The organism is Vibrio sp. 10N.222.55.C6, from assembly GCF_041473395.1.
Taxonomy (GTDB): Bacteria; Pseudomonadota; Gammaproteobacteria; order Enterobacterales; family Vibrionaceae; genus Vibrio; species Vibrio crassostreae_C.
Window position 1 is genome coordinate 1 of sequence record NZ_JBFRSD010000037.1, and the last position, 57,671, is coordinate 57,671.

Below are 57,671 nucleotides of genomic sequence, written 5' to 3' on the forward strand. Positions count from 1 at the left end.
CCAACTGAGCTAGTATCGCAATCTGAAAACGTCTTTCTCCGTTCAGGGCTGCGAATTATAAGAGCATTTTTTTGTGATGCAAGTCCTTAATGCAAAATTACGAAACTTTTTACTCAACTGCTGTAAAAGCACACAGATTTGCAAAAAAAACGGCTCTTATGTCCCTGAAAAGTTAGATAAACGTGATCATTTTATTCGACTAGATGTTAATAATCGTTTTTCGGTAGTACTGCAGCTCGGCGATCGACTCTCGAATATCGTCTAACGCAAGGTGACTTCCCGACTTAGAAAAACCATCTAACACTTCAGGTTTCCAACGACGAGTCAGCTCTTTCAGAGTGCTTACGTCAACATAGCGGTAGTGGAAGTACTCTTCTAACTCTGGCATGTGCTTGTATAGGAAACGGCGGTCTTGACCAATGCTGTTGCCACAAATTGGTGACTTACCTTTTGGTACCCATTTTTCAAGAAACTCAATGGTTTGTTGGATGGCATCTTGCTCTGAAACCGTGCTTTCTTGAATTCGCTTCACAAGGCCGCTGCCAGTGTGCGTCGTTGTGCACCACTCGTCCATCTTGTCCAATTCACTCTGAGGTTGGTGAATAGCCAAAACAGGTCCTTCAGCCAGGATGTTAAGCTCACTATCAGTAACGATAGTAGCAATTTCAATGATTTTATGAGTTTCAGGATCAAGTCCTGTCATCTCTAGATCAACCCAAATAAGGTTCTGATCGCTAAAGGACATAAGGCGTCGCCTATTTGTTTATGTGTAAAAGAGGTACTATACCCAAATAACTATACTCAAACTAGCTTTAGGACCATCGAAATCACGTGGTACCAGCAACATCCTGTTTGAGTCCCCAATCATCAAGTTAGATGTGTTAAGTGAAAAATTGTGGCTAAAAAAAAGAAGTTAACCAAAGGTCAAGTACGTCGTGTACGTAGCAACCAGAACAAGCGACTCAAGAAAGAAGATTCTATCCAATGGGATGAGAACATGCTTGGCGGAACCAAAAGCGGACTCGTGATTACGCGCTTTGGCCAACATGCTGATATCGAAGATCTTGAAACTAACGAAGTTCATCGTTGTAACTTACGCCGTAGTATCGAGACTTTAGTTTCTGGTGACCGAGTGACTTGGCGCGCAGGCTTAGAATCAATGGCCGGTATTTCTGGCGTTGTGGAAGCGGTTGAGCCGAGAACTTCAATGCTGACTCGCCCTGATTACTACGATGGCCTAAAGCCAGTAGCTGCGAACGTCGACCAAATGGTTATCGTATCGGCTGTGCTACCAGAGCTATCACTTAATATTATCGACCGTTACCTAATTGCTTCAGAAACGGTAAACATCGCGCCGCTTGTTGTACTGAACAAGGTCGATCTACTGACTGATGAGCAGATTGCTGAATACCGTGAAACACTTAAAGAGTACGAGAAGATCGGCTATAAAGTGATGTTCGTGAGTAAAGAGTCTGGCTACGGCATCAAAGAGCTGGAAGCTGAACTCAAAGACCGTATCAACATCTTTGTTGGTCAATCGGGTGTGGGTAAATCAAGCCTAGTGAATGCATTAATGCCTACGCTAGACATTGAAGAAGGCGAAGTCTCTGAGAACTCAGGTCTTGGTCAGCACACAACCACGGCAGCTCGTTTATACCACTTCCCTTCTGGTGGTGATCTGATTGATTCACCAGGAGTGCGTGAATTCGGCCTATGGCACCTAGAGGCCGACGAAATCACTGAAGCCTTTATCGAGTTCAAGCCTTACCTTGGCGGTTGTAAGTTCCGTGACTGTAAACACATTGATGACCCAGGCTGCATCCTGCGCGTAGCGGTAGAAAACGGAAAGATCAGTCGATTACGTTTCGACAACTACCACCGCATCATTGAAAGCATGGCGAGTAACAAAGATAACCGTCAGTATTCACGCAACAAAAAAGCCGATCTCTAATCGCGTTTTTGTGAACAAATGTGTGCATTTACTGACAATTGGCGCGAATTTAAGTAACATCTCGCGCCCTAAACCGTCATCGACAGATTTAATTGAAAAACAATTAGCATTGGAAAATTAATACAATGGATAAGATTAAAGTTGGATTGCAGTACTGGATTCCACAACATGGATTAACTCGCCTAGTCGGCAAACTTGCGTCTGCTAAAGCGGGCGGCTTAACGACAGCGATCATCAACTGGTTCATCAAGCAATACAAAGTGAACATGGATGAAGCTCTGCATAGCGATCCAAAACACTTTAAAACATTCAATGAATTCTTCGTGCGTGAATTGAAAGAAGGCATGCGTCCTATCGCTGAAGGTGAGTCTGTTATTGTTCACCCTGCAGATGCACGTGTGAGCCAATTTGGCCCAATTACTGACGGTCAACTGATTCAAGCGAAAGGCCATAACTACTCAGCTCGCGAGCTATTGGGTGGTGATGCTGCGCTAGCGGATGAATTTAAAGACGGTGAATTCGCAACGCTTTACCTGTCTCCAAGTGATTACCACCGCGTGCACATGCCATGCGACGGCACACTGCGCCAGATGATCTACGTTCCAGGTGACCTTTTCTCAGTTAACCCGTTAACGGCAGAAAACGTTCCAAACCTATTCGCACGTAATGAGCGTGTCGTTTGTATCTTCGATACGGAATTTGGCCCAATGGCACAAGTGCTGGTTGGCGCAACGATCGTAGGTAGCATTGAGCAAGTATGGGCAGGTACCATCACCCCACCTCGTGGTAACTCGGTTTACAAATGGGATTACCCTGCACAAGGTGACAAAGCAATCATCTTGAAGAAAGGCGAAGAGATGGGCCGCTTTAAGCTTGGTTCAACCGTTATCAACCTGTTCGCTAAAGATGCGATCAAGTTTGACGACACTATGCAAAATGGCGAGAAAACGGTTCTTGGTACACCTTTCGCGCACATTGCTGGCAAAGAAGCGCAAGCAAATGACGATGTTGTTACCGATTCTGCTGAGAACACTGACCAAGCTTAACAATTTGAGTTAACTCATTTAAGCTTTCAAGGCGCGTTACTTTTTCTATTTCAGAGAAGAACGCGCCTTTTTCTTAACTCTACCGATTCATTTGCTACTCAAGCTCTAACAACTCAATCTTTCAAACCCTGCCCAGCCACCTGATGCTTCTCACTCTTGTCTCTAATTGCCCAGATAAAAGATTGACCAAAAACAAAACAACTGTCGAAACCTTAAACAACTTTTTGATTTTCCAACCCGTCTCCAAGTACCAGAAATCCAGATAACTTACTCTATTTGAAGATATTTTATTTATAGGGTCTTTGTACATGCCTAAACTCAATGTTGGCGTTCTGGTCAAGCTGTTGATTTGTTTTGCGATTCCCTTAGGCGTGTTATTCATGCCGATAGATTCAATACCAATCGATGATCTCACGCTGATTCAACACCGCCTGTTGGCGATATTCTTATTAGCAGCCCTGCTGTGGGTGCTTGAACCTGTTCCGGTATTCGCCACTTCCATTTTGATCATTGCGCTTGAACTGGTGATGATATCTGACAAAGGTTTACACCTATTTAGAAATCCACCAGCGGGGCACGATCTCGGTGAGTTAATCAAATATACCGACATCTTCGGTGCATTTTCGTCACCGATCATCATCCTTTTCATGGGTGGTTTTGCTCTTGCGATATCCGCATCCAAGTATGAACTCGATAACAACCTAGCTCGAGTGCTTCTCAAACCATTTGGTACAGAACCGCGCTTCATTATGCTCGGCTTAATGCTGATCACCGCCGTGTTCTCAATGTTCATGTCAAATACCGCAACGACGGTAATGATGCTTGCACTGCTCGGCCCTATCGTGGCATCTGCACCAAAAGGCGATATGGGTATCAAAGCGCTCGTGTTGTGTATTCCAATTGCTGCCAATACTGGCGGTATCGCAACCCCAATCGGTACACCGCCCAATGCCATCGCGCTGCAATACCTAACGGGTGAAAATACCATCGACTTCCTCAGCTGGATGATGATGGGCTTACCCTTTGTGATCATCCAACTCACCATCGCTTGGTTTCTTCTACAAAAACTCTTCCCTTCTAAAGAAAGAAACATGGTGCTCAAGCTTGATGGACAATTTAGAAAGAGCTGGCGAGCGATTGTGGTTTACATCACCTTCGCTGCGACAATCTTATTGTGGATGACCACCAAACTGCACGGCATGAACACCTATGTCGTGTCTATCATTCCACTGGCTGTGTTTACGCTCACTGGCATCATGGGCAAAGAAGAACTCAAGCTGATTAACTGGGATGTGTTGTGGCTGGTCGCAGGTGGTATTGCGATTGGTATTGGCTTAGATAAAACAGGCTTAGCCGCTGCACTCGCACACGCAATTGACTATGAATCGCTGTCACCTGCAGCTGTGGTACTGACATTGTCTATCGTGTGTTGGTTAATGGCGAACTTCATGTCAAACACTGCGACGGCCAACTTGCTGATGCCGATAGCCGCTGCAATTGGTGCTTCCATGGAAAGCCTAGTTGCGATTGGTGGTCTGCAAGGCTTGCTGGTTGTGGTCGCCTTCTCTGCGTCACTTGGCATGATTCTGCCCGTATCGACACCACCAAACTCACTGGCCTACTCGACCGGGCTTATCGAAAGCAAAGACATGGCGAAGATGGGCATCATCTTAGGTATTGTGGGCTTGCTGATGGTTTACCTCGCCCTGTTTATCATCACCTAGTACGTTAATCCCTACTAATGCCCTTCCAGATAGTAATCACGTCTTTGCTATCTGGAAGGTTTAGTGCATATTGAATCCCCCACTTCTACATTTTGACACGGACGTACACTTCAATGGGATTCGAATGGCTGGCTCTTGCTGCCGCTTTTCTTTGGGCTATCGCGAGCCTGATGTCAGTAAAGCCTGCTCAACACTTAGGTTCTTTCGCCTATAGCCGTTGGCGCATGGGTTGCACTGCTATCATCTTATCGAGCATGGCTTGGTTTACTGGTGGCTGGTCAACGGTCGAAGCAGACCTAGTCACGCCGATGATGCTGTCTGGGCTAATTGGCATCTTCATTGGTGATACCGCCCTATTTGCTTGTTTGAACAGAATGGGACCGCGCCAAGCAGGTTTGCTGTTCTCTTGTCACGCCGTGTTCTCGGCAATTCTTGGTTACTTCCTATTTAGCGAAAGCATGACTTCGGTGGAGCTGATTGGCTCGGCTTTGGTGTTCAGTGGTGTATTAACCGCGATATTCTTTGGTCGTCGAGGACAAGCCAACAACCAACTCGAAACCATCAAGGGCACCGTGTGGATTGGTGTAGCTCTCGGAATCACTGCCGCTATTTGCCAAGCCTTGGGCGGTATTATTGCAAAACCCGTGATGCAAACCAGCATAGACCCTGTTGCCGCTTCAGCGATTCGTATGATTACCGCTTTTGTTGCTCACTCCGCATTTCGTCTAACTGGCGCTAAGCTCTCACGCGCAATTAACCCGATGAATGGTCAAATATTCGCGATTACCGCAGTGAACGGCTTTCTTGCTATGGCGGTGGGAATGACGCTGATCTTGTATGCACTGCAAGAAGGAAATGTCGGCATGGTTGCTCTGTTGTCTTCAACCACACCTATCATGTTGTTACCAATACTTTGGCTGTACACCAAACAGAGACCAAATGCCTACGCTTGGATCGGTGCCATTGTTGCCGTAGTGGGTACTGGTATTCTAGTCAGCTAGCTAGTGAAGTTAATTGGCAGCTGATTGGAAACTGAGAGTGAATAGCTAATGACTATTCACTCTCAGTAAAAACAAAAGCAAAAAGTTAAGAACGTGGGAAAGGAAAAGCCGTCACGTCATCGATGTGGTCATAACCTAACGCCAGCATGATCAGACGATCAATACCTAAAGCAACACCCGCACAGTCTGGTAAGCCCGCTTTTAATGCCTCAATCAAGTGATGGTCAATCGGTTGAGGCGATAAGCCCATCTCAATACGTTTGGCATTGTCATCTTCAAAACGCTTGAGCTGCTCTTGTGGTTTATCTAGCTCATGGAAGCCGTTTGCTAACTCGATGCCTTTGAAATACACCTCAAAGCGATCCGCCACTCGCGAATCCTCAGGATTAATCTTAGCCAATGCCGCTTGTGAAGCCGGAAAGTCATAAACAAACGCAGGGACTTGTTGGCCTATTTTGGCTTCAACCCCAATACTAAACAGCAACTGCAGCAAGGTATCACGATCTTCTTCAGGGTCAGCTATATCGCTGAGCCCAAGTTTTGCTGCGGCTTGCTTTAGCGTAGCCATCGAATCTTCCAGGGGACACACACCTAACACGTCAATAAAGGCTTGTTGGTAAGTCATTCGCTCTGCTGAGCCCGATTTAAGTACCTGCTGTAACAGCAAATCCATTTCATCCATCAGGTCATGGTGATCAAAGCCAACGCGATACCACTCCAACATGGTGAACTCAGGGTTGTGGTAACGGCCATTTTCTTCGTTACGGAAAGACTTACAAATTTGGTAAATACAGCCACTGCCCGCCGCTAATAGACGTTTCATATGAAACTCAGGGCTAGTCATAAAGAACAGAGGCTGACCGTGCGCATAACCCGGCCCTACGAATTCAGTTTTGAAAGTATGCAAATGCACGTCCGTCACCGTGGCGTGGCTCATCGCAGGCGTATCCACTTCCATCACGTTTCGCTCAACAAAGAACTGACGAATTTGATTAAGGATATCAGCACGTTGCTTTAACTGTTTAATGGTTGCGGCCGGTTGCCATGTAGAGTGCATTATTGAGTTCCATATTACTGAATTCTAGGCGACGGAAATTACCACCTTTCATCGCTTTTGTAAGCTTCTATCTTTCTATTCGTGAAAGCAAAATGTTGTTTTAATGAAGCCAGAAAATTACGTTCTACAATACAATTATCAATACAGATTTCACATCAACATTGATAACAAAAATCATACTCAACAAGCCGTTAACACCCACCCTGTGGGTTAAACGTTATCAACAATTCATTGCCGTGATTGCAGTCACATAACCTATAATTTCTATGCCTCCATATGCATTACCGACCTAAAAACCCAAATGCATCAACTTTTCGAATACCTTCCTCTCTTACACTGAACCTACCACTTAAGGCTTAGGGGTGATAAACGGTTGATGCCGTTTAAGTACTCTCTAAATGCTTTTTATAATAACAAGCGGAATACTCCGCATCACACTGGAGAATAACTGTGAAGACAATTACCACAGATATCGCAGTCATCGGCGCAGGCGGCGCTGGTCTTCGTACAGCTATTGCTGCGGCTGAAGCTAATCCTGAACTGGAAGTAGCACTGATTTCTAAAGTTTACCCAATGCGTTCGCACACGGTAGCGGCAGAAGGCGGTTCAGCAGCAGTAATTAAAGACGAAGATAGCTTAGATAACCACTTCAACGATACTGTTGGCGGTGGCGACTGGCTATGTGAACAGGATGTTGTTGAATACTTTGTTGAAAACTCGACTCGCGAAATGATCCAAATGGAACAATGGGGCTGCCCATGGAGTCGTAAAGAAAACGGTGAAGTAAACGTACGCCGATTCGGCGGTATGAAGGTAGAGAGAACGTGGTTCGCAGCGGATAAAACCGGCTTCCACATGCTTCATACTCTGTTCCAGACTTCGATGAAGTACGACACAATCAAACGATTTGATGAGTACTTTGTGGTGGACCTTCTCGTAGAAAACCAGAGCGGCGTTGAAGATGGCGAAGTACAAGGCCTAATCGCGATTCATATGTCTGAAGGTGAGCTTGTTACCATCAAAGCAAAATCTGTTGTTCTAGCAACCGGTGGCGCAGGTCGTGTTTACCACTGTAATACCAACGGCGGCATCGTAACTGGCGACGGTATGGCAATGGCTTATCGCCACGGTGTACCACTGCGTGATATGGAGTTCGTTCAATACCACCCAACAGGCCTACCGGGCACTGGCATCTTGATGACCGAAGGTTGTCGTGGTGAAGGCGGTATCATCGTCAACAAGAACGGCTACCGTTACCTACAAGATTACGGCATGGGCCCTGAAACTCCAGTGGGCGAGCCGAAGAACAAATACATGGAACTGGGTCCTCGTGACAAAGTTTCTCAAGCATTCTGGCACGAGCAGCAGAAAGGCAACACCATCAAGCACCCACTTGGTGATGTCGTACACCTTGACCTTCGCCACCTGGGTGAAGAGTACCTGCAAGAGCGTCTTCCGTTCATCTGTGAGCTTGCAAAAGCGTACGTAAACGTAGACCCGGCAAAAGAGCCAATCCCAATTCGCCCTACCGTTCACTACACCATGGGTGGTATTGAAACTAACGGTACGTGTGAAACTCGCATTAAAGGCCTATTCGCCGTTGGTGAATGTGCTTCAGTTGGCCTACACGGTGCAAACCGCCTAGGTTCTAACTCTCTGGCTGAGTTCGTAGTATTTGGCCGCGTTGCTGGTGAAGAAGCAGTGAAACGCGCTGCTGAATTCAAAGGCTGGAACGAAGAGTCTATCGCTAAGCAAGTGAAAGCGGTTGAAGATCGCATCGCAGGCATCTTGGCTCAAGAAGGCGATGAGAACTGGGCTGACATCCGCACTGAAATGGGTCACACCATGGAAGCGGGTTGTGGTATCTACCGTCAAGAAGACTTGATGCAAAAGACCATCGACAAAATCACTGAACTGAAAGCTCGCTACAAGAAGATCAGCATTAAAGACAAAGGCAAAGTGTTCAACACTGACCTACTTTACGCTATCGAAGTGGGTTACGGCCTTGAAGTTGCAGAAGCGATGGTTCACTCAGCGATTCTTCGTAAAGAGTCTCGCGGTGCACACCAACGTCTAGACGACAACTGCACAGAACGTGATGACGTGAACTTCCTGAAACACTCTCTATCTTTCTACAACGAAGATGCAGCACCAACCATCGACTACAGCGGCGTTAAGATCACCAAATCTCAACCTAAAGCTCGTCTGTACGGTGAAGCTGCAGAGAAAGCCGCTGCCGCTGAAAAAGCAGCAGAAGAGAATGCTAAGAAGAGCGAAGAGGAGCAAGCATAATGTCAGCGAATCGAATCCAAAAAATTGAAATCCTGCGTTATGACCCTGAGCACGATGCAGAACCTCACTTTCAAACCTTTGAAGTTCCGTTTGATGAAACCATGTCAGTACTTGATGCGATCGGTTACATCAAAGACAACCTAGATAAAGACCTGTCTTACCGTTGGTCTTGTCGTATGGCGATTTGTGGTTCTTGCGGCATCATGGTTGATGGCGTGCCAAAACTGGCGTGTAAGAGCTTCTTACGTGACTACCCGAATGGCTTCAAGATTGAGCCTTTGGCTAACTTCCCAATCGAAAAAGATTTGATTGTCGACATGACACCGTTCATCGAACGCCTTGAAGCAATCAAGCCTTACATCATTGGTAACGACCGTAAGCCAGAAGACGGCACGAACATCCAAACTCCAGAGCAAATGGCGAAATACAAGCAGTTCGCTGGCTGCATCAACTGTGGTTTGTGTTACGCAGCATGTCCTCAGTTTGGTCTAAACCCTGAGTTCATCGGCCCTGCGGCACTTGCTCTTGCTCACCGCTACAACCTAGATAGCCGTGACAATGGTAAAGCTGAACGTATGAAGCTTATCAATGGCGACAATGGCGCTTGGGGCTGTACGTTTGTAGGTTACTGTTCTGACGTATGTCCGAAGAAAGTAGACCCAGCGGCTGCAGTAAACCAAGGTAAAGTTGAGTCTTCAATGGACTTCGTTATCTCGATGTTCAAGCCAGACGGATCGCAAGTAAAAACAGCAGAGGAGGCATAATATGAGCAATCGTAAGCCTTATGTTCGTGAGATGAAGAGAACGTGGTGGAGCAACCATCCGTTCTACCGCTTCTACATGCTACGTGAAGCGACTGTACTGCCTTTGATTCTATTCACTCTGTTCCTAACCTTCGGTTTGGGTGCACTAGTGAAAGGCCCTGAAGCGTGGGTGGGTTGGTTGAGCTTTATGGCGAACCCTATCGTCGTTGGTATCAACATCGTGGCACTGCTAGGCAGCTTGCTGCACGCTCAAACCTTCTTCAGCATGATGCCTCAAGTAATGCCAATCCGTCTTAAAGGCAAATTGGTTGATAAAAAAATCATCGTACTGACCCAGTGGGCAGCGGTGGCTTTTATTTCTTTAATCGTTCTTGTTGTGGTGTAAGGAGCTTTCGTTATGAACACAAATTACAAAGTAAAACCTGTTAACCACAACCCACAACGCTCTGATGAGCCAATCTGGTGGGGCCTATTTGGCGCTGGCGGTACTTGGTTTGCGATGATCACACCAATCACGGTTCTAGTGTTAGGTATCTTAGTGCCAATGGGCATCATCGATGCGGACGCAATGAGCTACGAGCGTGTGTCTGAATTCGCCACCAGCATTATCGGTGCGCTATTCATCATCGGTACGCTAGCACTGCCAATGTGGCACGCAATGCACCGTCTTCACCACGGCATGCACGACCTTAAGTTCCATGTCGGCGTTGCGGGTAAAGTGGGCTGCTACTTCGTTGCAGGCCTAATCAGCGCATTGTCTGTTATTTTCATCTTTATGATTTAAGAGTTAAGGGCAGATTCGAGATTCGGGTAAACGAGTATCGAAGAGCTTAAGAGCAGAAAACAAAAGCAGAGCTAGGTTATCCAGCTCTGCTTTTTTGTTATTTGTTGAATATCTTATCTCTCTGACTCGGCTCTGATCTTCCTGCTTTTCGTATCTCGCATCTCGTTCACACATATCTGCTCTTCCAGCTCTTCGTATCTCGCATCCCGCATCTCGTTTACGCGAATCTGATCTTGGGATACAAAAAAAGGCCGCCTAAGCGACCTTTTTCAGATACTTGAAGTCAATTACTTCACACGACCAACGTATTCGCCAGTACGAGTATCAACTTTAACAACTTCACCGATTGCGATGAATAGAGGTACGCGAACTACCGCGCCAGTTGCTAGAGTTGCAGGCTTACCGCCAGTACCTTGTGTGTCGCCTTTAAGGCCAGGATCGGTTTCTGTTACTGCGATCTCAACAAAGTTTGGTGGAGTTACTGTGATAGGGTTATCATTCCACAACGTTAGAGTACATACGTCGTTTTCAACTAACCATTTAGAAGTCTCGCCTACTGCTTTTGCATCAGCAGCGATTTGCTCGAATGTTTCGTTGTTCATGAAGTGGTAGAATTCGCCATCGTTGTATAGGTAACCTAGTTCAACGTCAACAACATCTGCAAGCTCGAAGCTTTCGCCTGATTTGAATGTTTTCTCTAACACTTTGCCTGACAGCAGTTTACGAAGTTTTACACGGTTAAACGCTTGGCCTTTACCTGGCTTAACGTATTCATTGTCGATAATTGCGCAAGGCTCATTATCTAACATGAATTTTAAACCGCCTTTGAATTCATTGGTGCTTACTGACGCCATGATTTTCTCTTCCACATCTTTGAGTTAATTTCAATGCCGCATATCATAACCCGAAAAGTCGAATCTGTTGAGCAAAACTGGCTCAAACAACTATCGAATGCGATCTCTGACCCGACAAAACTGCTTGAGGCATTGGAAATAGACCCAACACCGTGGCAAGCAGGCTTCGCTGCTCGTGAGTTATTTGCACTTCGGGTACCTCTTAGCTTTGTCGAACGAATGGAAAAAGGCAACCCACACGACCCATTGCTACGACAGGTTTTACCGCTAAGCGAAGAGTTTGAGGTACACCAAGGCTATTCCGCCGATCCTTTGGAAGAACAAGAAAATGCAATTCCGGGCTTACTGCACAAATACAAAAACCGCGCACTGATGATTGTAAAAGGCGGTTGTGCGATTAACTGCCGCTACTGCTTCCGTCGTCACTTCCCTTACCAAGATAACAAGGGCTCGAAGTCTGTTTGGCAAACCAACCTAGACTATGTGGCGGCTCACCCAGAGATCAACGAAGTTATCTTGTCGGGTGGCGATCCACTGATGGCAAAAGACAGCGAACTAGAGTGGCTAATTCATGCTATCGCACAAATTCCACATGTGAAAACAGTTCGAATTCATAGCCGATTACCGGTTGTGATTCCCGCTCGAGTAACGGATGAACTATGCCAATTGTTAGCTCAAACTCGCCTTAATGTGGTGATGGTGAGCCATATTAACCATGCCAACGAAATTAACTTAGAGCTCAAACAAGCTTTCCACAAGCTTAAGTTAAGTGGTGCGACTCTGCTCAACCAAGGCGTGATGCTTAAAGGCGTAAATAACAGCGCTAACTCATTGAAAGAATTAAGCGAAAAGCTATTCGACGTCGGTGTTTTACCTTACTATATGCATGTACTTGATAAGGTTCAGGGCGCAGCGCACTTCTATATTTCAGATGAAGAGGCGAAGCATCACTTTAAAGGATTAATCTCTGAGGTTTCAGGCTACCTAGTACCTAAGTTAACCCGTGAGATTGGCGGGCGCAGCAGCAAGACACCACTCGACCTACACATTGAATAGAGAAGTTGTATCAATGAAACACAATACCTCAGTTGCTCCACCAGCAACCACATCTCAACCAGCGCTTAGGTTCAGCTCAAGAGGTTTCACCATCATCGAGCTGGTCGTGGTGATCGTGATTCTAGGTATTGTGTCGGTCACTGCAGCTTCTAAGTTCCTCAACCTTCAAACCGATGCTCGTATCTCGACATTAAACGGCCTTAAAGGCGGAATGGAGGGCGCAAGTGCTATGCTTTATGGTAAGACATCAGCATTGGGCTTAGATAAAGCAGCTAGCGCATCGATTAATGTTGAGGGTGACAATATCTCAGTGGTCTATGGTTATCCTGCAGCGATGAACGATCAAACTTGGTCACAGCTCATCGAATCAACCTTTCTAGATGCTGTTTGGGATACGGGTCGAGCTGACTGGTTCTTTACCAACACAGATGCGAATGATGGCATTATTCTTTATGCGCCTTCTAGCCGAAAAAAACAGGCTGATAACTGCTACCTTGAGTACCAAGAAGCGACAGAGACCACGACACCAGCCTTCACCTTAACAACAAGCGGCTGCTAGGTTTTAAGTAATCTTTATCAATCGTTAAGACAAAAAGTTTTTGTTCGATCGTCCGGTCTATTATTAGCATACTCGGCTCTATTCTAAATTTTTAGGAGGGGTGATATGTCACAATTTATAGAACAAACTCTCAACCTTGCCCCCTTTAGCTGGGCAGGCCTCGCTGCATGCATGCTGTGTGGTTCTTTAATCGGAATCGAAAGGCAAACACGCGGTAAACCCGTCGGAATCCGAACGTCGATTCTGATCATCAGTGGTACCTATTTCTTCCTCACCATGGCGATCAGCCTATCCCCCAACACACTCGATCAAGCTCGTGTGCTTGGTCAGATAATTACGGGTGTTGGATTTCTTGGGGCTGGTGTAATGATGACACTGGATGGCAAGATTCATGGCGTGACTTCAGCCGCAATTATCTGGGTACTCGCAGCATTAGGTATGATGATCGCACTAGGGCATCTTTCCCAATCGGTCATTATCACGCTAATGGCGCTAGTGATTCTGCTTGGTGTCGATAAAGTGGAAAACAGCTTCCAGAGCCTGCGTCGTGGTGTGCATCAGAAGTGGATGAGAAAAGGCCGCGTGAAGAAGTAACCTCAACCTGAAACAGACATTAAAAAGGCCTAGTCACACGACTAGGCCTTTGTGTATCCAACTAATTAATACACCTGAATACACACCTGATTCTTACCCGCAGCCTTTGCCTTATAGAGCTGCTCATCAGACGAACGAATACTCTGGTTTTCCCACAAGTGCCCTACGCTGTCGAACTTATACAAAGAGTAAAGCGTCGCGCCACCAGACACTGAGATACTAATCTTGTCACCTGTTGGGCATCGATAACTTTGCAGGCTAATATCATTTTGAATTCGCTCAAAGATCGACGAAAGCAACTCAGAAGATTCACCCGTGATCGCGACAACAAACTCTTCGCCACCAAACCGTGCCACGATATCTTGCTGTCTAACGCTATTCAGCATCACCTGAGCAACATGGCAAATCACCTCGTCCCCCACTTTATGGCCATGCTGATCATTAACGACTTTGAAATCATCAATATCAAACACGCCAACACCAATAATCGGCTCCTCATCTTGCGCCAGTAATCGAGCCTCAAAACCACGTCGATTCAGCAAGCCCGTTAATGGGTCGCGCATTGCTAGCTCATTTAAACGCTGGTGCTCTTGTCTTGTATAGAAGCGCCATAGCCATAAAACTAAGAGCAGATACAAAACCAACAGTATCGAAAGCTGAATCTTCTCCATCTCCAATACATGCAGAAAGCGCTCGCTCTTATCTTCTTCAATACTCAGATATAACTGGGTGTCAATGTCATTGACATACAGAGGCTTGGAATACGTAAAATCCATAAACCCGTATTTGTTTGCGCCTCGAGTACTTGTGACTTTATAGCCATGGGTAGGGTTCGATACTAGGTTCGAGACATAACCATCGACACCCAATACCCCTTTAAACTCACCATTAACGTAGATTCCTTTGGTTAAGGTCACCACTTTCTGACCTGTTAAGTAATCATCATATTGGCCGGTATACACCACTTGGTCTTGCCCTTGAGCTAAGCCAAAGCGAATCGTGTTCACCCAATAAGGCCTGCTATTCACAACCGAATCAAAGGTGTCGCCCTTAATGTAACTGGCAAAATCAGAAGGCGAAGAGATAATGAATTTCTCTTTTGAAATGAAATAAATCGCAGAGATGGTATCAATGGTATTGGCAAAATAAGCCATGGTCGGCGCGATGAACAGGCGCTTACCCGCTTCGGTATAAAGGTCCGATTCCGGGTTGCACATCTCGCGAGGGCCAGAGAACATAAAATCAAAACGAGGGGCATGTTGCTCCTCACTGGTGAAGTAACACGTCTCACCCTCGATCTTTTTGTCATGCGAGAATACGTAGGTATCCCCATGCAGTGGATAAAGCGCAGTGATGTTGTACTCAAGCGCATTTATGATCTGTGTGAGCTCCGCTAAAGAGCGTGTTACGCCTTGGTTTTCCATTCCATACTGTTTATCTGATTCTTCCGCTGAATCAACGAGCAACAAGCTCAAAACTACTAAAAAACTGGCGGTCAGGCCTAAGAAAGCCTTTTTAAAATCGACGGTATGGTGGTTAATCAAAGCATATAAATCATCATTAGGAATTTATCGCACATTGTACTCATAAGTAAAAATACTGCAATAGAAAATATAAAACAATATGCTTATCTATTTTGGAGGGGCGTTTGGATATCTATAAGAAAATGTTGAGTTGCAATAACGCCTAAGTCAGATGCACTTAGGCGTTATGAATCACTATAGTAACACTAAGCCTTACTTAGCAAAGTTTACAATCGGGAAGCACGGGAAGAAACCGTTGTCAGCACAGTTGATCAGACCAACTTGTACGCCTTCGATTTTGTTGGTTTTGTTGAAGATACCAACCTGAACCGTAGACACTTCTGAAAGGTTCGCTGCACCAACATCAACCATAGTGTTACCTTCTGAGTAGTTGACGAAACTCACGTTCGCGCCTTTCACATCATTAGTAATGTTCACAGCACCAAGGTTAACACCCGTTGTTTTACCCGTGTTCCAGTTGAAGAAACCTAGAGATGCACCGGTCATTTCTTGGTTCACTTTTGATGCACCCAAAATACCCAGGTTCACACCTGTGGTCGTTTGCGTCTCAGACATACCAACAACAGCAAGATCGACACCTTTAAGGTCGTTCACTTGTCCGTGAAGTAAAGCCAAGCGCACACCGCCAACAGCATCTGAGTCAGGTGCGTTGAAGCCATTGATCGTTGAAAACATAACAGGCGAAGAAGCAAATACCGCCGGTGCCATTACTGCTGCAGACACAGCAAGTACTGAAAGTAGTTTTTTCATTGGGGAGTCTCCACTGACTTATTGTTCACTTGATTAATCCATTTTTAATCAAGCATTTATTGTCCTTTATTCAACAGCTACCCATGTTAAATCAATGTAATAACTGTACTGTTGAATATAAGCCGCTAAATCATAAAGAGCAATGGTTAAGAGCAGATGCGGGATTCGAGTGAACGAGATGCGAAAAGCAAAAAAAACAGAGACCGAAACCTCCGCTCTAATGCTTATTATTCCAAACAAAAATCTAGGCGAGAAAATCAACATGTTTCACAAGCTTATAGCCCACACACTTATTGCCGCATCTAAAGCGATGTCATCCTAAAAAATTTATTGATAAAAGCTCAACAGACCTCAGGTATTCAAAAACTAATGTTCGTAAAATTCTGAAAATAAACTAAATTCTAATATAGGAATAGAACGATATGAAACAGTGGGAATAGCATGGTTAAGGAACCTACGAATAAACAGACCATTAAAGCAATTATTTCGCGTGGTTTTTTGGCTATCGTGTTATTTTTAGGCCTCTATATCTATGTTAGCCATGCTCTGAAGAACAAAGAGCAGGACATGATTAATCTCCAGCTCAGTCTTTCTGAAGCTTATAGCGTTATGCTCTCTGTCAGACGACAAGAGCAGCAGTTTGTTTCCACAAGGCAACCAGAGATTCAAGAACAACTCAATATAAAGCGAAGTCAGCTGATCGAAAAGCTGGCTGAGATCGATGGGAAAATCGTACGAAGCGACCTCAATATTTCTTTTAATTATGCCAAAGTTGTCGAGTATCTCGACGAGTACCACACCGCCTTTACATTATTAGCCCTTGAGTTAGTCAGCATACATGGCAAGAGGGACCAAATTGGGCTCATTGAGAAACTAAAAAATGCAGCGTTGACACTTGAGCGCTTCGTACATGAATCCAATAATGTGCAGCTTGAAGAATTGACTTTAGAAACACAAGATCTCATGTATCAGTTCTTTACCGATTTTGATCAGACAACATTAGATAAGATTGTCGATTCATTGTTCAAAATCCAAGATGAAATAGAACAGAATTCCCGAACGATCAGTGCATTAGCTTCGTTTAATAATTTTAAACGCCACTTTTGGCGATTGCAGCGAGGGTTAAAGAGTGTCGGGTACAGCTCTGATAGCGGCCTCAAAGGAGAACTCACCAGCAGTATTTATCATGTTGAAGATGAGCTCAACTTACTTTTCACCGAAACACCCAAGCAGATCGCAGAGAGCCTGACGCAGATAAAGTCGTACAGCTACTTATCGACAGCCGCATTAGGAGGGGTGACGTTACTGGTGCTGCTTTATGTTGTGTGGCGTGCCAGTCAACTTGAAACTCAATTGATTGTTTCACAAGAGAAAGCACGACAAGCAAACCGCGCAAAAAGTGCCTTTCTTGCCAATATGTCTCATGAGATACGGACACCGCTTAATGGCGTGATTGGTATGTCAGAAATACTGGCAGAAACCAAACTATCCGCAGAACAGAAAGACTGCCTTGGGACTATCTATACCTCTTCTCAAACCTTACTTATGTTGATCAACGATGTTCTCGATCTGTCCAAAATTGAATCGGGTAAACTGGAAATTAATCCACATACGACAGACTTAAGAGAGCTGCTGTTTGATAGCGTGACTCTGATTTCTTCTAAAGCTTATCAAAAGCAGATTAAGTTGGAAGTTGAAATTGATGGCGAGCTCCCAGAGTACATTCATGTTGATGGGAATAAAATTCGCCAAGTGTTGATGAATTTAGCCTCAAATGCGATCAAATTTACAGAACAAGGCTCTATCGTATTCACCGCTAAACGGCTTCCATCATTGGAAACAGAGTGTGTGGTCGAGTTTTCTGTTCGAGATACGGGTATTGGTATCGCAGCAGACCAACAAGAGCACATTTTCAAAGCGTTTTGCCAAGAAGATACCAACATCACCTCCAATATTGCGGGGACCGGATTAGGGCTTAGTATTTCGTCACGTATGGTGGAAATGATGGGAGGCTCGATAAACGTTGAGTCAGAGAAAGACGTGGGCAGTTGCTTTCATTTCCAATTAACCGTAGTGCCATCAGATCATTCTGAACATAAAAATCGTAAACAAACCGTTGTCTATTATTCAGATGCGCCATCGAAACTTTTACTCGATGACTTGTTCCGCCTTGGTTACTCACCACAACTAAAATCAATCGAAACAAACTTGGCGGCAACTGACCTCCCAGAGATCGCTTTGATGGAAGATATTAACCAAGCCAAAACACTGCATCGCTTAGCACCAGAGGTGAAAATCATCATAGTGAAAGATAATCTTAGTGATCCTATGAGTGAGTGTCATTTTATCTCAGGCTATGTGACTCTTCCTATGCTCGGTTCCCGCTTAAGTAGCATGTTGAACTCCGTGCTTGAAAGGTCACAGCCACAACCCCCTCAACATCAACCTGAGCCGATAGAAGCGACTGTACGTCAAAAAGTCCTCGTAGTTGAAGATAACCGCGTAAATCAGAAGGTGGTATGTATCAATTTAGATAAGTTAGGGATTGAATATTGGGTTGCCAATGATGGACAAGAAGCGATTGATTTATATAAAGAGCATCATCAAGACATCGGCCTTATCTTGATGGACTGCATGATGCCGAATGTAGATGGCTTTGAGGCAACAGAGCGAATCAGGCGCTATGAAGAAAACCTGCAACTTCAGGCAACACATATCCTCGCTTTAACGGCATCCGTGCTCGATGATGATATTAAACGTTGCTTCGAGTGTGGAATGAACGATTATCTTCCAAAACCATTTAAGCGTGACATGATGCTGCAAAAAATTGATGAACAACAGTTTACGCACAAGGCAGGCTGACCAAGGAGCTTTGGAAAAAAGGGTGATGGTGAAGCTGAAATACAGATACGGGATGCGAATAAATAAGGCTTAAGAGCAAAAAAACGGAGACCGAAGTCTCCGTTTTCTAAAGCTTATGTGTGACTTTCTCTGCTATAGAGAAAGGGGGATGATTACATCATGCCGCCCATTTCGCTCTGTGAACCCCGTCATACCGTATTATCAGGGCTTTGAGGTAACATCGCTGTCTACAAATTTGTCTACAACGGTGACTACATGGCACAGAACATCAATCGGCATCTAAAAAAGCGAGGAAATATCTGGTGGTATCAAAGACGTGTACCTGCAGCACTACAAGACAGATATCCTAATCGATCAATGATATCTGAAAGCCTAGACACTGGAGACTTGAGAGAAGCTCGTAGAAAGCGCGATATCATCAACGGCAGACTTGCAGAGCATGAGCTTGTTACTCCTGATGCCAGTCGTTATCGATTCCAAGAGCTTGTTCGCACACTTACGGAAGACAAAGAAAAATATCCTTATCAATGGGATGAACCCTACGACTATGACCAAATAGCAAAGGAAGATGAGGTCATGCTTCACGCCTTAACAACAGTTAACGGACGCAAAGACCAAAGTGCTCGCTACGCAATTACTCTCAAGCAGGCTACAGCACAATGGGTTAAAGACAACCAAGCATCTAAAAGCGCCGTAACTACAGCTAAAGTAAAACGTTCAGCAGATGAATTACTGAAGTACTTGGAGCACTACGATATCAAGCTGGGAGAAATTAGCACGCGTCATGTTTACCAGTTTATTTGCCACCAGCAACAAGCAGGATACAAGACTAGTACTATCCAAGGTAACATTAGTCGTCTGCGCTCCATCTGGCGACACAGTGCACGTATGGGCGAGGTCTCAGGTTCATCACCTTTTGATGGGCACGAGTTTGGCAAATCAGATACAGATAAAACCCAAGCCTTCACCGCTGAAGAATTCACATTGCTGCGCACAAAAGTAGCTGAGAGTGACTCAACTCTGCAGCTATTTTTCAAACTTGGAGCTTTCACAGGCTGTAGACCTTCAGAACTTACTAACCTACGTTGTGAGAACATAATTGTTAGCGATGACATTACTGCTATTTTCATCGAGAGAGGTAAAACCAACGCTGCTACTCGAACAATCCCACTCACCTCAGACTTAGGTGCTGAACTTAGACGCATCAAAGCTAACCAAGCTGCAAGCTCACTAGTTCTAGGCAGTGATGCTAAAAAGATGGGACGTCAGTTCTCTCGAATTAAAACCGAGCAAATTTCAGATAATCCCGCCAAGTGCTTCTACTCGCTTAGAGTGATGTTTGCTACTGCGCTACAGCAAGCAGGGGTCACTGAACTACACGCTGCAGCGGCGTTGTTGCCTAAATTAGTTGAACCTTTTCCAAGTCCTGTGATCTGATCATTTGAAACGATTGGAATGGTGGTGATATGGGTAAAGCAAACAAGAAGATAACTAACTGGACGGAGTACAATAAGGCTCTTTGTAAACGTGGTTCGGTTACATTCTGGATAGATGATTCAGCCGTAGATGCATGGCGATGCAAAACTCATCATGGTAAGCGTGGGAGAGGCTTTCAGTACTCTGATACAGCGATTGAAACCGCCTTGATGATTAAGGGCATCTTCTCTCTTCCTTTACGTGCTCTTCAAGGCTTTATCGACTCTATCTTTGAGCTATTAGATGTTCCACTAACGTCCCCTGACTACACCTGTATCAGTAAACGCTCGAAGACAGTTCAGGTCAAATATCGCAATAAATCGAGAGGGGCTATTCGCCATATAGCCATTGATTCTACTGGCCTCAAAGTCTTTGGTGAGGGGGAGTGGAAAGTGAAAAAGCATGGTACAGAAAAACGTAGGACATGGCGCAAACTGCACTTAGCTGTGGATGTGGATACTCACGAAGCGATTAGTGCGGAAGTCAGTCTTGTAAATGTAGGCGATAGTGAAGTGTTACCGACGTTACTCAACCCACTACGTAGAAAGGTCGCTGCCGTATCCGCCGATGGAGCATATGACACAAAAAATTGCCACGAGACTCTGAAAAATAAAGGCTGTACTCCGTTAATACCGCCTCGAAAGAATGCAGCTCTTTGGGAAGACGGTCATCCCAGAAACAAAGCGGTAATGGCTCTGAGAGATGGAACAATATCGGAATGGAAAACAGAGTCTGGTTATCACTATCGTTCAATATCTGAGACTGCTATGTCCCGATATAAAGGACTAACAAGCGATAAATTGAGCTTGAGATGTTACAACGCTCAAGTGGGCGAAATCATGGCGAATGTCAAAGCGATTAACAAAGTCATAGGACTAGGTATGCCCGTTAGAAGCTAACGGCTAGCTACATATGGTGTCGTTGATCTTCAAGCTGATTTGATCAACAACGCCCGCTGCAGCTCTACTCGGTCACAAGCGAGGGAATACAATGAGCTATGGCTATTATTCCAAAGGATACGAACTAGAACAGCTAAAGGAAGCCTACGATTTAGGGCTAACGAAATTGCTCTGGTAATGCCAATAGGGTTAGACCCTATGACAAAACCTTCCCAAAACAATAAAACCCACCCTAAAGACACACTCTGGGGTGGGTTTTCTGTTTGTCACAAGGGTATAATCTAACGATATAGATTTACTAGGCTTAGATTTTAAAATGAGTTCACCTAAAAACTTCCACCTTCTTGACCTATCTAGGTTTATTGCCGCTATGGCAGTTTTGTTTTGGCATTATCAGCATTTTTACATGATAGAGGGAGTTTCTTTCATTAAGCAAGAACAACCTTTTTATAATGTTTTTAGTCTATTTTATAATTATGGTAATATTGCCGTACAATATTTTTGGGTTTTATCCGGATTTGTTTTCTTTTTTACCTACAGTAAGAAAATAAGTTTAGGAAAAACACTACCATCTGATTACATAAAAGACAGGATAGCTAGACTTTATCCTCTGCACATACTAACACTTATAATAACAGCAGTTGCTGCATATTATTTTAATGAAAAAAATGGCTATTACTTTGTATATTCATTTAATGATTTAAAGCACTTCATTCTTAATGTATTCCTTATTTCTCACTGGGGCCTTCAAGATGGCTGGTCATATAATGCTCCTATATGGTCGGTATCTGTGGAAGTTTTTGCATATATAGCTTTTTACTTATACTGCAAATTTATTAAACTAGATTCAATTCAACTAATCGTCACATTGGCTTTAATAACTGCTCTTAATAGCTATATTAAGACTGATCTATTAAACTGCTTATATTATTTTTTTATTGGTGGCTTAACCTATCACGTATACAACCTAATACTTAGCTGCAGAAAAGACAGATTAAAAATAATCACTCTTACGTTGTTAGGTTTTGCACTTGCATCAACATCCCCTTACGGCCTTGAGTTTGCGCTACTAACCATTTTTCTAGCTTTGTTACAGTCACACAATGTAAACTATGGCAAAAAATACAAAACTCTAGGTGACTTGTCTTTCGGAATGTACCTTTGGCATTATCCTATTCAACTATTTTTCGTTTGCTTCGTTAGCCAAGAGCATGACTTTTATCAATCAAGAATAACAATAATAACATTTGTCACCATTACAATTATTTCATCAGCGATTAGCTTTAAATACTATGAAAAACCTGCAAAAATTAAAATAAGAAATTCATTTCGATAAGTTAAGGCTGCAGCATTGGCAGCCTTGTAAGTTATAATTTATTATTTCTATAAACACTTGATAAACTGATATTTAGTTCTTGAGCAACTTGCGGCTTACTCAAACCTTCGGATAGGAGTTTTATCACTTTTTCTTGCTTTGCTCTTGCAGTCGGCTTACGACCTTTGTACTTCCCATTACCTTTAGCGATCGCAATACCTTCGGCTTGTCTTTCCAACAGAAGCTGACGTTCAAAACTAGCTACTGCGCCTATCATAGTAAGCATCAAACGACCCGTTGGTGATTTCGTATCGATGTCGAGATTAAGTACCACCAGCGATACGCCTTTCTGTTCAAGATACTCAACAATCTCGAGAAGATGTTTTGTATTTCTAGCCAAGCGACAAAGCTTGGTTACCGTTATAGTGTCTCCATCTCGCACGTAATCAAGCATAGTAACGAGCTGAGGACGCTCAGCCTTAGCACCTGACTCTTTTTCTTGAAAGACCTTGTCACAAGCTCTCAGAGCCTCTAGTTGAGACTCTAGACTCTGCCCAGCAGTGCTCACTCGAGCGTAACCAACGTTAGCCATACTCACACCTCTTCATCCTGATTAATTTCCAGAATCAGAGATAAGACTGTGATAAGTAAGGTAAGAATAACTTTTAACGATATTTTCATGATTATTTCTCCGTAAGTTTTCATCAACTTACTTATAACAATCATATAGTTACATATTGATAGGCATATGCCGATATGTGCATATCCGTTCATTTGAGTGCTATCAACTTAAAATCTAGGTATGAATCACCAGACTTGGAGGAAAATATGCTAACTAACCGAATCACTCGTACCAAAAGAGAAAAAATAATCAGGCTGAGAGATGCCAACCTCACCCACAACGCTATCGCTGAAAGAGTGGGATGCCATCGCAATACCGTTGGCAAGGTTCTGAGACTGGCAGGCTTGAAATAGCTTAAACGGCTAAATGGAGCCGTTGTCCCTCACTGACTAACCGAAAAGCCGCATTTTTACTGGCCTAAAGCCGTAATTTACTCAATCTACCCCACTCTACCTTTCAATATATCTATATCTGTGTGCGTATTTATATTTGGAAATTGCAATGTTGCAGATTCCGTAAGTCATTGTTTTTAAATGAAATAGTAAGAAGGCCAGATGTAGCACCCATGTAGCACCACGTAACACTCTGTTTTAAAAGGAATTAGCATGACCCGACTCAAGAATGGCTACGGACGCCATAAGAAAAACATTCAGATTCTCAACATCGACAATCACATTGTCGCCAAAGTTGGTATCGGTAAGAACCAAACAACACTTATCAGCCTATGCGATATCGACATCCTGAAAGAACACAGTTTTCATGCTCACAAGCGTAAAGATGGGAAGTATGTTGCCAGAAGCAACAAAAACAACGCCTACCTTCACCGCTTACTGATGAATCCCGACGATGAACAAGAAGTTGATCATGTTGATGCTAACCCGCTTAACAACACCAGAGGTAATCTACGCCGTTGCACCACAAGGCAGAATAATCTTGCGAAAAAGACGCCTACGCTTAAAGGGTTTAGTGGAATTCACAAAAACAAATGGGGTTGGTATCAGGCTTTAAGTGGTGATGGGAAGAAATACGGAAAATTCGATTCAGCTAAGCGCGCAGCACAAGCTAGAGACAATATGATGCTTGACGATTACTTCCATAGCTATTCTGGAGAGGAACTGCATACCTACAGTTTCATTGATTGGAACTTCGAGAATCCCGAACGAGCAAATGAATCAGAAGACTTTCTGTTTGATGAAATTCAAGAGGCACAATGGCAGTCAGGACTGGTATTAGAAGAGAAGGGGTGGAGTTGCCATTAAAAAGGGATGCCGGCGTCTAAAACAGGGCATCCCTTACTGTCTACATTGATGTCTACATTGATGTCTACATTGATGTCTACATTGATGTCTACATTGATGTCTACACGTATTTTTAAGCTATTGTTTATTAATAACTTAAATCAGCATAGGTGGCTCACATCATGCCGCCCATGCCACCCATACCGCCCATGCCACCCATATCAGGCATTGCAGGAGCTGAATCTTGAGGCTTGTCAGTGATCATCGCTTCTGTTGTGATCATAAGACCAGCAACTGACGCTGCGAACTGAAGTGCAGAGCGAGTTACCTTAGTTGGATCTAGGATACCCATTGCAATCATGTCGCCGTATTCGCCAGTCGCCGCGTTGTAACCGTAGTTACCTTCGCCAGCACGAACGTTGTTAGCAACAACAGATTCTTCATCACCTGCGTTCTTCGTGATTTGACGGATAGGCGATTCCATTGCACGTAGTGCAACACGGATACCGACGTTTTGCTCTTCGTTGTCGCCTTCAAGGCCAGCAACTTTAGATGCAGCGCGGATAAGTGCAACACCACCACCAGCAACCACACCTTCTTCAACGGCAGCGCGAGTTGCGTGAAGTGCATCTTCAACGCGGTCTTTCTTCTCTTTCATCTCAACTTCAGTTGCAGCGCCCACTTTGATTACTGCAACACCGCCAGCTAGCTTAGCTACGCGCTCTTGAAGTTTCTCTTTGTCGTAGTCAGACGTTGCATCTTCGATTTGTTGACGGATTTGAGAAACACGACCTTGGATCATTGTTTCTTCGCCCGCGCCATCGATGATGGTTGAGTTTTCTTTAGTGATAGTTACACGCTTAGCTTGACCTAGGTCTTCTAGCGTTACTTTCTCTAGGTCTAGGCCGATCTCTTCAGAGATAACCGTACCGCCAGTTAGGATAGCGATGTCTTGCAGCATAGACTTACGACGGTCACCGAAACCAGGCGCTTTAACAGCAGCCACTTTAACGATGCCACGCATGTTGTTCACAACTAGAGTTGCAAGCGCTTCGCCTTCTACATCTTCAGCGATGATAAGAAGTGGACGAGATGCCTTAGCTACTGCTTCTAGAGTCGGAAGAAGTTCACGGATGTTCGAAACTTTCTTGTCGATAAGAAGAATGAATGGGCTTTCTAGATCAACAGAACCCGCTTCTTGGTTGTTGATGAAGTAAGGAGATAGGTAACCACGGTCGAACTGCATACCTTCAACTACGTCTAGCTCGTCTTGTAGAGCCTGACCTTCTTCAACCGTGATTACGCCATCACGACCTACTTTTTCCATCGCTTCAGCAATGATGTTACCTACTGTCGAATCAGAGTTCGCAGAGATAGTACCTACTTGCGCGATAGCTTTTGTATCTGCACATGGAACAGAAAGGCCTTTTAGCTCTTCAACTGCAGCGATAACTGCTTTGTCGATACCGCGCTTAAGATCCATTGGATTCATGCCAGCAGCAACGGCTTTTAAGCCTTCAGTGATGATTGCTTGAGCAAGAACTGTTGCTGTAGTCGTACCGTCGCCCGCCGCGTCATTCGCTTGCGAAGCCACTTCTTTAACCATTTGCGCGCCCATGTTTTGGAACTTGTCTTCAAGTTCGATTTCACGTGCAACTGAAACACCATCTTTAGTGATAGTCGGTGCGCCAAATGATTTGTCTAGAACAACGTTACGGCCTTTAGGACCTAGCGTTACTTTTACTGCGTCAGCCAGAACGTTTACACCTTCTAGCATTTTAATACGTGCGTCATTACCAAATTTAACGTCTTTAGCAGCCATCTTAATTTCCTTTCAAATTCTTTGTTTCGGGGCGTCTCAGCGTTATCGCGTCATTCTGAACAGTGAGGGACGAACGTGATTCAGAATCTACTCAAATCGCACTCTGTTTAGATTCCAGATAATTCGTTCCTCATTTCTGGAATGACGATATGAATCATCCAATACTGGCTCTGATAACTTTTACTGAGAGTTAAATGAAAAATAGATTACTCGACGATCGCCATGATGTCGTTTTCAGACATAATCAGAACTTCTTTGCCGTCGATTTTTTCAGTTTTCGTGCCGTAACCTTCAGCAAAGATAACGGTATCGCCAACTTTTACGTCCAACGGTTGCACTGAACCGTTTTCTAGAATGCGGCCTTTGCCGACAGCTAGAATGATACCGCGAGTCGATTTTTCTGCGGCAGAACCAGTTAGAACGATGCCACCAGCAGATTTAGATTCAACTTCTTGGCGCTCAACGATAACTCGGTCATGTAGAGGACGGATATTCATCGGTCTTATCTCCTGATAATTTCCATTTAAATTTTGATAGTTGCCACGATTAGCGTGGGTCAAACAATATGTTGGGGACAATGTGATGAATCCCAAGGGGGGAACGGAAAAATTGTGAGCTAAAGTGCAGATTCTCACCCCTCATCTTTCCCTGCTTTTCGTTTACTCGTATCCCGCATCTGTTTATCCTACGCTTTTGGTTTCTATCGGCGTTTTGCATGCAAGATAAGCACGGGCTATTAACTGCCCCAATTGAGAGTACATTGCGTACCATGACCATACCGACCATATTCGGTATGGTGGCGATCTTGATGTTTAACCTCGTCGATACTTTCTTCATCTCATTGCTTGGCACCCAAGCCTTAGCCGCGGTGAGTTTTACCTTTCCAGTCACCTTTGCCATCAACTGCATCACCATGGGGATTGGTATTGGCTTATCGACATGTATCGGTCGATTGCTTGGCCAAGGCAGCGCACAAAATGCAGCACGCTTTACCTGTCATGGCTTATTGCTAGCTCTGCTTCTGGTCGGCTGCGCGTCTACATTAGGTATTATCGCCTTAGAACCTATGTTTACCCTGCTAGGAGCAAAGCAAGAGTTGCTGCCGCTGATATCGGAATACATGTCGGTGTGGTATCTCGCGATCCCATTTTTGGTCATCCCCATGGCAGGCAACAGCGCCATTCGTGCCAGCGGCGATACTAAAACACCCGCCAAGATTATGCTACTGGCTGGCCTTATCAATGGCGTTTTAGATCCGCTACTCATCTTCGGGTATGGGCCTTTTCCTGAACTGGGGATTCAAGGCGCTGCGATTGCCAGTGGTTTCAGTTGGTTTGGTGCTTTGTGTGGCTCACTCTACGTATTGATGGTGCGAGAAAAACTGCTTGCGCCGCCTAAGCTGACAAACATCGTCAGTGACTGGCGACAGATCCTGAAAATAGGCACCCCAGCGGCTTTGTCTAACGCTCTGAACCCACTTGCCGGCGCTATCATCATGATGATGCTGGCCAAACAAGGGACTGAAGCCGTGGCGGCGTATGGCGCAGCGCAACGTATCGAGTCCATTCTTATCATTGTGTTGATGTCTCTTACTTCGGCGCTTACGCCTTTCATGGCGCAGAACTTTGGCGCAAACAACCCACAACGCAGTTTTAAGGCACTGTTTCTGAGTATGCGTTTTGCTGTGATGTTCCAAGGTTTGATTTTCTTAATGATGGTGCCGTTGAGCATTCCTTTGGCTGCCCTGTTCTCTCAGGAAGAATCCGTCCGAGGCATATTGTGGCATTACCTGTTAGTCGTGCCCTTTAGCTATGGATTCCAAGGCATTGTGATGATGCTGATCAGTGGGATGAATGCCATGCATCAACCACTCAAAGCCTTTCAATGGAGCTTCATGCGTTTGTTTGTCTTTACCTTGCCATTCGCTTGGATAGGCAGCCAAATTGATGGTGTCGAAGGGCTGTTTATAGGCTTAGCCTTGGGGAACATTGTCGGCGGTATTTCAGGGTACTTGTTTGCGCTTCGTGTAAGGGGTAAAGCAGATGCGGGATACGAAAAGATATAAGAGCAGATACGGGATGCGAAAAGATATAAGAGCAGATACGAGATGCGAGTAACCGTGATGCGAAAAGATTTAAGAGCTTAAGAGCAGTTACGAGATTCGAAGAGCTTGAGAGCAGAAAAAGACTAAAAAAAGGAAGATGACATGGAAGACACCACTTACAAAATGTTCTATGACGCGCCGATTGGCAAGATGATCATTGTTAGCAATGGTGTGTCGCTTATTGAAATTGACCATATAAATCACGAAGAGCTAATGATTAGCAATCCAGATGACCTTTGCCAACTGGCAGCGAAACAGTTAGATGAGTACTTCGCAGGTCATCGAATAGAATTCGATTTGCCATTAAGAGCGATAAAAGGCACTGAGTTTCAAAAAGTAGCTTGGCAAGCTTTAACAACCATTCCTTATGGCGAAACCATCAGTTACGGTGAACAAGCAAAGAGAATGGACAACCCAAAAGCAGTAAGAGCTGTGGGTGGTGCAAATGGCAAGAACCCATTTAGTATTGTTGTGCCTTGCCATAGAGTCATCGGCGCGAATGGAACATTAACCGGCTACACCGGCGGTATGAATCGCAAAGAGTGGTTGTTAGATTTTGAGCGTTCGATCTTAAATAAAAAGAAGTAAACCTTATCTCACTAGATCAATAATATAAAATTTCGCCATCAAGAAGCGCCATTATCACCAGACAACATATAGTCTATATTTAAAATTTCATACAAAGAGGTGATGGTAATGTCCACTGATACGATTGAATCTTATGAAGATCGAAAGCGTAGAGATGGAGCTATAGCGCTAATGAAACTATTATCGTTTTCTATTGATGATAAAAAACATGACCGAGTCAATTCAGGTACTCAGATTCGAGATAAACTGGCAAAACGTAAACAATCGGTTCAAGAATCAACATCACCGTTACGCTGATAATAATACGTTCGGTTACTTTAGTTTAATCCCATAAGTGTCAATATGGGCAAGTAACTCGCTTGATGTAATTCTATGCTTAACGAGCAAGTCAACCTTGAATGGAAGCGACGACTGTTCTAAACGATCTTGCAAGCCTGCGACGACACTTAACGAAATCCCATGCCCCTCGATAACAATATCGATGTCGGAGTTATCTTTATAAGTTCCAAGGGCTCTAGAACCGAATACCCAGGCATGAATGACTAAAGCATGACTCAAAACAATATCCTCAATCAACTGATACTGATGAGGCTTAAGGCCGACCGAGTCTGGTTTAACCAAATAACTATCGATCACATTTAACCTCTTGTTCGCATTGACCCTCTTGATCACATTTAAGCTTTAAATAGAGTGTGACTTGCCCTATCACTGGTGAAAATGACTCTAAGATCAGTGACTGAGCTTCAAGGACATTTTCCTCATCATAGGTGTGGGACAATAAATTTCGTTTTATGAGTGCTTCAAGCATAATCTCACACTGCTCCGAAGACAGGTGCTTAGCTTCTAAGGCCGTACGAAAAACGCTCCTCGGCGAAGCCACATCAAACCCTTCAAACTCAAGTAAGTCTTTAAGGGTCTTCCATGTCAGTTCGAAAGAAAATTCAAAAGTTTGTACTAACCCAGCGAGCTCTAACTCATTGTAGCTATCTTGTGAGCACGCTCTCTCAAGCCTTTGCTGCGCTTTCATTAAGTTTTGCAGTCGTTGCTTCCAACGGTCTGGGTTTGAGTTCATATAAACAGCCTAAATATAAGGTAAAAGACAAGTATAGTATGAGCCTTAAGCTACCTAATCATTCAAGAAATGTCACTCTTTCGATATTCATCAAAACTGTTCTTTTCGTCTTTTGTTTAAGGTCGTGCCCTTATGTTCTCCCCTGCATGTTTTTCTTACCCAATACCTGTCCTTAAGCTCTTCGCTACTCGTTTACCCGTATCTCACATCACGCATCCGTTCTTAAGCTCTTCTCATCTCGCTTACTCGTATCTCACATCTATAAAAAAGCCCGCACTTTGAAGTGCGGGCTTTCAAAATCGTTAAAGCTCAGTGAACCGCTGAGCCAAACAACTATTTAACTACTGACTATTTAACGATCACATCACCTGACATCTCAGCCGGAATTGCGATACCAGACAGAGAAAGCATCGTTGGTGCTAAGTCAGACAGCTTACCGCCCTCTTTGAACTCAACGTCTTTGCTGCCCACGTAGATAAGTGGCACTGGTAGGTTAGTGTGCGCCGTGTGGATGCCGCCCGTTTCTGGGTTAACCATCATTTCTGCGTTACCGTGGTCCGCTGTGATTAGCAGTTGGCCGTCAGCTTCTTTGATTGCTTCAACCACTTTACCCAGACATTCGTCTAGCGACTCTACCGCTTTAACCGCTGCATCATAAACGCCAGTGTGGCCAACCATGTCACAGTTAGGGAAGTTACACACGATAGCGTCGTATTTGCCGCCTTTGATCGCTGCAACTAACTTTTCAGTTAGCTCTGGTGCGCTCATTTCTGGCTGTAGGTCGTAAGTTGCTACTTTTGGAGAAGCAACAAGTTGACGCTCTTCGCCTTCAAACTCGTCTTCTTTACCACCGTTGAAGAAGAACGTCACGTGCGCGTATTTCTCTGTTTCAGAGATACGTAGCTGTGTTTTACCTTCCTTCGATAGCCATTCACCGTAAGTGTTCTCTAGAGAAGCCGGTGGGAATGCACATAGAAGTGGAATGTCTGCCGCGTATTGAGTCAGCATCACGAAATCGATCGCTGGGAATACGTTACGAGCAAAACCATCGAAATCAGGAACGAATGCACGTGTAATTTCACGAGCACGGTCGGCACGGTAGTTCATGAAGATAACCGCATCGCCATCAACGATAGCGGCAGACTCTTCGCCTTCAGCTTTGATTTCCGTCGCTTTTACAAACTCATCGTTTTCATCACGAGCGTAAGCCGCTTCTAGGCCAGCAACCGCTGTATCAAACGTGAATTCTGCTTTTGCTTGAGTCAGCAGGTCGTAAGACTCTTGAACGCGATCCCAGTTGTTATCACGGTCCATTGCGTAGTAGCGACCAATAAGCGAAGCCACACGGCCTTTGCCTAGTTTAGTGAATAGCTCTTGGAAACGCGCTAATGTGTTTTCTGCGCTACGTGGCGGTGTATCACGACCGTCTAGGAATGCATGCAGGTAGATTTTCTCTGCGCCACGCTCTGCTGCCATTTCAACAGCTGCGTAGATGTGATCTTCATGAGAGTGAACGCCACCTGGAGACATAAGGCCCATGATGTGAACCGCTTTCTCAGCTTTCACCGCTTTATCGATAGCGTTCACTAGCGTTTCAGTTTGGCCGAACTCACCATCTGAAATTGACTTAGTAATACGAGTAAGATCTTGGTATACCACGCGACCCGCACCAATGTTGGTGTGACCCACTTCAGAGTTACCCATTTGGCCATCAGGTAGGCCTACATCTAAGCCAGAAGCCGAGATTAGCGTGTTAGGTTGGTTAGCAATAAGACCGTCTAAAACTGGAGTCTTAGCGTTCGCGATAGCGTTGTCTTGGTTGTCTTCACGGTAACCGTAACCGTCAAGGATCACTAGAGCCATTGGCTTCTTAGCTGACATAGGACTGACCTCGTTCAATTCAAAATAAATCGGTATAAAAACAAATTAGCGTAATTTTACTACAGTTTACAGTCAAAACTGTAGCGGAAGATCAAGAAAGGGCGCAGGTAGGATGATCGAATGTGAAAAAAAGCGTCATTTGATGGTGACCAATGCTTTATTTCCAAATTAAAGTTTTTATAAATAATTCCGCAGAGGCTAAGTATTCGGTGATCGCTAATCCATCAGGCCAGCTTGCTTAAAGCTTTGTTTATCGGATAAGTCTAACAAACTTGAGTGTTGTTGCTTCTTAAATTCACGCATCAGCACGTAAGGTTCTAACTCTTCATACAACGCTATCTAAAAGAGAATACTTATGATCGAAGCACCCTTTTTACCAATGCTAGTTTGAAGCATATAAATTCTGACAACTAACACCTAGCTCCCGATGATAACCAATTCCCAGAATGCTGGCCTCCATTATCGGAACTAGTAACAATGCACGCTTGGTTAATGAGCTAGTTCGCATGAGTCAAACTAGATCCGCAATGGTTGTGTTGTTGTCATTGTTAGCATGCTCCTTCACCAATCCAAACGTCAGTGACCCAGGATTTACTAAGTTTGGTCATTAATCTAGATCTTGGAATGAAAGCTGAGTAAAACAGGTCGAAAATTGAGATTAAGCTCCCTAAATTTAGGAAAAACCTGCACCTTATAACCTCGCTGCTAACCTAAAATTTTGATACACTCCACCACAGGAAATACAATATACGAATTACTATGAAGCTTTATACGATCCAACATTCATTGGCACTTCTTAGCATTCAATTAATCATAACAAGTTGGTGTCTATTCACATACTCTCATTTACCAAACACTGTTCTTAATTCTATGATTTTGGTTATGTTTGTATTTTTATTAACTACTTATACTCTTCCGTCAAAAAATAGACTATTTTCAAATAAACAGCATGAGTTCATTATTACACTTATAAGTAGTTATGGCGTTTCAGCTCTATTTATTACACTCATCCGAATAGATTACTCTCGTCCTGCTTTGCTTATAGGGGCTGCCTTAACCTTTATTTGGATTCTCATCTATTATCGTTTACATAAAAAACAAAAAATTACACTATATTCTCTTACTGGATCAGTAGATAGTGTTGACTCACGTTATAAAAACATTACCATATATCAGTATCAAAAAGACATATCACTACATCAAATCAAAAAAAACTCCGATGGACTGGTTACTAATCTCCATGAAATACACTCAAGAGATACAGCTCAATTCCTTGCAGATTGTGCTCTTGCTCAAATACCCGTTTATCATTCGGAAGTGATTACTGAGCGATTAAATAAACAAGTATCAACTACTCATTTATCCGAAACCACCTTACAATCTCTCATCCCAAACTCTAGATACTTAAAAATAAAGCCCGTACTAGAAGCAACTCTTATCTTACTATTTTTGCCTATAACTCTTATTTTATGCTCTATTATTTCAGCTCTACTTTATATACAAGATCCAGGAAAAGTAATATACACCCAAACTCGAGTTGGAAAAAATGGTACAACATTTACTCTGTATAAATTCAGAACCATGTACAATTCAGCATCAATCAAAAGTACACAATTTGCTACTCAAGAAAAACATCGAATTCATATTATTGGTGCTTGGTTAAGAAAATTTAGATTGGATGAAATACCGCAGTTTTATAATGTATTAAAGGGAGATATGTCCCTAATTGGCCCTCGACCTGAGCAACCTGAATTTGTTAAGTCCTACAAACAGCAAATCCCATTTTACAACTATCGCCATACGGTAAAGCCAGGAATCACCGGCTGGGCACAGATAAATCAAGGATATACCGACAATTCAGAATCAACGCAGACAAAGCTAGGCTATGATATCTATTATATTAAGCACTACAGCTTCGAGTTAGATTTAACTATCGCAATAAAAACGGTTAGGACCTTACTAACAACTGATGGATCTGCGTAATGAAGCAAAAAAAAGTAGTACATATACTCATTGACAATGCCACTCGACTTGAATTTTTCCAACGAGTCCTTAAGAATAAAAATACTACACCCTCTTATGTACTTCATTCGAACATCTATACCTATGTGCTAGCAAAAACAAAAAAGTATCCTGGCAGCCATATTTTACTTAGACAAAGTAAAGTTAAGAAAAACACAGTACAGTCAAGCATTGAAGAGATTAAGGGACAAAGAGAATATCACTATGGTATTAACCGAAGTAACTTTAAAAAATTAGTAGAACCAAATGATGAACTATGGGTATTCTCAGGATTTCAATACGTCGCTTTAGAAATAAAGACTACACATCATAATATTCGTTACTTTGAAATAGCTAATTTCCCGAATAAATACCAGTCAAGTTATACAGGGGTAAATGCGGATGCAGATCATCATCATAAAATAGAAGAATTGCGAAGAACTCGTACTGTGACGCCTAGAGAAATAGAACTGCTAAAAAAACGATTACTAACTTTTCGTCCACCACACGTTGACTCATCAATATTAAGCAAAGCTCTAGAACAGTTTGTGAACCTGATAGGTTTTTATTGCCTAAAAACAACAGCACCTCATTCATCACCCTTGCAGCAATTAAAAACAGCAATAGAGATCTATCGAGTTAGAAAGGTAATTCATAGCCATAAGAGCTTACAACACCCAAGTAACTTCAATTTATTCATAGGTCAAGTAGCACAAGATTCACAAACCCTATTTCAATCTAATACAAATGCCATTGATTCAATTAAAAAAGCACACCAAGACTCAGAATCAAAAGGACTCCCCCTTATCGTTCGGCTTCACCCTGGAGAAAAACAACTTTGCGTAATACAGGAACAAATCCATTTTTGTAAACAAGAAGGCATCCTCATTTGCAACCAAGGAGCTTTACTTGAAAGCGTTCTTCAAAGTGAGCATATATATACAATAAACTCCACTGGAGGGTTACATTCTTTACTCCTTGAAAAACCAGTAACCCTTTATGGCAACAGTTTTTATCAAGATTGGAAAGCCAGCGATGTTGTCCTTTACCACCAATATTTACTTCAAGAGCTGTACTCTCCTACCCCATAAAAGGAAACAATAGTGAACATAATTACTACATCCACCAAAGTTGGGGATAATGCTCAACTCTCATTTAAGAAAGTAGGGGTACTAGATATCCGACGCAAATCAATCCCGGAACTATGTGAAGATAAGCGAGTTTTAGTTGTTGGCTGTGTAGATATGATTGATATGCTCTCTATGCAAAAGTACATAGAACAAGGAGAACATCAATTCCACAATATTTCCCAGAAAGCCAGCTATACGGCAGGACTTGATATCAATGAAAAGGGCGTTAAATTACTGCAAGAAAAAGGATACCATGTTGATCATTGCGACATATTCAACGGTCAAAGTAAGTATCTAGAGGAAGAGTATGATTATGTCGTTTTGTCTCATGTTTTAGAGCATATGATTGATTTAACGGGCTTCATAAACAAAGTAATGAACACTGTAAAAACCAAACAAGTTATTTTTGCGGTACCAAATGCATACAATATAAAACATGCGCTCCCCGCTCTATTACTACAAAGAGAAAAAGTCAGTAATGACCACTATTACACTTTTACACCAATCACCTTTGTAAAGCTTATCAAAGGATTGAACTTTGAAGTAAAAGCACTATATTTTGATCAAGATAGAAGAATAAAATCAGGTAAAAAACACCGAGTATTGGGAACCTTATGGTCAATAGTAAAGTCAAAACTATTCACACACAGCGGTGATATTGTTTTAATTGCTCAATATAAGAATTAACTTTTCTGTACGCTCCTTTGAAAATTACATGAAAAGTAAGCCGTGAATAAAGTATAAATAGTTTTTCCTCCAATCGAGGTTAACACAGCCCCCCATACTCCATAGTTAATAGTTAACACAGCGAGTAAAACAAAAACGACTAGTGCTGACATAATTGTTGAAATAGTAATATAGCCTAATTTATTTTGGGCTATTAAAAAGCTTTCAGTCCACCCCAAAAAAGCTGCAGGAATCAGCAATAGTGAGCTATAAATCAATAATTCATGAAAAGATACATACTCCTCCCCAAACATCCTCATAATATCTTCACTGGAAACAAATATAATCATTACACCAAACAGCATGGTAACGACAGGAAAGAATGCCCCCACATAACCCAACTTCAATACTGCTTTTGAATCTTTAAGACTCACCGCTTTAGTAAAACGAGGTAAGAGTAATATTCTTGCTCCAACAACTACAAAGAACAAAACATTCATTAAACGAGCAGTAACTCCCATCACTGCAATACTCTTATCATCTAACCAAAATGAAGATAAAGGCAGCACCAGATGTGTAACCGCAAGACCAAGAACCATAATCGACAGGTATGGCAATGTGCTTTTGAATGTCTTATTTAACTCAGCAACTGATATTCGACTAAACCCTATATCACCCATTTTAATCAAATAACCTAGCGCAATAACTAGCGTCAAAAAGACACTAAAAGAATACAATTTAATAAGAGAATATTTAGGTACACTCAGAACTAAAACAACAAATATAAAAGGTTGTAAAACAAATTGAAAAAACGCCCCCAAAGGAGCTTTATTATGACCTTGAAATATAGTCATCGTTAAAAAAAACAATGACATTGCGTATATTTCAAATAAACCTAGTTCAACAGTTAAGTCAAGCAACCTAACTAACACCCCAAAATACAATCCAAAACAGATCAATGCACCCAATAAGGAAAGCAAAAAAGCAGCAGAAATAGCGCAGTATTTTTCTTTTAAGTCATAACTGGCGGCAATATTCTTTACGAGTAATCGCCCCCCTCCCAATGTAGCCAATTGTGATACAAAAACAAGAATACCGAGAGAAATAAAATATTGCCCAATAATCTCTGGTTGATATAAGCGAACCAGTAATAAGTTAACTAGTAAAGCCCCGATTGCCCCTGTAACCTTAAGAGAACCAAGTTGAACCCCCTGCTTAATTAATCCGCTCGACTTACCTAGGCTATTCCTCACTACACCCTATCTCCAGAACCCTTGCCTGAAACTGTCTGTATAATATAAAGAAAATAGAGTTTTACTGATAACTTTTGAATCATCTTTTTATCCCACTCCGCCAGCAACTTAGGTGTCGACATATCGATATCATTAATTTGAGCTAAACCCGTTACACCAGGCCTAACAGAGAGAACCCCTCTTGATTCTCTCTCGTCAATCAGTTTTTGTTGGTTAAACAAACATGGCCTTGGACCGACTAAGCTCATTTCACCTTTAAGCACGTTGTACAGCTGAGGCAGCTCATCAAGTTTGGTTTTACGCAGGAATCCACCAAGCTTAGTCACTGAACTCGCTCCAACTAAATGAGTCGCTACAGACTTGGTTTCGACTGGCATGGTGCGGAATTTGACCAAGGTGAAAGGTTTTTTGTTACGACCTACACGGGTCTGAAAAAAGACAGGCGACCCCGTATCAAAGTAACCAAGGATACAAATAATGAGAAATACTGGCCATAGGAACAGCAGGCCAAAGAAAGCAAAAACAAAATCTAACAAACGAATCAAAATATGTGTCCTATCAAATTCGGATTGAAAACATGGGGCGCTATAAGCACCACTAATCAATAAAGGATACCTGAAGAATTTATGGATATGAAAGCCATAAGCTACCTAAAACGCATCAATGCGACTTCAAGTAAGCTTCTACGGTTCTTTTGATCCCTTGTTCAAAACTTACAGGAGGTTTCCATCCCAAGATCTCTTTCGTCAAACCTATATCCACTTGGAGGTTGCCGCATATTCTTTGCGCTATGTGCTGTTTATTTAAAACTGACGATCCAGCTTGTATCCAAGACATTGGGATTGGAATTAATCGCGGTGATTTCCCCATAGCATGAGCGATGGTTTGCATCAATTGAGTTGTCGATACATCCTGATCATCAGAAGCTAAGAAGGTATAGCCCGGAGCTGAAGGGTGCTCGCAACAAGTTAGTATCAAATCGGACAAATTATCCAAATAAACCAAGCTTCTCTGGTTCTTTATAGCACCAAACGGTAACGGAATGCCTTTATCAATCAAACGCATCATAGATAAGAAATTTACTTTGACGCCAGGCCCATAAACTAATGGAGGCCTAATGATAACCACTTCTAGCCCTGTCTCTTTTGAAAGCTTAGCCAACTCAACTTCAGCTTCATACTTGCTCAAACCATAAGGGTCTTGCGGAGTATTCTTTAAATTCGGTTCAAAGGGTAAATTTGGCTCACTGAATTCACCGTTAACTTTAATAGAGCTGACAAATACAAACCTTTTAACGCCCGCTACAGCGGCTTGCTTCGCTAGGTTCAAAGTGCCAAGGGTGTTGATATCTCGATAGGCAGTTAAAGCACCTTGCTCACTCTCATTCATTTGATGCACTCGAGCAGCACAATGAACAACACAATCCACACCTTCGAATGCACCAGACCAATCGGTAGAAGCATCAATGGAAGGGATAACCAAGCTATTAGTTAGTGGCTCTATTTGCTTACGCACAACCGGAATGACTGCCCAGTCTCGCTTTTTGGCCAACTCAACAACTCTAGAGCCGACAAAACCAGTACTACCTGTAACCAAAAGTTTCATAAAACAAACCGCTCAACAATCGAACAAATAACAAACAAAATAAACAGTAAACCGATTAGGTAACACATAACAACCAATTACATCTAGCTTACCGCACTTAAGAACATTAAAATACACGCTAAAAACTAACAACAATCAAACTCAAGACGCTCAGTGACACGTTAAGGAATATCATGATCAGACCAATACACATTTTGCTAAATGCTAAACGCAAGCATAAGCGTTTCATCAGTATTGGCTATGATATTTTTGCTATCGTTATTTCACTCTATTTGGCGATTGTCTTACGACTTGGAAATGCATTTTTTGAAGTCGAAATAGAGGAAATAATCACTCTTTTCATTACTGTTTCAATCACAATTTATAGTTTTGTTAAATTAGGAATGTACCGAGCAGTCCTGCGCTATATGATGATACCTGCCGTGGGCAACATTTTCTTTGGCGTTATAATTTCGACCTTAGCTTTAGTAATGAGTGGATTTTTTTTCCACTCATTCATACCTAGAAGTGTCCCGTTTATATATGCTGGTTTGGCAACCCTAACGTTAGGCGGCCCTAGAATACTCATCCGCTCGATCTATTATCACTGGTTTAAACGTCAAAAACCCAATGTATTTATTTATGGCGCAGGAGCAACAGGTCGCGACTTAACATATGCTCTCATTCAAGGTGACGAGTACAACCCAGTAGTTTTACTTGATGATGACCCTACAAAGTCAGGTCAAATATTGTTTGGACTAAAGGTCCATCACCCAAGTGAATTTGAACACCTTCAATCCCTTTATCAACCCGTAAAGCTGCTTTTAGCCATTAATGGAATAAATAAAGGGGAGCGCTTGAGGTTGGTTGAAAAGTTGTCACATTGGCCAATCGCAGTACAATCCGTTCCATCAGTAGAAGATATTGCTGCAGGAAAAGCGACAGCAACTGACGTAAAGGACTTAGACGTTGCAGATCTACTTGGAAGAGCTGCAGTGGACCCTGACAAGGCACTTTTAGCACAAAATATTTTTAATAAGAATGTCCTTGTCACTGGTGCTGGAGGCTCTATTGGCTCTGAGCTGTGTCGTCAAATCATGTCACAGAAACCCAAAACACTTGTGCTGTTTGAGTTAAATGAATACAACCTTTACAAAATCGACCAAGAACTAAATTCGACAAAAATAAACTTAAAAAGCGAAACTCGAATTGTTGCAGCTCTTGGCTCCGTTCAAAGACAAAACCGCTTAGAAAAAGTGATGGCAGCGTATGGAGTTGAAACTGTTTACCATGCTGCAGCATATAAACATGTTCCATTAGTTGAAGATAATATTGTTGAAGGTGTTCGTAATAATGTGTTTGGCACACTTGCTTGCGCTGAAGCTGCGATCCAAACAGGGGTAAAAAATTTCACTCTAATCTCAACAGATAAGGCAGTGAGACCAACCAACGTAATGGGGGCAACCAAGCGCATGGCTGAGTTGGTTCTTCAAGCGTTGGCAGATAAGCAAAACACCACAAATTTCACAATGGTACGTTTTGGTAATGTCTTAGGCTCTTCAGGTTCGGTTGTTCCATTATTCAAAAAGCAAATCAAATGTGGCGGCCCTGTAACTGTCACTCACCCTGATATCATTCGTTATTTCATGCTGATCCCCGAAGCTGCTCAGCTTGTTATACAAGCTGGTGCCATGGGGCACAACGGACAAGTATTTGTTCTTGATATGGGTGAACCCGTCAAGATTCTAGACCTTGCAAAACGCATGATTCATTTGATGGGTATGCAAGAGCATGTCGACGGGGATTCTCAAGAAGGCGATATATCTATAAAGTTCACCGGATTACGCCCAGGAGAAAAGCTTTATGAAGAGCTTTTGATTGGAGATAATGTGGAGGGAAGCGGCCATCAAAAAATCATGACGGCCAAAGAGCAGATGCTAAGTTGGAGTGAAATGCAGCCACTTTTGGAACAACTCGATGGTTGTTGTCATAACTTTGACGAAGAATGTATTATGCAAATATTGCTAAAAGCCCCAACTGGATATAAACCTAATTTAAGTTGATGGATTAAAAAACTAATGAAAGTACTACATGTTTACCGCACTTGTTACCCAGAAACCAAAGGAGGCTTAGAACAAGCAATTCGCTATATTTGTAAAGGTAGCAGCGAGCAAGGCATCAAAAATACAATCCTAACTTTAGGCTCAGAGAATAAAGAGTATGACTTTGAAGGTAGTCAAATCATTGTTGTCAAAAAAGATTTCGAGATCTCGTCTAACGGGTTTTCATTTAGTCTAATTCGCCGTTTTAGAGAGTTAAGTAAGCAACACGATATAATCCATTATCAATACCCTTGGCCTACTGGTGATTTGCTCAGCCTCGTCGCACCTAAAAAACCATGTTTAGTAAGCTATCAGTCCGACATAGTTAAACAAAAGTTACTAAAGAAAATTTACCAGCCCCTTGAGCAACATTTCCTGACTAAAGTTGACCGAATCATTGCCAGTTCACCTCAATATGCGCAGACAAGCGAAAACCTGATCAAATATGCGAATAAAGTCGATGTTATTCCTCTTGCAATAGATGAATCTACTTATCCAACTGTAAATGAAAACGCACTGCAAAAGTGGGAGAACCGCGTTGGTAGAGGTTTTTTCTTGTTTGTAGGTGTACTTCGATACTATAAAGGACTGCAATACCTTCTTGAGGCGGCTAAATTAAATGGATTACCTATTGTGATTGCTGGTGATGGTCCAGAAAGGGGTAATCTAGAAACGTATATCAAAGAGCACTCACTCACGAACGTGAAACTCGTTGGATTCATTTCTGAAGAAGATAAAGTCGCACTTCACTCTTTGTCAAAAGCCTTTGTCTTTCCCTCCCACTTACGCTCTGAAGCATTCGGGATTTCATTAGTAGAAGCGCAGATGTTTGGTAAGCCTATTGTAAGTGCCGATATAGGAACCGGCTCTTCTTATGTGAATGCAAATGGAGAAACAGGGCTCACAGTTCTACCTGCAGATGGTTCAGCATTTTCAGAGGCTATGCAAACGTTGGACAATGATGAGCAGCTATGCCAAAGGCTCGGACAAAAAGCACGCCAACGTTTTGAAAAAGAATTCACAGCAAAACGCTATGCAAATAATTATATAACGCTATATAACCAACTCATTGCATCGCATAAGCTTACAAGGAACTAAGTTATGAACTTCTTGAGGTAACAGACGCTATCTCAAGGAGTTGTTCAACCGTATGTGGCCACTTAAACGTTGAAGCTCTGTCGATACCGCACTTGGACAAGTTAGCTTTGTCTCCAGGGCACTGAATAAGCCTTAAAATCGCCTTGGAAATAGCAACTTCATCACAAGGGTTGACAAGAAGAGCTCCACTTGCAGCCACCTCAGCTGTCGCGCCAATATTAGACGTAATAACCGGAGAGCCAGACGCCATAGCTTCAATAACCGGTAATCCAAAGCCCTCATATAGTGACGGGTAAACAAAAGCAGCGGCCGATGCATACAAATGCTTTAAGTCATCATCAGCAAGGTAGCCTGTAAAAATAATTTGACCACGCTCAACTAATTCTTTCGCATTATTCATAAGTTCTATATTTTTCCAGCCTTGATCTCCAGCCAAGACTAAAGGATATTGATTACGAACCGAACTGGGTAGGAGCTTATAAGCATCAATCAGCTTACTTAAGTTTTTCCTAGGCTCTAACGTCGCTACGCTGAGAACAAAATGATTATGTTTTATCTTCAGTGAACGAAGTAACCCATAACACTCGTCTTTCGCATAAGGTCTAAAGCTATCGGCTACGCCCAAATACAACGTCGAGCTCTTCTCTTTGCTATCAGGAAAGAAGTCATGAAGCTCCTTCAAAATAAAATCAGAATCTACAACTATATGATCAGATTTAGTAATTGAACTCTGCATTTTATTCGTTAAGTATGAAACTCTTGTTGCAGGATGGAAGCTAGGGTGAGACAGGAACGACAAGTCATGGACAGTGGTAATGGTCACTCCCTCGTAATCAAAGGGCACGAAACTTGGTTCAAAATAAACATACCCTTGGTTTGCCAAATTTTTTAACTGCTTTTGTGCACGCAAAGACAACAAATAATTCTTAAGTTGATAAACACCAGGAATCGCTCTTAAAAACTCCACAACCAATCGTTTCTTACTGCTTAGAGGCTTATCATTAGACGTCGGATTTTGAAATTGAGAGACAAGTTCAACCAGAACTTCTGGAGTTAACAACTTACCATTCCTTATACCAATAACATCCATATCACGCGAGAGCAGTTCATTAAGGATATTAAGGGTATAGTAACCTATACCCGTCAATGGTTCCCTGATTGGTGATACGTTAATCAACAATTTATTTTGCATGATACATGTCAGCCAGAGTTTTCTCGATCGTGATAGAGGGAGCCTCACCTGTTAATGATGTAAGTTTAGTATTATCACCACCTAATATTTTTATCTCATTCTCGCGAACGAAGTCAGGGTTAACTCGAACGTTGATATCGTAACCAGCAATCTTCTCCATCATCGAAATGATCGATTGTAGTGAAGTAACTTGACCAGAACACAAGTTCACGATTTCAGATTGAGCGTCAGATTCCAAGAGGTTTGCATAGGCTAATGCTATATCACGAACGTCGCTAAAGTCCCTAGACACATCGGTATTACCTAACTCAATCTCAGAAGCCTTTTTCTGAAAGTGAGACACAATTTTCGGGATCAAAAACTGCCCAGCTTGACCAGGGCCGGTATAGTTGAATGGCCTAGTAATGATCATGGGGTACTGGCTAAACCATAACTTCGCCATATGCTCCATCGCAAGTTTGCTCATTGCGTAATGATTTACTGGCGAAGGCGTAATCGACTCAGATATACGTGTTACATTCTCTGGATTACCGTAGATGTTTGCACTACTTGCAAATACCACTTTCTTTAATTCTAACCCAAGTTCTTTAGCGGCCTCTAGCAAATTCAAGGCGCCAAAAACATTAACATCATAAAATGCTTTTTGGTCTGCATGACCAACAAAAGATAGTGCTGCAAGATGGATAATATAATCAGGCTTTACTTCTTTAAGACACTCCACCACTGCTTTACGATCAGTTAGATCACAAGCAACCTGCCCCTCTTTAGCTTGGCGGTAAACAAGCCCAACAACAGAGTAGCCTCTTGAGAGCAGCTCACTTTCAACATACTTGCCAGTGAAGCCATCAGCGCCAGTTAACAATACTTTTTTCATAATTTAATCTCAAAAAAAATGGCAACAGAAAACTGCTGCCATTTTACACAAAACGTCAAATACTAGAATGAGAAACCTTGCTCATTACGACGAAGGTCCGCTTCAACCATCATTGCACACAATTCTTCAAGTGTCGTTGTAGGTTCCCAACCAAGCTCTTTCTTCGCTTTTTCTGGGTTACCAATCAACAGCTCAACTTCTGCAGGGCGGTAGAATTTAGGGTTGATTCTCATAACCACTTTTCCAGTCGCTTTATCTGTAGCTGTTTCGTTCTCTTCAGAACCATTCCACTCTAGTTCAATGTCAGCAGCTTTGAATGCCATCGTAACAAAATCACGAACTGTTTCAGTGCGATTGGTAGCAAGAACATAAGTGTCAGGCTTGTCTGCTTGTAGCATACGCCACATGCCTTCTACATAATCTTTAGCAAAGCCCCAGTCACGCTTCGCATCCATATTACCAAGCTCAAGTACATCAAGTTTGCCTAGCTTGATTTTCGCTACAGAATCAGTGATTTTACGTGTAACGAATTCTTGACCACGCAACGGTGATTCATGGTTAAACAAAATGCCACTAGTAGCAAAAATGTCATATGACTCACGGTAGTTAATCACCATCCAGTGAGCATACAGTTTTGCAACACCGTATGGGCTACGTGGGTAAAATGGCGTAGATTCACGTTGAGGGATTTCTTGTACCTTACCAAACATCTCTGAAGTAGATGCTTGGTAAAAACGAATCTTAGGATTAACAATGCGAATAGCTTCTAAAAGATTAACCGGACCGATACCTGTAATCTCTGCAGTAGTGAGTGGTTGATCAAATGATACGCCCACAAAACTTAGTGCAGCAAGGTTATACACTTCATCTGCACCAGTATTTTGTAGTAAACGAATACTGCTAGAAAGATCTGTTAGATCGTACTCAACAAGTTCCAGGTTAGGGTGGTTCTCAATCCCTAACTCTTCGATACGCCAAAAGTTTACAGAACTTGTACGACGGTATGTGCCGTAAACTTTGTAACCTTTGTCCAGAAGCAGTTCTGCTAAGTAAGCGGCATCTTGACCCGTTATACCGGTAATGATTGCTGTTTTCATATATCTAATCCTAATATCTTTTTATATACTTTTTCGGTTTTCTTTGCCATTTCGACCGAAGATAACACTCTTACGCGTTCAAGAGCACCTTTAGAAAGTTGCTCTAATTTACATTTGTTTTCATATAGCTCTTTTATAGCTTCACATAACTGCTCTACATCACCATCGTTAAAAAGTAATCCACAATGATCATTTTTGACAACTTCCGGTATGGCTCCAGCATTAGAAGCAATCACAGGTTTACCATGCACAAAGGCCTCCAAAGGTACTAAACCGAAAGATTCATATCGAGATGGGAATGCAACGACATCTGTATAACTATATAGCTTATCCCTATCCCAAAGACTTACCTCGCCAAGCAAATATAGGTTCGAATTTAAATGGTCTAAGCTATTGCTCTTGATAAAGTTAGGTACATTAATGATGTCCTTACCTGCAACAATGAAGGATATACAATCCTCTGGATATCTAGACTGATACAAGTCTGCAGCTCTAAGTAAGATATCTATTCCTTTTCGAGCCTCAAGGCGACCGAAGAAAAGTACTTTAAATCTGTCTTCCGTCCCCTCTAGTACATCGAAACCTTTTAAATCATTGTAGCCTTGAGATACATCATAAGTTGGCCAATATGCTATACCAGCTTCGACTTTATCTATTCTACCTGCGTGCTCTAAGCCGTACTTGTTTTCGAATGTTTCAAGTATCGCCTCGCTAATAGGAATGATAGAATCTGAGTGTTCTAGAAGATTTTTCTCAAGAGCCATAATGTTGGACAGTTCTGAGCCACTGATACCCCATTCATTACTTTCATTGGCTACTGCAAATGGCGTGACTAACCTTGTAACGACTTTGATATTAAGCTTTTCTTTCAGTCTAGAAACTGCATATGCTTCCACATCCCAGATGCATGAGTCAACAATATCTACACTTTGGTTTTCATTGATCTCAGCAACGCGATTTCCAGCGAGCATAGACCAGTTAAGATTGGAATCAATAATATGCGAACCAGATGCGAAATCATAGACATTGCGATCATCGATGAAGTGTATGGTGAAATTTCCTTTCGTTACTGCATCCGATTTTCCTTTGGCAATTACAGTAACCTTATGCCCCATAACTAGTAGTTCACTTGCGAGATTATAGTATAATGTACCAACGCCACCAGAAGGGGTAAATGGAGGAAACTCGGACGAGATAATCGCTATATGCTTCTGCTTAAATTTTTTACCACTGATTAAAAACTGTTTAAATGGCGTACTATTGAGTTCGGTTGTGAGTAATTTCTTTGTTTCGCTAGCTCTTTTCTCACCAGCAGAAAAACCATCCCAAACATCTTTAACAAGTTGTTCGCCTTCTCTCGACGAAAGGACTCCAACGCTGACACCCTCGTTAATATAGTCGACACGCATTCGCTGGACTCGACTTCTAACCTCACTCAGTATGTCCTCTTTATTATTTCCAGCGAAGTTCAATGCGAAATAAACAGTATTTTTAACAATTGAGTAGTAGTTATATTTATATTTATTTGTTCGATTTCCACTCTGTGCAAACTCATGTCTCAGATATAGTGAGTCATGGTGACAGTTTCGGAACCCTGCATCCTCGAGCCTAAAACAAACATCCGTTTCGTCAAGAAAATAGTCATACTCTTCATCAAAGCCTCCAATCGATTTAAGGTAGTCAGCTCTGAAAGCAGAGTTTGTTCCAAGGAGTGACCGCTTATAAGACGATGAACTTTTAATAGATATATCAGGGTTTACGATACCATCTCCGTATTTGTCGACTGCAATATCGACAGCTTGGAAATCTAGAGTACCTGAGTAATATGTAGGCCCGCCTAGACCAGCTGCTAATTGATGCCGTGAGTTGAATCCTATTAATAACTGATCGACCCAATCATAAAATGGTAACGCGTCATCATCAATAAAAGCGATAATGTCGCCAGAAGCAAGCTCAATCCCCATATTCCTAGATATTGAGAGATTTGCTTCAGAGTTATTCGCAACCTTGATCTTGTCTTTCCATTTCAGAATAACATCTTCAGTGTTATCTGTTGACGGACCATTGACAACTATAACTTCAAAGTTGGCGTTATATTGATCGCAAAGATAGCTTAACGCACGTTCTAAGTAATCTGCTCGGTTGTACGTACATATAACGATACTTACCGTTTTAAATCTATTTTTCGAACCAATTACTTTGTCTAGAGCTCTATCGGCAAGATCTAGCCAGGACTCTTCTGAATAGCGTTCAAAATTAGATTCTTGACGATTAAGTACGCCAGAAAGTAAACTCTGAGAAAGGGGTAACTGCCCCAAAAGATCTATTAACTCGCCATCATTGCTGAACAAATAAGGGCTATCACCCAAAACTTCACCAACGGCAGCTTTGTTAAGAGCTATGACAGGGACCCCAGCAACTGATGCTTCCAATAATGGAACACAGAAACCTTCATGTTCACTCCTTGAAACTAAGGCGTCAGAAGTTATCAAAAGTCGATTAAGCTCTTCCTGCGTAATCTTGCCGGTTACAACAACCCGGCCAGACATGTCCAAACGTTTAATCTCACGATTAACTTTGGCACCATATTCTGAGTTCTTGTCATAGCCACCAACAAGGTAAAGCTTACCGTTGTAATCACTTTTACTGAACGCTTCAATTAGCTCAGTCTGACATTTATTCTCACAAACTCGACCAATAGAGATAATGTGCTGCTCTGAAGTTTTTTCCACTTCATAATTTAGCGTGAACTTATCCTTATCAATTATTATTGGCAATAAAAATGATTTGTACTTGTCAAAACCTAAAGCTACAAGTTCAGCCAAATTGTAGTTACTGTCACCCCAGGCAAAATCAAAACTCTGCAATACTCTTCTGAGTTGTTCACGCCCTTTCTTACAGAGTTCATACAGTTCTGACCCTTCGGAGAAAAACTCATGCGGTGTGATATTATGATAGAGTATAACCTTAACAGCTTTACTAGTGATTACTTTATCAATACAACTTTCAGAAAAACCACTGTGATGATAAATGATAATATCATCTTCCGTAGCATCCAAATTATCAATATTTGTGTAATTCCTAATTTTAACTTCAGGATGAATGTGCTTCGAGCATATAATGGAAGTCAGACCAAAATGGTCAGAGAAATACCTATCGATATTCAAAACTTGATTAGAGCATGCATCATAGATATCAACAGCCTCTATAACTTGTATCACACGCCCTGTAAAATGTCTAAATTTCATCTAATCCTACTTAAAAAGTTTCTGTATTTTTTTTGCGAAATTAAACATGACCTTATTTTTATTCAAGGCTCCTATTAAAATCCGACGATAAAATCCTGAAATCGTAACATTCCCTTGAGGATGAACCATACAAACAGCACAGAAAATTAGTGGCCTTGAATAAGAATCAACCAAAAAACGATTAAATCTTATATTGTCTTTCTTCTTAAAAATTATTATTTTTAAGATGTCAATGTCATAGTGTTGGCATAGACCGATAAACTCATTAACATGAACATTGGTTTTGTTTCTATATACATTCAATTCGCGTGGCAGATTAGCACTCTGTTGAATTTGATGGTATTTTTTCATATGCTCTTGATAGAAGTCATCAATTTTTCCATCAATCGAAGTAAGTAGCTTGTTACTTTTCACATTCAACCTCCATTTCTCGACATAAACCGTTAATTCTGCCTGATTCTATTACATTGATATTCTTGAAGCCTAATTCACTTAACATAGAACAAAGAGAATCAGGTGAGAACATTGTGTAATGAAAGTCCCCTGTATAATCTTGTGCCCCAAAAGTCACTAGTTTGTAATCTCCAAATGGCATCGAACCTTCTAAGTAAGCTCTACTCATAGCTTCCGCATCAGGGACGATGACTACCATTTTTGCTCCAGGTTTCATAATAGATTTCCAGTGCGGTAATATTTCTTCACGCAATTGGAGTTCGGTAAAGTGCTCAACTAAATGGGCACTATATATTTCGTCAATGCTGTCTGTTGTAAAAGGCAGCCTCGTCACATCTGAGACGAGATCAACTCCAGCGATCTTTCGAGCATCCACATTGATATACTCTTCAATTGGAATATGACCACAGCCTAGATTCAACTTTAAGGTACTGTTTTTAAATTTCTCTGGTGTAACATACTCAACCGGAATATCTTCACGTTTCGTATCGTTAAAATTACTATTTGCGACTCGAAGCTCATATAGGATTTCATCCCTCACAACTTCCACTCGGCTAAGAATAGCATTGCTTTTCTCAACAAGAGATAGTTCATCCAAAGTTTCGATTAATCTACATGAGGAACTATTTTCTTTTTCCAAACCCGATAATCTAGCCTCTATTTGTTCTAGTTTATCCAACTTGAATAGGTGACTCTCTATTCTTTCCAATCTACTAGATAATGTTCGAAGCCATTTAATCATTAATTTGACACCTTGTTTCTAAAAAACTACTACCCACGAACTTTATGTTTTTCGGGTTCACTACTGAGAACATTCCTAAGCCATCCTTCCAGTGATAGGATTCTGAGTAATGGTCATCACCCTTATGTAAAGCTGCACTAACACTATAATCCCCGACTCCGATATTAGCCTTAAATGAATATTCAACACCCATCAAGCCAGAGCCATCGATGTTTACAGAAAAACACTGGTTATTAGTGCCAAAGATCACATTACCTAATCTATCTCGGATATGGAAACCAAGAGTTAAGTTGTTTAAGTCCGATTTTCTATCTATTGTAAATCTAAAAGTCACTTCTTCCTGAACAGAAACAGTCTCTAGTTCCTCGCCGACACTATTTTCAATTTTAAAGTCTTTGATTAACGCTTTACGGTTTCCTGACTCAGTGGTGCCCTCCGCACTTTGTGAAATCTCGGCTGTCTCCGATGTCTTTGATTGCTTAGCCGTATATAGATTCATAACGTCAGTTGGCTTACCATCAGCAACAAGTGCACCTTTCTCCAAAAGAATGGCACGGTCGCAAACATTTGCTATTGCTGCTTGGTCGTGAGAGACCAATAACAAGGTAGTTCCACGAGTTTTAAACTCTTTAATTCTTGAAAAGGACTTTGCTTGAAAGTATGCATCACCTACCGATAGCGCTTCATCAATAATCAAAACATCGGGGCGCACTGCGGTAGCAACACTAAAAGCTAGGCGCACCTGCATTCCACTTGAGTATACCCGCACAGGCTCGTCGATATATGATCCGATTTCAGCAAATTCCTCTATATCAGGCATCAGCTGAGTTATCTCTTCGGAGGTCAGACCTATAAGCTGCCCTGCCATGTAGACATTCTCCCTACCTGTAAAATCAGGGTGAAAGCCCATTCCAAGCTCAAGTAAAGCAGCAACTTTACCTGTAATTTGAACACTTCCCTCGCTTGGTGCAACAGTACCGGTTATCATTTTCAATAATGTACTTTTACCAGCACCATTTATGCCAATGATACCAACGGCTTCACCTGACCTAACATTAAAATTAATACCCTTGAGAACATGAGATAGAGTATGTTTAGGCTTACAATTCGGTATAATCCACTCTAAAAGTCTGGAGTACTTTTTCGGGTACGCTTTATAAGACTTGTGAACGTTGTTTACAAAAATATTACCCATTATAGTTCATCCACTATGTCTGCTTGGTTATTCAAGTACAGCTTCCAACCAAAATACACCATAATTATTCCCAGCAACAATACCGGGAAGAGCTCACTCCAATTGGGTATCGTATTGTAGACGAATATCTTGTGATATCCATCGACTATTCTCGTCATTGGATTAAGGTTAAGCAATTCCTGAGCCCAGTCAGGAAGTGAAGTCATTACGTATACAATTGGTGTAAACCAGAACCAAAACTGCAGTAAAATCGTTACAAACTGACCTACATCCCTAAAAAAGACATTGATAACGCCCACTGTCATACCTAAGCCTGTGGCAAAGAGAACTTGTATGAATAGTAGCGGTAATAATGCCCAAACTTGTCCCCAAGGAAAGTTACCTGAAAATAGCAAAAACAAGAAAAATAGACCGAAGATAATTGCAAAATTAATGATTGCTACACTTATAGATATTGCAGGTAAGCAAATTTTGGGAAAACTGATTTTCTTGAGAAGGTTAGCATTATTGACGAAAACGTTTTGAAGACTGGAAACTAGTTCAGAGAAAAGCCCCCATGTTAATACTCCTGAACAGAGATAAATACTATACGAAAACGCACCACCACTGTCTGGTAGTCGTATTTTCATTACCTCAGAAAATACCAATGTGTATACCAGTATCATGGCTAATGGCTGTAGAATAAGCCAAACAACACCCAACATACTTGTTTGATATCTAGATTGAAAATCTCTTTTAACGCTACTGGCAATAAAACCCCTGTAACTATAGAGTGATTGAATTAAACCTTTCATTACTTACCTTATTCATTCCTTAATATATGTAGAATGCGTTCTGTTTTTTCGTTGAGTAACGTATTACTGCCTTTGGTTTCCACATTCAAACGAACAACTGGCTCTGTATTTGACGAACGTAAGTTGAAACGCCATTCCGCAAATTCCAAACTAATGCCATCTGTTTCATCAAACACGAGTTCAGAACCTTTGTATGCGTCTAAAACCCGGTTGATTGCTTCTTCAGGGTTAGCAAGCTTGGAGTTAATTTCACCAGATGAAGGGTACGCCGCGATACGCTCTTTTACGGTTTCAGAAAGCTTCATGCCTTTAACAGAAAGGAGCTCCGTAACCAACAACCAAGGGATCATACCTGAATCGCAATATGCAAAGTCTCGGAAATAGTGGTGTGCACTCATCTCACCGCCATAAATGGCATCTTCTTTGCGCATACGTTCTTTGATGAAAGCATGGCCTGTTTTTGACATGACTGGTACACCACCCGCTTGGTTTACAACATCAACCGTATTCCAAGACAGTCTTGGGTCATGAATAATTTTAGCGCCTTTTTCTTTTTGTAAGAACGCTTCCGCGAGTAAACCCACAATATAATAGCCTTCGATAAAGTCGCCATTTTCATCAAATAAGAAACAACGGTCAAAATCACCATCAAAGGCAACCCCCATATCAGCCTTATGTTCTTTTACCGCATTTGCAGTATCTGCACGACATTCTGGCAATAGTGGATTTGGGATTCCGTTAGGAAAGTTGCCGTTTTCCTCATGGTGAACTTTGATAAGCTCCAATGGTATATTCAGAGCTTGAAAACGCTCTTCAAGAGCATCAATCACGTGGCCGGCAGCGCCATTACCAGAGTTGATCACCAATTTCATCGGTTTAATATTCGCTGGCGTAATGTAGCCCATCAAATGATCAGTGTACTCTTTCAAAACATTAATTTGCTTGTAGGTACCTTTAACATCAACGTCAATAAAATCATTGTTTTCTGCTAACGTTTGAATATCTCGTAACCCGGTATCACCGCTAATTGGTCTTGCTCCTTCACGAACAAGCTTCATACCATTGTAGTCCATCGGATTATGACTCGCTGTAACCTCTACACCGCCATCAACGTCTAAATGAAAAGTAGCAAAATAGATTTCTTCCGTGCCAGATAAGCCAATATCCAAAACGTGAACACCCGCATCCATCAAACCGTTAGCTAAAGAGAGTTTCAGTTCTTCACTTGTTAGACGAACATCTCCGCCAACAACAATGGTTTTTTCATCTGCGCTTTCACTTTTTAAAAACTGACCGTAAGCTCGTCCAATTCGGTACGCGATATCATTATCGAGTTCGGAGCCTAGTTGACCGCGAATATCATAAGCTTTGAAGCATGTTAACTTTGTCATTATTTACTTTCCTCTAAACGTACTACGTCGTCTTCGTTTAAGTATGAACCTGATTGTATTTCTATAAGCTCGAGTGGTATTTTACCGGGATTTTCAACCATATGGCTTACACCAACTGGAATGTAGAGTGATTGATTTTCAGAGATAATTTGCTCTTTGCCATTGCTACTTACTTTGGCGGTACCTGAAACTACGACCCAGTGCTCAGCTCGATGATAGTGCATTTGGAGTGATTGTTTTTTACCTGGCTGTACGGTAATACGATTTACCTTGTAGCGCTCACCGCCATCAATTGCATCAGATTTACCCCAAGGACGATAAACCTCTCTATGCTCTCTGAATTCAGCCCGATTTTCAGCCTTTAAATGCTCAACAATTTTCTTCACTTGTTGAACATTATCTTTGTGTGCGACCAAGACTGCATCTTTAGTTTCAACGACAACGATGTCTTTTACTCCAACCGAAGCTACCAGCTTATTCGGAGCGTAAATATAACACCCTTCAGTGTCCTCTGTTATCGCATCTCCATGAATCACGTTTCCAGAGCTATCCTTCTCTGAAACTTCCCATAACGCTGACCATGAGCCAACGTCACTCCAGCCTGCATCCATAGGAACAACTACAGTCTTATCGGTGCGTTCCATTACAGCATAATCAACAGAATCATCTGGGCACTTTAAGAACTCGCTCTTATCGACGCGAATGAAGTCCATATCTTCTGTTGTGCCATTCGTTGCTTTTGAACAACACTCATGAATTTCTGGTGAGTATTTCTTAAGCTCTTCTAGAAAGACACTCGCTTTGAACATAAAGCATCCGCTATTCCAGTAGTACTCTCCACTTGCTACATATTGCTCCGCGACTTCCAATTGAGGCTTTTCAACAAATTGCTCTACAACGTAAGCCGAATCGCCTTCTTGAGAGCCTCGCTTAATATAGCCATAACCCGTTTCTGGTGCAGTTGGTACTATACCGAAGGTTGCTAACTTACCAGCATCAGCGACAACTTGAGCTTTACGAATTGAGTCTTGGAACGCTTCAGTATCTTGCACTATATGGTCAGCGGCTAAAACTAGCATCACAGGATCATCGCCATGCGCTATCGCTTGCATTGCAGCCAATGCAATAGCCGGAGCAGTATTTCGCCCTGCAGGTTCCAATATAATACGAGCTTCCTGACCAAAAGTACGAAGCTGCTCAGCAACCACAAAACGATGGTCTTCATTAGAAATAATGATTGCTTCAGAAGCCGACATACCACTAATTCGATCTAAGGTGGACTGCAACATCGTTAATGAATTGTGATTATCTAGCGCTAAAAATTGCTTTGGGAACGCTGAACGCGACAGGGGCCATAAACGAGAGCCAGAACCCCCAGCCATAATGACAGGTATAAACATAATTTTTCTTCTTTAATTTATAATCAATACTTTGGTCCCCCCTATTTTGTAGTAAAGCAAGGGGACAAGAATAAATAGTTTCAAACCAGCGCCAAACCACTTAACATTTGGTTGTTATACGCAGGGTTAACAGTGAGCTTTAGCTACATTTCCTTTCGAAGATATACGATACTCATCGACATAAGCTGGTATGAAAACTGACTTTCCTTTTTTCAACGTCACAACCTCACCAGAGTCATGAGTTAACGTCAATTCAGCGTCCAACGGCAGCAAAATTTCGGCATTTTCAGGTTTAATACGCTCATTATTTGGTTTTTTATAAACCGAGAACCTGAAATCAGGAACTGGAATTGGGTAAGTTAAAACACCGTTATTAACTGAAGGTGCTAACTTTAGCGTATCAAATGGCTTCTCTTCAAAAAGAGTACAACTAGCAAGCTCTTGAACATCAATATGTTTAGGTGTTAAACCTGCTCTAAGTACATTATCAGAATTGGCCATAACTTCTAATGCAGTTCCCTTTAGATAAGCATGAGGCGTTCTGGCATCTAAATACATTGCCTCTCCAGGCTCTAAAGTAATGACATTAAGCATTAATGGGGTAAACAACCCAATATCACCGGGATACTGCTCTGACAGGGTTAAAATTAGTGAAGACAGTTCTTGGGTTACATTATCTTTAACTTTAGAGATTAACGAGTCGACTGCTTCAACTTTGTTTTCTCCTTCCAACGAGAGGATACCTACAAAAAATTCACGAAGCCCCTCAGAAGAAGGATTAGCATTTAGGAGTTCAAGCATCTCACTTAACTGTGGGATTCCAACATTTGAAAATAGTGAAATGATCTCACGAATTGCTCGAAAACCATTCATAGCCAAATAAGGAGTTAGCGCATATACAAGTTCAGGCTTATGATTTGAATCTCTATAATTTCGGTAAGGAGCAGAAAGAGGAACCTCAGCTTGCTCTTCTTTCTGGAAACCAAGCTCAGCTTCCTCTTTGCTTGGATGAACTTGAACAGACAGGGCATTTTCAGCCGCAAGAATTTTAAATAAATATGGCAACTCTCCAAATCTCTCGCTTATCTGCGCAGATAAGAATTCCTCTTTATGAGATTCAATCAAGCGAGACAATAATACTGTAGAATCGCCACTTTTAACTTTCGAGCATCCATTTGGGTGAGCGCCCATCCACATTTCTGCTTGCGGCTCATTATTAAAATTATCGATATCAAATAACTGATTGAACGAAGACTTACTACCCCAAGCAAAATTTTGAATGGTATTATCCATTTCAAAAAAACATTTTTCTTTAGCAGCATCAAACATTTAATTAACTCCAAACACTTTAAACTGATAGCCATCTCAGAAAAACAAGCATGCTACCGCCCTTTGATGTTGGGGCGAAATCACACTACGCATAAAAATGAAGGCTTATAATTCCAAACATTATCCCTAATGTAACTTTAGGAAGCAAAATTTTTTGCTTCTTCTTCCCCCTCTGACATTGATCTCAATAAGCAACCAATGTGAATTAATTTCAGCTTGTAAGTCTTGTCAATCGCCCTATACACCGAACCCTAAACCTCGCTATACTCCTACCCTATAATTTTTCGCCCAATAACGAATAAGAGTTCAAGACATGCAAGAGTTAGTTCCATTTGTTCAAGAGAATATGATTTTAGCCATCGTATGGATCGGCTTGGTTGTTGCCATCATTGCGAACGTAATCAAAACATCAAATGCAGCGTACAAAGAGATCACGGCAGCGCAAACCACACACATGATTAACCGTGAAAACGGTGTTGTGGTTGATATTCGTACTAAAGATGAGTTCAAAAAGGGCCATATTACGGACGCAGTTCACATTTTGCCGTCAGATATCAAAGCAAATAGCTTTGGTAGCCTTGAAAGCCACAAAGCAGACCCAATCATCGTAGTATGCAAGACAGGTCAAACTGCTCAAGAAAGCGCTAACCTAATGGTTAAAGCAGGTTTCGAAAACGTAAGCGTACTTAAAAGCGGCTTAGTGGCTTGGAGCGAAGCTAACTTACCTTTGGTTAAAGGTAAGAAGTAGTTAAAGGTGAAAAACTTTTAAAGACAAGCAGTAAGCTGACCTGATTCAACGAATATGACTTTAAGGTTTTGTCCGGCAGATATGACGAACAAAACCTAATTTAAATTTTTAAGGACAAGAAAATGGCTGAAGCAGCACAACAAGACGCACAACAAAACTTCGCAATCCAACGTATCTTCCTAAAAGACGTATCTTTCGAAGCGCCAAACTCTCCAGACATGTTTCAAAAAGAGTGGAACCCAGATGTAAAACTGGATCTAGACACTCAAAGCCGTGAACTTGGCGAAGGCGTGTACGAAGTAATTCTACGTCTAACGGTTACAGTTAAGAACGCAGAAGACACAGCATTCCTTTGTGAAGTTCAGCAAGGCGGTATCTTCTCTGCAAGCGAAATGGAAGCTGGCCAACTGGCACATTGCCTAGGCGCATTCTGCCCGAACATCCTGTTCCCATACGCTCGTGAAACGATTTCTAGCCTAGTGGTTAAAGGTACGTTCCCACAACTGAACCTAGCTCCAGTAAACTTCGATGCTTTGTTCATGAACTACCTACAGAACCAAGCTCAACAAGCTGAAGGCGAACAGGCTTAAGTCTCACAGTAGAACTTAACTCTAACGTTTCAAGCGCTAGTTCGCTTTTAAATGCACATCGTAACTTCTGCGATGTGCATTTTTTCTTTACACTGTACTAAGATTGAAAGCTCTTCTTATTTTAGTGGATAGCTTTTTCAAAACTCTTCGATTTCCCTCATTATTTTTAGGTGGAAGCATGACAGAAACAACTCGCCCGACTAATACGGCAGACGCTTACGGTAAAGACAGCGCTTACGGCAAAGAGATCGCCATGACTGTCATTGGTGCAGGTTCTTACGGAACCTCTTTAGCTATCTCTCTAGCGCGTAACGGTGCAAACGTTGTTCTTTGGGGGCATGACCCTGCTCATATGGCTCGCCTTGAATCTGAGCGCGCTAATAATGAGTTCCTGCCAAATATCGACTTTCCAGAAAGCCTAATCATCGAATCCGATCTTGAGAAAGCAGTAACAGCAAGTCGTGACCTTCTCGTTGTTGTACCTAGCCACGTGTTTGGTATTGTTCTAAACAGCCTGAAACCTTACTTAGCCTCAGACTCTCGCATCTGTTGGGCGACCAAAGGCTTAGAGCCAGAGACCGGCCGCCTGCTTAAAGATGTCGCGCATGATGTGCTGGGTGATGGTTACTCGTTAGCGGTTCTATCAGGACCGACCTTCGCCAAAGAGTTAGCGATGGGCATGCCAACGGCTATCTCTGTCGCTTCACCAGATGAAGTATTCTTAGAAGAGCTGCAAGAGAAGATCCACTGCGGTAAAACATTCCGCGTATACGCAAACTCTGATTTCATCGGTATGCAACTTGGCGGCGCGGTGAAAAATGTTATCGCAATTGGCGCAGGCATGTCGGATGGCATTGGTTTTGGTGCCAATGCTCGTACTGCACTGATCACGCGTGGCTTAGCTGAAATGAGTCGCTTAGGTGCTGCAC

At 42.2% G+C, this 57,671-nt stretch carries 53 protein-coding genes (1 of these 53 running past the window's edge); 28 read left to right on the plus strand and 25 right to left on the minus strand.

Going from position 1 to position 57,671, the window contains the following annotated elements; translation table 11 throughout:
* Positions 1–199: 199 nt before the first annotated feature.
* Positions 200–745, minus strand: coding sequence for an oligoribonuclease (orn, locus tag AB4486_RS19340; RefSeq protein WP_010434065.1), 546 nt, complete (start codon positions 743–745; stop codon positions 200–202).
* 150 nt (positions 746–895) lie between these two features.
* On the opposite strand from orn, the gene rsgA reads away from it, so the two are divergent.
* From rsgA to AB4486_RS19360, 4 genes are all read left to right on the plus strand, one after another.
* On the plus strand, positions 896–1,951 hold the full coding sequence (rsgA, locus tag AB4486_RS19345; protein WP_372118232.1) for a small ribosomal subunit biogenesis GTPase RsgA: 1,056 nt from the start codon (positions 896–898) through the stop codon (positions 1,949–1,951).
* A gap of 125 nt (positions 1,952–2,076) precedes the next feature.
* Positions 2,077–2,997, plus strand: a complete 921-nt coding sequence (asd, locus tag AB4486_RS19350) for an archaetidylserine decarboxylase (RefSeq protein WP_017063172.1) — start codon at positions 2,077–2,079, stop codon at positions 2,995–2,997.
* Positions 2,998–3,305: 308 nt separating this feature from the next.
* Positions 3,306–4,721, plus strand: coding sequence for a DASS family sodium-coupled anion symporter (locus AB4486_RS19355; RefSeq protein ID WP_017061303.1), 1,416 nt, complete (start codon positions 3,306–3,308; stop codon positions 4,719–4,721).
* A gap of 113 nt (positions 4,722–4,834) precedes the next feature.
* Entirely contained in the window at positions 4,835–5,722 is an 888-nt protein-coding gene (locus AB4486_RS19360; RefSeq protein ID WP_017071213.1) for a DMT family transporter, read from the plus strand.
* A gap of 85 nt (positions 5,723–5,807) precedes the next feature.
* Here the strand turns inward: AB4486_RS19360 and epmA are convergent, their stop codons facing one another.
* Positions 5,808–6,779: an elongation factor P--(R)-beta-lysine ligase gene (gene epmA / locus AB4486_RS19365; RefSeq protein WP_102428020.1), complete on the minus strand. Its 972-nt coding sequence runs from the start codon at positions 6,777–6,779 to the stop codon at positions 5,808–5,810.
* Between the two features lie 450 nt (positions 6,780–7,229).
* Between epmA and frdA the strand changes: the two genes are divergently transcribed.
* From frdA to frdD, 4 genes are read left to right on the plus strand one after another with little or no spacing between them, the layout of a single operon-like run.
* Entirely contained in the window at positions 7,230–9,071 is a 1,842-nt protein-coding gene (frdA, locus tag AB4486_RS19370; protein ID WP_372118235.1) for a fumarate reductase (quinol) flavoprotein subunit, read from the plus strand.
* The gene (locus tag AB4486_RS19375) at positions 9,071–9,835 is read left to right on the plus strand and encodes a succinate dehydrogenase/fumarate reductase iron-sulfur subunit (RefSeq protein WP_009847917.1); all 765 of its coding nucleotides are present in this window, start codon (positions 9,071–9,073) and stop codon (positions 9,833–9,835) included. Before frdA ends, AB4486_RS19375 begins: the two co-directional genes overlap by 1 nt.
* Before the next feature lies 1 nt (position 9,836).
* On the plus strand, positions 9,837–10,220 hold the full coding sequence (frdC, locus tag AB4486_RS19380) for a fumarate reductase subunit FrdC (protein WP_136977161.1): 384 nt from the start codon (positions 9,837–9,839) through the stop codon (positions 10,218–10,220).
* A gap of 12 nt (positions 10,221–10,232) precedes the next feature.
* Positions 10,233–10,619, plus strand: coding sequence for a fumarate reductase subunit FrdD (frdD, locus tag AB4486_RS19385; protein WP_017063167.1), 387 nt, complete (start codon positions 10,233–10,235; stop codon positions 10,617–10,619).
* Positions 10,620–10,906: 287 nt separating this feature from the next.
* On the opposite strand, the gene efp is transcribed toward frdD, so the two are convergent.
* Complete coding sequence (gene efp, locus AB4486_RS19390) at positions 10,907–11,473, minus strand: elongation factor P (RefSeq protein ID WP_372118238.1); 567 nt, start codon at positions 11,471–11,473, stop codon at positions 10,907–10,909.
* Positions 11,474–11,506: 33 nt separating this feature from the next.
* On the opposite strand from efp, the gene epmB reads away from it, so the two are divergent.
* From epmB to AB4486_RS19405, 3 genes are all read left to right on the plus strand, one after another.
* Positions 11,507–12,529, plus strand: a complete 1,023-nt coding sequence (gene epmB, locus AB4486_RS19395; RefSeq protein ID WP_372118241.1) for an EF-P beta-lysylation protein EpmB — start codon at positions 11,507–11,509, stop codon at positions 12,527–12,529.
* A 13-nt stretch (positions 12,530–12,542) separates the two neighbouring features.
* A complete protein-coding gene (locus AB4486_RS19400; RefSeq protein WP_017067163.1) occupies positions 12,543–13,088 on the plus strand; it encodes a prepilin-type N-terminal cleavage/methylation domain-containing protein in 546 nt (181 codons plus the stop codon).
* A gap of 105 nt (positions 13,089–13,193) precedes the next feature.
* The gene (locus AB4486_RS19405) at positions 13,194–13,682 is read left to right on the plus strand and encodes an MgtC/SapB family protein (RefSeq protein WP_004733333.1); all 489 of its coding nucleotides are present in this window, start codon (positions 13,194–13,196) and stop codon (positions 13,680–13,682) included.
* 65 nt (positions 13,683–13,747) lie between these two features.
* Here the strand turns inward: AB4486_RS19405 and AB4486_RS19410 are convergent, their stop codons facing one another.
* Together AB4486_RS19410 and AB4486_RS19415 are read right to left on the minus strand one after the other, a co-directional pair.
* Positions 13,748–15,226: a diguanylate cyclase gene (locus AB4486_RS19410; RefSeq protein ID WP_372118244.1), complete on the minus strand. Its 1,479-nt coding sequence runs from the start codon at positions 15,224–15,226 to the stop codon at positions 13,748–13,750.
* Between the two features lie 192 nt (positions 15,227–15,418).
* The gene (locus AB4486_RS19415) at positions 15,419–15,976 is read right to left on the minus strand and encodes a VC2662 family protein (protein WP_372118247.1); all 558 of its coding nucleotides are present in this window, start codon (positions 15,974–15,976) and stop codon (positions 15,419–15,421) included.
* Positions 15,977–16,543: 567 nt separating this feature from the next.
* On the opposite strand from AB4486_RS19415, the gene AB4486_RS19420 reads away from it, so the two are divergent.
* The 4 genes from AB4486_RS19420 to AB4486_RS19435 all read left to right on the plus strand — a co-directional run bounded on the left by AB4486_RS19420 (position 16,544) and on the right by AB4486_RS19435 (position 22,549).
* Complete coding sequence (locus AB4486_RS19420; RefSeq protein WP_372118250.1) at positions 16,544–18,838, plus strand: ATP-binding protein; 2,295 nt, start codon at positions 16,544–16,546, stop codon at positions 18,836–18,838.
* A gap of 255 nt (positions 18,839–19,093) precedes the next feature.
* Positions 19,094–20,275: a DUF6538 domain-containing protein gene (locus AB4486_RS19425; RefSeq protein ID WP_372118252.1), complete on the plus strand. Its 1,182-nt coding sequence runs from the start codon at positions 19,094–19,096 to the stop codon at positions 20,273–20,275.
* A gap of 29 nt (positions 20,276–20,304) precedes the next feature.
* The gene (locus AB4486_RS19430) at positions 20,305–21,213 is read left to right on the plus strand and encodes an IS5 family transposase (RefSeq protein ID WP_017065109.1); all 909 of its coding nucleotides are present in this window, start codon (positions 20,305–20,307) and stop codon (positions 21,211–21,213) included.
* Between the two features lie 316 nt (positions 21,214–21,529).
* Positions 21,530–22,549: an acyltransferase family protein gene (locus tag AB4486_RS19435; protein ID WP_372118255.1), complete on the plus strand. Its 1,020-nt coding sequence runs from the start codon at positions 21,530–21,532 to the stop codon at positions 22,547–22,549.
* A gap of 31 nt (positions 22,550–22,580) precedes the next feature.
* On the opposite strand, the gene AB4486_RS19440 is transcribed toward AB4486_RS19435, so the two are convergent.
* Positions 22,581–23,120, minus strand: coding sequence for a recombinase family protein (locus AB4486_RS19440; protein WP_372118257.1), 540 nt, complete (start codon positions 23,118–23,120; stop codon positions 22,581–22,583).
* 236 nt (positions 23,121–23,356) lie between these two features.
* Here AB4486_RS19440 and AB4486_RS19445 point away from each other — a divergent pair, with 236 nt between their 5' ends.
* Both AB4486_RS19445 and AB4486_RS19450 read left to right on the plus strand, forming a co-directional pair.
* A complete protein-coding gene (locus tag AB4486_RS19445; RefSeq protein ID WP_372118260.1) occupies positions 23,357–23,503 on the plus strand; it encodes a helix-turn-helix domain-containing protein in 147 nt (48 codons plus the stop codon).
* A gap of 252 nt (positions 23,504–23,755) precedes the next feature.
* Positions 23,756–24,409 carry a numod4 motif family protein gene (locus tag AB4486_RS19450; RefSeq protein WP_372118262.1) on the plus strand — a complete coding sequence of 218 codons (654 nt, stop codon included), beginning with the start codon at positions 23,756–23,758 and terminating at the stop codon, positions 24,407–24,409.
* 154 nt (positions 24,410–24,563) lie between these two features.
* On the opposite strand, the gene groL is transcribed toward AB4486_RS19450, so the two are convergent.
* Both groL and AB4486_RS19460 read right to left on the minus strand, forming a co-directional pair.
* A complete protein-coding gene (gene groL, locus AB4486_RS19455; RefSeq protein WP_372118265.1) occupies positions 24,564–26,210 on the minus strand; it encodes a chaperonin GroEL in 1,647 nt (548 codons plus the stop codon).
* Between the two features lie 206 nt (positions 26,211–26,416).
* Positions 26,417–26,707, minus strand: a complete 291-nt coding sequence (locus AB4486_RS19460) for a co-chaperone GroES (protein WP_010433998.1) — start codon at positions 26,705–26,707, stop codon at positions 26,417–26,419.
* Positions 26,708–26,925: 218 nt separating this feature from the next.
* On the opposite strand from AB4486_RS19460, the gene AB4486_RS19465 reads away from it, so the two are divergent.
* From AB4486_RS19465 to AB4486_RS19475, 3 genes are all read left to right on the plus strand, one after another.
* Entirely contained in the window at positions 26,926–28,275 is a 1,350-nt protein-coding gene (locus AB4486_RS19465) for an MATE family efflux transporter (protein WP_065584506.1), read from the plus strand.
* Between the two features lie 141 nt (positions 28,276–28,416).
* Positions 28,417–28,902, plus strand: coding sequence for a methylated-DNA--[protein]-cysteine S-methyltransferase (locus AB4486_RS19470; RefSeq protein WP_372118267.1), 486 nt, complete (start codon positions 28,417–28,419; stop codon positions 28,900–28,902).
* A gap of 171 nt (positions 28,903–29,073) precedes the next feature.
* A complete protein-coding gene (locus AB4486_RS19475; RefSeq protein ID WP_260302023.1) occupies positions 29,074–29,199 on the plus strand; it encodes a hypothetical protein in 126 nt (41 codons plus the stop codon).
* Between the two features lie 15 nt (positions 29,200–29,214).
* Here AB4486_RS19475 and AB4486_RS19480 read toward each other — a convergent pair whose 3' ends face one another.
* The 3 genes from AB4486_RS19480 to gpmM all read right to left on the minus strand — a co-directional run bounded on the left by AB4486_RS19480 (position 29,215) and on the right by gpmM (position 31,855).
* Positions 29,215–29,538 carry a nucleotidyltransferase family protein gene (locus AB4486_RS19480; protein ID WP_371725422.1) on the minus strand — a complete coding sequence of 108 codons (324 nt, stop codon included), beginning with the start codon at positions 29,536–29,538 and terminating at the stop codon, positions 29,215–29,217.
* A complete protein-coding gene (locus AB4486_RS19485; protein WP_017093683.1) occupies positions 29,528–29,974 on the minus strand; it encodes an HI0074 family nucleotidyltransferase substrate-binding subunit in 447 nt (148 codons plus the stop codon). The genes AB4486_RS19480 and AB4486_RS19485 overlap by 11 nt, the downstream gene beginning before the upstream one ends.
* Before the next feature lie 348 nt (positions 29,975–30,322).
* On the minus strand, positions 30,323–31,855 hold the full coding sequence (gpmM, locus tag AB4486_RS19490; protein WP_372118270.1) for a 2,3-bisphosphoglycerate-independent phosphoglycerate mutase: 1,533 nt from the start codon (positions 31,853–31,855) through the stop codon (positions 30,323–30,325).
* An 882-nt stretch (positions 31,856–32,737) separates the two neighbouring features.
* On the opposite strand from gpmM, the gene AB4486_RS19495 reads away from it, so the two are divergent.
* The 3 genes from AB4486_RS19495 to AB4486_RS19505 are packed head-to-tail and all read left to right on the plus strand — an operon-like array spanning position 32,738 to position 35,673.
* Positions 32,738–33,838: a sugar transferase gene (locus AB4486_RS19495; protein ID WP_017067154.1), complete on the plus strand. Its 1,101-nt coding sequence runs from the start codon at positions 32,738–32,740 to the stop codon at positions 33,836–33,838.
* Entirely contained in the window at positions 33,838–34,947 is a 1,110-nt protein-coding gene (locus AB4486_RS19500) for a hypothetical protein (protein ID WP_372118272.1), read from the plus strand. Before AB4486_RS19495 ends, AB4486_RS19500 begins: the two co-directional genes overlap by 1 nt.
* A gap of 12 nt (positions 34,948–34,959) precedes the next feature.
* Positions 34,960–35,673 carry a bifunctional 2-polyprenyl-6-hydroxyphenol methylase/3-demethylubiquinol 3-O-methyltransferase UbiG gene (locus tag AB4486_RS19505; protein WP_017067152.1) on the plus strand — a complete coding sequence of 238 codons (714 nt, stop codon included), beginning with the start codon at positions 34,960–34,962 and terminating at the stop codon, positions 35,671–35,673.
* Here the strand turns inward: AB4486_RS19505 and AB4486_RS19510 are convergent.
* The 3 genes from AB4486_RS19510 to AB4486_RS19520 form a co-directional block, all read right to left on the minus strand.
* Positions 35,670–36,905, minus strand: coding sequence for a hypothetical protein (locus AB4486_RS19510; protein WP_017067151.1), 1,236 nt, complete (start codon positions 36,903–36,905; stop codon positions 35,670–35,672). The genes AB4486_RS19505 and AB4486_RS19510 overlap by 4 nt on opposite strands.
* Complete coding sequence (locus AB4486_RS19515) at positions 36,905–37,453, minus strand: sugar transferase (protein ID WP_372118391.1); 549 nt, start codon at positions 37,451–37,453, stop codon at positions 36,905–36,907. The genes AB4486_RS19510 and AB4486_RS19515 overlap by 1 nt, the downstream gene beginning before the upstream one ends.
* Positions 37,454–37,565: 112 nt before the next feature.
* Positions 37,566–38,510, minus strand: a complete 945-nt coding sequence (locus tag AB4486_RS19520) for a UDP-glucose 4-epimerase family protein (RefSeq protein ID WP_372118276.1) — start codon at positions 38,508–38,510, stop codon at positions 37,566–37,568.
* A gap of 173 nt (positions 38,511–38,683) precedes the next feature.
* Between AB4486_RS19520 and AB4486_RS19525 the strand changes: the two genes are divergently transcribed.
* Entirely contained in the window at positions 38,684–40,552 is a 1,869-nt protein-coding gene (locus AB4486_RS19525) for a polysaccharide biosynthesis protein (RefSeq protein WP_372118279.1), read from the plus strand.
* A 15-nt stretch (positions 40,553–40,567) separates the two neighbouring features.
* Positions 40,568–41,689, plus strand: a complete 1,122-nt coding sequence (locus tag AB4486_RS19530) for a glycosyltransferase family 4 protein (RefSeq protein WP_372118282.1) — start codon at positions 40,568–40,570, stop codon at positions 41,687–41,689.
* Between the two features lies 1 nt (position 41,690).
* On the opposite strand, the gene AB4486_RS19535 is transcribed toward AB4486_RS19530, so the two are convergent.
* The 11 genes from AB4486_RS19535 to manA form a co-directional block, all read right to left on the minus strand.
* A complete protein-coding gene (locus AB4486_RS19535; RefSeq protein WP_372118285.1) occupies positions 41,691–42,881 on the minus strand; it encodes a glycosyltransferase family 4 protein in 1,191 nt (396 codons plus the stop codon).
* Positions 42,871–43,755, minus strand: a complete 885-nt coding sequence (locus AB4486_RS19540) for a GDP-mannose 4,6-dehydratase (RefSeq protein ID WP_372118288.1) — start codon at positions 43,753–43,755, stop codon at positions 42,871–42,873. The genes AB4486_RS19535 and AB4486_RS19540 overlap by 11 nt, the downstream gene beginning before the upstream one ends.
* Before the next feature lie 62 nt (positions 43,756–43,817).
* Positions 43,818–44,852, minus strand: coding sequence for a GDP-mannose 4,6-dehydratase (gene gmd, locus AB4486_RS19545; RefSeq protein WP_372118290.1), 1,035 nt, complete (start codon positions 44,850–44,852; stop codon positions 43,818–43,820).
* Positions 44,849–48,100, minus strand: coding sequence for a glycosyltransferase (locus AB4486_RS19550; protein WP_372118292.1), 3,252 nt, complete (start codon positions 48,098–48,100; stop codon positions 44,849–44,851). Before AB4486_RS19550 ends, gmd begins: the two co-directional genes overlap by 4 nt.
* A gap of 6 nt (positions 48,101–48,106) precedes the next feature.
* Entirely contained in the window at positions 48,107–48,514 is a 408-nt protein-coding gene (locus AB4486_RS19555) for a hypothetical protein (RefSeq protein WP_372118295.1), read from the minus strand.
* Positions 48,504–49,295 carry a hypothetical protein gene (locus tag AB4486_RS19560; RefSeq protein ID WP_372118298.1) on the minus strand — a complete coding sequence of 264 codons (792 nt, stop codon included), beginning with the start codon at positions 49,293–49,295 and terminating at the stop codon, positions 48,504–48,506. The genes AB4486_RS19555 and AB4486_RS19560 overlap by 11 nt, the downstream gene beginning before the upstream one ends.
* Positions 49,288–50,490 carry an ABC transporter ATP-binding protein gene (locus AB4486_RS19565; protein WP_372118301.1) on the minus strand — a complete coding sequence of 401 codons (1,203 nt, stop codon included), beginning with the start codon at positions 50,488–50,490 and terminating at the stop codon, positions 49,288–49,290. The genes AB4486_RS19560 and AB4486_RS19565 overlap by 8 nt, the downstream gene beginning before the upstream one ends.
* Positions 50,490–51,284, minus strand: a complete 795-nt coding sequence (locus tag AB4486_RS19570) for an ABC transporter permease (protein ID WP_132942387.1) — start codon at positions 51,282–51,284, stop codon at positions 50,490–50,492. Before AB4486_RS19570 ends, AB4486_RS19565 begins: the two co-directional genes overlap by 1 nt.
* Positions 51,285–51,292: 8 nt before the next feature.
* The gene (gene cpsG, locus AB4486_RS19575) at positions 51,293–52,675 is read right to left on the minus strand and encodes a phosphomannomutase CpsG (RefSeq protein WP_372118304.1); all 1,383 of its coding nucleotides are present in this window, start codon (positions 52,673–52,675) and stop codon (positions 51,293–51,295) included.
* Positions 52,675–54,075, minus strand: a complete 1,401-nt coding sequence (locus AB4486_RS19580) for a mannose-1-phosphate guanylyltransferase/mannose-6-phosphate isomerase (protein WP_371713989.1) — start codon at positions 54,073–54,075, stop codon at positions 52,675–52,677. The genes cpsG and AB4486_RS19580 overlap by 1 nt, the downstream gene beginning before the upstream one ends.
* A 126-nt stretch (positions 54,076–54,201) precedes the next feature.
* Positions 54,202–55,404, minus strand: a complete 1,203-nt coding sequence (gene manA / locus AB4486_RS19585) for a mannose-6-phosphate isomerase, class I (protein WP_372118307.1) — start codon at positions 55,402–55,404, stop codon at positions 54,202–54,204.
* Positions 55,405–55,717: 313 nt separating this feature from the next.
* Here manA and AB4486_RS19590 point away from each other — a divergent pair, with 313 nt between their 5' ends.
* From AB4486_RS19590 to gpsA, 3 genes are all read left to right on the plus strand, one after another.
* The gene (locus tag AB4486_RS19590) at positions 55,718–56,152 is read left to right on the plus strand and encodes a rhodanese-like domain-containing protein (RefSeq protein ID WP_017061445.1); all 435 of its coding nucleotides are present in this window, start codon (positions 55,718–55,720) and stop codon (positions 56,150–56,152) included.
* A gap of 122 nt (positions 56,153–56,274) precedes the next feature.
* Positions 56,275–56,742: a protein-export chaperone SecB gene (gene secB, locus AB4486_RS19595; protein ID WP_009847959.1), complete on the plus strand. Its 468-nt coding sequence runs from the start codon at positions 56,275–56,277 to the stop codon at positions 56,740–56,742.
* A gap of 178 nt (positions 56,743–56,920) precedes the next feature.
* Positions 56,921–57,671: the 5' portion of an NAD(P)H-dependent glycerol-3-phosphate dehydrogenase gene (gene gpsA / locus AB4486_RS19600; protein ID WP_372110044.1), read on the plus strand. The gene runs 314 nt beyond the window's last position; the window shows 751 of its 1,065 coding nt (coding positions 1–751); it begins with the start codon at positions 56,921–56,923; its stop codon lies beyond the right edge, outside the window.

What these genes read in the sequence shown, in the direction of transcription:
- AB4486_RS19530 (WP_372118282.1), top strand. Translation starts at nt 40,568, where the DNA reads ATGAAAGTACTACATGTTTACCGCACTTGTTACCCAGAAACCAAAGGA.
- asd (WP_017063172.1), top strand. Translation starts at nt 2,077, where the DNA reads ATGGATAAGATTAAAGTTGGATTGCAGTACTGGATTCCACAACATGGA.
- groL (WP_372118265.1), bottom strand. Translation starts at nt 26,210, where the DNA reads ATGGCTGCTAAAGACGTTAAATTTGGTAATGACGCACGTATTAAAATG.
- AB4486_RS19570 (WP_132942387.1), bottom strand. Translation starts at nt 51,284, where the DNA reads ATGAAAGGTTTAATTCAATCACTCTATAGTTACAGGGGTTTTATTGCC.
- AB4486_RS19400 (WP_017067163.1), top strand. Translation starts at nt 12,543, where the DNA reads ATGAAACACAATACCTCAGTTGCTCCACCAGCAACCACATCTCAACCA.
- AB4486_RS19465 (WP_065584506.1), top strand. Translation starts at nt 26,926, where the DNA reads ATGCAAGATAAGCACGGGCTATTAACTGCCCCAATTGAGAGTACATTG.
- AB4486_RS19425 (WP_372118252.1), top strand. Translation starts at nt 19,094, where the DNA reads ATGGCACAGAACATCAATCGGCATCTAAAAAAGCGAGGAAATATCTGG.
- AB4486_RS19435 (WP_372118255.1), top strand. Translation starts at nt 21,530, where the DNA reads ATGAGTTCACCTAAAAACTTCCACCTTCTTGACCTATCTAGGTTTATT.
- AB4486_RS19520 (WP_372118276.1), bottom strand. Translation starts at nt 38,510, where the DNA reads ATGAAACTTTTGGTTACAGGTAGTACTGGTTTTGTCGGCTCTAGAGTT.
- AB4486_RS19540 (WP_372118288.1), bottom strand. Translation starts at nt 43,755, where the DNA reads ATGAAAAAAGTATTGTTAACTGGCGCTGATGGCTTCACTGGCAAGTAT.
- gmd (WP_372118290.1), bottom strand. Translation starts at nt 44,852, where the DNA reads ATGAAAACAGCAATCATTACCGGTATAACGGGTCAAGATGCCGCTTAC.
- cpsG (WP_372118304.1), bottom strand. Translation starts at nt 52,675, where the DNA reads ATGACAAAGTTAACATGCTTCAAAGCTTATGATATTCGCGGTCAACTA.
- frdC (WP_136977161.1), top strand. Translation starts at nt 9,837, where the DNA reads ATGAGCAATCGTAAGCCTTATGTTCGTGAGATGAAGAGAACGTGGTGG.
- AB4486_RS19550 (WP_372118292.1), bottom strand. Translation starts at nt 48,100, where the DNA reads ATGAAATTTAGACATTTTACAGGGCGTGTGATACAAGTTATAGAGGCT.
- AB4486_RS19560 (WP_372118298.1), bottom strand. Translation starts at nt 49,295, where the DNA reads ATGATTAAATGGCTTCGAACATTATCTAGTAGATTGGAAAGAATAGAG.
- AB4486_RS19565 (WP_372118301.1), bottom strand. Translation starts at nt 50,490, where the DNA reads ATGGGTAATATTTTTGTAAACAACGTTCACAAGTCTTATAAAGCGTAC.
- gpmM (WP_372118270.1), bottom strand. Translation starts at nt 31,855, where the DNA reads ATGTCAGCTAAGAAGCCAATGGCTCTAGTGATCCTTGACGGTTACGGT.
- AB4486_RS19445 (WP_372118260.1), top strand. Translation starts at nt 23,357, where the DNA reads ATGCTAACTAACCGAATCACTCGTACCAAAAGAGAAAAAATAATCAGG.
- manA (WP_372118307.1), bottom strand. Translation starts at nt 55,404, where the DNA reads ATGTTTGATGCTGCTAAAGAAAAATGTTTTTTTGAAATGGATAATACC.
- AB4486_RS19475 (WP_260302023.1), top strand. Translation starts at nt 29,074, where the DNA reads ATGAAACTATTATCGTTTTCTATTGATGATAAAAAACATGACCGAGTC.
- AB4486_RS19590 (WP_017061445.1), top strand. Translation starts at nt 55,718, where the DNA reads ATGCAAGAGTTAGTTCCATTTGTTCAAGAGAATATGATTTTAGCCATC.
- AB4486_RS19430 (WP_017065109.1), top strand. Translation starts at nt 20,305, where the DNA reads ATGGGTAAAGCAAACAAGAAGATAACTAACTGGACGGAGTACAATAAG.
- epmA (WP_102428020.1), bottom strand. Translation starts at nt 6,779, where the DNA reads ATGCACTCTACATGGCAACCGGCCGCAACCATTAAACAGTTAAAGCAA.
- AB4486_RS19440 (WP_372118257.1), bottom strand. Translation starts at nt 23,120, where the DNA reads ATGGCTAACGTTGGTTACGCTCGAGTGAGCACTGCTGGGCAGAGTCTA.
- AB4486_RS19415 (WP_372118247.1), bottom strand. Translation starts at nt 15,976, where the DNA reads ATGAAAAAACTACTTTCAGTACTTGCTGTGTCTGCAGCAGTAATGGCA.
- AB4486_RS19360 (WP_017071213.1), top strand. Translation starts at nt 4,835, where the DNA reads ATGGGATTCGAATGGCTGGCTCTTGCTGCCGCTTTTCTTTGGGCTATC.
- AB4486_RS19460 (WP_010433998.1), bottom strand. Translation starts at nt 26,707, where the DNA reads ATGAATATCCGTCCTCTACATGACCGAGTTATCGTTGAGCGCCAAGAA.
- AB4486_RS19485 (WP_017093683.1), bottom strand. Translation starts at nt 29,974, where the DNA reads ATGAACTCAAACCCAGACCGTTGGAAGCAACGACTGCAAAACTTAATG.
- AB4486_RS19535 (WP_372118285.1), bottom strand. Translation starts at nt 42,881, where the DNA reads ATGCAAAATAAATTGTTGATTAACGTATCACCAATCAGGGAACCATTG.
- AB4486_RS19495 (WP_017067154.1), top strand. Translation starts at nt 32,738, where the DNA reads ATGTTTGTATTTTTATTAACTACTTATACTCTTCCGTCAAAAAATAGA.
- frdD (WP_017063167.1), top strand. Translation starts at nt 10,233, where the DNA reads ATGAACACAAATTACAAAGTAAAACCTGTTAACCACAACCCACAACGC.
- AB4486_RS19355 (WP_017061303.1), top strand. Translation starts at nt 3,306, where the DNA reads ATGCCTAAACTCAATGTTGGCGTTCTGGTCAAGCTGTTGATTTGTTTT.
- epmB (WP_372118241.1), top strand. Translation starts at nt 11,507, where the DNA reads ATGCCGCATATCATAACCCGAAAAGTCGAATCTGTTGAGCAAAACTGG.
- AB4486_RS19500 (WP_372118272.1), top strand. Translation starts at nt 33,838, where the DNA reads ATGAAGCAAAAAAAAGTAGTACATATACTCATTGACAATGCCACTCGA.
- secB (WP_009847959.1), top strand. Translation starts at nt 56,275, where the DNA reads ATGGCTGAAGCAGCACAACAAGACGCACAACAAAACTTCGCAATCCAA.
- AB4486_RS19450 (WP_372118262.1), top strand. Translation starts at nt 23,756, where the DNA reads ATGACCCGACTCAAGAATGGCTACGGACGCCATAAGAAAAACATTCAG.
- AB4486_RS19525 (WP_372118279.1), top strand. Translation starts at nt 38,684, where the DNA reads ATGATCAGACCAATACACATTTTGCTAAATGCTAAACGCAAGCATAAG.
- orn (WP_010434065.1), bottom strand. Translation starts at nt 745, where the DNA reads ATGTCCTTTAGCGATCAGAACCTTATTTGGGTTGATCTAGAGATGACA.
- AB4486_RS19470 (WP_372118267.1), top strand. Translation starts at nt 28,417, where the DNA reads ATGGAAGACACCACTTACAAAATGTTCTATGACGCGCCGATTGGCAAG.
- AB4486_RS19580 (WP_371713989.1), bottom strand. Translation starts at nt 54,075, where the DNA reads ATGTTTATACCTGTCATTATGGCTGGGGGTTCTGGCTCTCGTTTATGG.
- AB4486_RS19375 (WP_009847917.1), top strand. Translation starts at nt 9,071, where the DNA reads ATGTCAGCGAATCGAATCCAAAAAATTGAAATCCTGCGTTATGACCCT.
- AB4486_RS19420 (WP_372118250.1), top strand. Translation starts at nt 16,544, where the DNA reads ATGATTAATCTCCAGCTCAGTCTTTCTGAAGCTTATAGCGTTATGCTC.
- efp (WP_372118238.1), bottom strand. Translation starts at nt 11,473, where the DNA reads ATGGCGTCAGTAAGCACCAATGAATTCAAAGGCGGTTTAAAATTCATG.
- AB4486_RS19405 (WP_004733333.1), top strand. Translation starts at nt 13,194, where the DNA reads ATGTCACAATTTATAGAACAAACTCTCAACCTTGCCCCCTTTAGCTGG.